General features: G+C 60.2%; 45 protein-coding genes, 1 pseudogene and 1 riboswitch (2 of these 47 running past the window's edge). Of the genes and pseudogenes, 27 read left to right on the plus strand and 19 right to left on the minus strand.

Annotated features, from left to right (window positions below; all coding sequences use genetic code 11):
• From CQ019_RS09035 to CQ019_RS09050, 4 genes are all read left to right on the plus strand, one after another.
• Nucleotides 1-696, plus strand: the final stretch of a protein-coding gene (locus tag CQ019_RS09035; RefSeq protein ID WP_105569505.1) for an APC family permease. 750 nt of this gene lie to the left of the window's left edge; only the last 696 of its 1,446 coding nucleotides appear in the window; its start codon lies beyond the left edge, outside the window; it ends in the stop codon at nt 694-696.
• A 209-nt stretch (nt 697-905) separates the two neighbouring features.
• Nucleotides 906-2,228, plus strand: coding sequence for a YjiH family protein (locus tag CQ019_RS09040; RefSeq protein ID WP_105569506.1), 1,323 nt, complete (start codon nt 906-908; stop codon nt 2,226-2,228).
• 1,082 nt (nt 2,229-3,310) lie between these two features.
• A complete protein-coding gene (locus CQ019_RS09045; protein ID WP_181148354.1) occupies nt 3,311-9,148 on the plus strand; it encodes an SdrD B-like domain-containing protein in 5,838 nt (1,945 codons plus the stop codon).
• Nucleotides 9,149-9,278: 130 nt separating this feature from the next.
• A complete protein-coding gene (locus CQ019_RS09050; RefSeq protein ID WP_105569508.1) occupies nt 9,279-10,637 on the plus strand; it encodes a copper amine oxidase in 1,359 nt (452 codons plus the stop codon).
• A 318-nt stretch (nt 10,638-10,955) separates the two neighbouring features.
• On the opposite strand, the gene CQ019_RS09055 is transcribed toward CQ019_RS09050, so the two are convergent.
• Both CQ019_RS09055 and chrA read right to left on the minus strand, forming a co-directional pair.
• Nucleotides 10,956-11,780: a hydrolase gene (locus CQ019_RS09055; protein ID WP_105569509.1), complete on the minus strand. Its 825-nt coding sequence runs from the start codon at nt 11,778-11,780 to the stop codon at nt 10,956-10,958.
• 68 nt (nt 11,781-11,848) lie between these two features.
• On the minus strand, nt 11,849-13,072 hold the full coding sequence (gene chrA, locus CQ019_RS09060; protein ID WP_105569510.1) for a chromate efflux transporter: 1,224 nt from the start codon (nt 13,070-13,072) through the stop codon (nt 11,849-11,851).
• A 131-nt stretch (nt 13,073-13,203) separates the two neighbouring features.
• Here chrA and CQ019_RS09065 point away from each other — a divergent pair, with 131 nt between their 5' ends.
• Nucleotides 13,204-14,544 carry an MATE family efflux transporter gene (locus tag CQ019_RS09065; RefSeq protein ID WP_105569511.1) on the plus strand — a complete coding sequence of 447 codons (1,341 nt, stop codon included), beginning with the start codon at nt 13,204-13,206 and terminating at the stop codon, nt 14,542-14,544.
• 16 nt (nt 14,545-14,560) lie between these two features.
• Here CQ019_RS09065 and CQ019_RS09070 read toward each other — a convergent pair whose 3' ends face one another.
• The gene (locus CQ019_RS09070) at nt 14,561-15,220 is read right to left on the minus strand and encodes a GntR family transcriptional regulator (RefSeq protein WP_105569512.1); all 660 of its coding nucleotides are present in this window, start codon (nt 15,218-15,220) and stop codon (nt 14,561-14,563) included.
• A gap of 172 nt (nt 15,221-15,392) precedes the next feature.
• On the opposite strand from CQ019_RS09070, the gene CQ019_RS09075 reads away from it, so the two are divergent.
• From CQ019_RS09075 to rraA, 6 genes are all read left to right on the plus strand, one after another.
• The gene (locus CQ019_RS09075) at nt 15,393-16,706 is read left to right on the plus strand and encodes an MFS transporter (protein WP_105569513.1); all 1,314 of its coding nucleotides are present in this window, start codon (nt 15,393-15,395) and stop codon (nt 16,704-16,706) included.
• 39 nt (nt 16,707-16,745) lie between these two features.
• Nucleotides 16,746-17,966 carry an alpha-hydroxy acid oxidase gene (locus CQ019_RS09080; protein ID WP_105569514.1) on the plus strand — a complete coding sequence of 407 codons (1,221 nt, stop codon included), beginning with the start codon at nt 16,746-16,748 and terminating at the stop codon, nt 17,964-17,966.
• Nucleotides 17,967-18,042: 76 nt separating this feature from the next.
• On the plus strand, nt 18,043-18,621 hold the full coding sequence (locus tag CQ019_RS09085) for a DUF308 domain-containing protein (protein ID WP_105569515.1): 579 nt from the start codon (nt 18,043-18,045) through the stop codon (nt 18,619-18,621).
• 40 nt (nt 18,622-18,661) lie between these two features.
• Nucleotides 18,662-18,958, plus strand: a complete 297-nt coding sequence (locus tag CQ019_RS09090) for a hypothetical protein (RefSeq protein ID WP_258133488.1) — start codon at nt 18,662-18,664, stop codon at nt 18,956-18,958.
• Between the two features lie 196 nt (nt 18,959-19,154).
• The gene (locus tag CQ019_RS09095; protein WP_105569516.1) at nt 19,155-20,552 is read left to right on the plus strand and encodes an amino acid permease; all 1,398 of its coding nucleotides are present in this window, start codon (nt 19,155-19,157) and stop codon (nt 20,550-20,552) included.
• A gap of 62 nt (nt 20,553-20,614) precedes the next feature.
• Nucleotides 20,615-21,091 carry a ribonuclease E activity regulator RraA gene (gene rraA, locus CQ019_RS09100; RefSeq protein ID WP_105569517.1) on the plus strand — a complete coding sequence of 159 codons (477 nt, stop codon included), beginning with the start codon at nt 20,615-20,617 and terminating at the stop codon, nt 21,089-21,091.
• A 9-nt stretch (nt 21,092-21,100) separates the two neighbouring features.
• Here the strand turns inward: rraA and CQ019_RS09105 are convergent, their stop codons facing one another.
• The gene (locus CQ019_RS09105; RefSeq protein ID WP_105552695.1) at nt 21,101-21,427 is read right to left on the minus strand and encodes a hypothetical protein; all 327 of its coding nucleotides are present in this window, start codon (nt 21,425-21,427) and stop codon (nt 21,101-21,103) included.
• Between the two features lie 89 nt (nt 21,428-21,516).
• Complete coding sequence (locus CQ019_RS09110; RefSeq protein ID WP_105569518.1) at nt 21,517-22,059, minus strand: CGNR zinc finger domain-containing protein; 543 nt, start codon at nt 22,057-22,059, stop codon at nt 21,517-21,519.
• A 146-nt stretch (nt 22,060-22,205) separates the two neighbouring features.
• On the opposite strand from CQ019_RS09110, the gene CQ019_RS09115 reads away from it, so the two are divergent.
• From CQ019_RS09115 to CQ019_RS09130, 4 genes are all read left to right on the plus strand, one after another.
• Entirely contained in the window at nt 22,206-23,183 is a 978-nt protein-coding gene (locus tag CQ019_RS09115; protein ID WP_105569519.1) for a DMT family transporter, read from the plus strand.
• A gap of 148 nt (nt 23,184-23,331) precedes the next feature.
• Nucleotides 23,332-24,981 carry an amidohydrolase gene (locus tag CQ019_RS09120; protein ID WP_105569520.1) on the plus strand — a complete coding sequence of 550 codons (1,650 nt, stop codon included), beginning with the start codon at nt 23,332-23,334 and terminating at the stop codon, nt 24,979-24,981.
• Between the two features lie 4 nt (nt 24,982-24,985).
• A complete protein-coding gene (locus CQ019_RS09125) occupies nt 24,986-26,350 on the plus strand; it encodes an APC family permease (protein WP_105569521.1) in 1,365 nt (454 codons plus the stop codon).
• Between the two features lie 156 nt (nt 26,351-26,506).
• Complete coding sequence (locus CQ019_RS09130) at nt 26,507-28,030, plus strand: GMC family oxidoreductase (protein WP_105569522.1); 1,524 nt, start codon at nt 26,507-26,509, stop codon at nt 28,028-28,030.
• 85 nt (nt 28,031-28,115) lie between these two features.
• Here CQ019_RS09130 and cycA read toward each other — a convergent pair whose 3' ends face one another.
• From cycA to CQ019_RS09150, 4 genes are all read right to left on the minus strand, one after another.
• Nucleotides 28,116-29,615 carry a D-serine/D-alanine/glycine transporter gene (gene cycA / locus CQ019_RS09135; RefSeq protein ID WP_105569523.1) on the minus strand — a complete coding sequence of 500 codons (1,500 nt, stop codon included), beginning with the start codon at nt 29,613-29,615 and terminating at the stop codon, nt 28,116-28,118.
• 353 nt (nt 29,616-29,968) lie between these two features.
• Nucleotides 29,969-30,066, minus strand: a riboswitch (glycine riboswitch).
• Between the two features lie 627 nt (nt 30,067-30,693).
• A complete protein-coding gene (locus CQ019_RS09140) occupies nt 30,694-31,731 on the minus strand; it encodes a metallophosphoesterase (RefSeq protein WP_105569524.1) in 1,038 nt (345 codons plus the stop codon).
• Nucleotides 31,732-31,948: 217 nt separating this feature from the next.
• Nucleotides 31,949-32,206 carry a hypothetical protein gene (locus tag CQ019_RS09145; RefSeq protein ID WP_105569525.1) on the minus strand — a complete coding sequence of 86 codons (258 nt, stop codon included), beginning with the start codon at nt 32,204-32,206 and terminating at the stop codon, nt 31,949-31,951.
• Nucleotides 32,207-32,363: 157 nt separating this feature from the next.
• A complete protein-coding gene (locus CQ019_RS09150; RefSeq protein WP_105569526.1) occupies nt 32,364-34,277 on the minus strand; it encodes a metallophosphoesterase in 1,914 nt (637 codons plus the stop codon).
• Between the two features lie 321 nt (nt 34,278-34,598).
• On the opposite strand from CQ019_RS09150, the gene CQ019_RS09155 reads away from it, so the two are divergent.
• Entirely contained in the window at nt 34,599-35,729 is a 1,131-nt protein-coding gene (locus CQ019_RS09155) for a hypothetical protein (protein ID WP_105569527.1), read from the plus strand.
• Nucleotides 35,730-35,881: 152 nt separating this feature from the next.
• Here the strand turns inward: CQ019_RS09155 and CQ019_RS09160 are convergent, their stop codons facing one another.
• Nucleotides 35,882-36,199 carry a heavy-metal-associated domain-containing protein gene (locus tag CQ019_RS09160; RefSeq protein ID WP_105569528.1) on the minus strand — a complete coding sequence of 106 codons (318 nt, stop codon included), beginning with the start codon at nt 36,197-36,199 and terminating at the stop codon, nt 35,882-35,884.
• A 43-nt stretch (nt 36,200-36,242) separates the two neighbouring features.
• The gene (locus CQ019_RS09165) at nt 36,243-36,572 is read right to left on the minus strand and encodes a metal-sensitive transcriptional regulator (protein ID WP_096286191.1); all 330 of its coding nucleotides are present in this window, start codon (nt 36,570-36,572) and stop codon (nt 36,243-36,245) included.
• A gap of 337 nt (nt 36,573-36,909) precedes the next feature.
• On the opposite strand from CQ019_RS09165, the gene CQ019_RS09170 reads away from it, so the two are divergent.
• Complete coding sequence (locus CQ019_RS09170; protein WP_105569529.1) at nt 36,910-38,052, plus strand: peptidoglycan bridge formation glycyltransferase FemA/FemB family protein; 1,143 nt, start codon at nt 36,910-36,912, stop codon at nt 38,050-38,052.
• Between the two features lie 14 nt (nt 38,053-38,066).
• A complete protein-coding gene (locus CQ019_RS09175; protein ID WP_105569530.1) occupies nt 38,067-39,341 on the plus strand; it encodes a carbamoyl-phosphate synthase in 1,275 nt (424 codons plus the stop codon).
• A gap of 37 nt (nt 39,342-39,378) precedes the next feature.
• On the opposite strand, the gene CQ019_RS09180 is transcribed toward CQ019_RS09175, so the two are convergent.
• On the minus strand, nt 39,379-39,975 hold the full coding sequence (locus CQ019_RS09180) for an ABATE domain-containing protein (protein ID WP_105569531.1): 597 nt from the start codon (nt 39,973-39,975) through the stop codon (nt 39,379-39,381).
• Between the two features lie 93 nt (nt 39,976-40,068).
• Between CQ019_RS09180 and CQ019_RS09185 the strand changes: the two genes are divergently transcribed.
• From CQ019_RS09185 to CQ019_RS09200, 4 genes are all read left to right on the plus strand, one after another.
• Nucleotides 40,069-41,127 (plus strand): LLM class flavin-dependent oxidoreductase, encoded by a 1,059-nt coding sequence (locus CQ019_RS09185; protein ID WP_258133891.1) that lies wholly within the window; start codon nt 40,069-40,071, stop codon nt 41,125-41,127.
• Between the two features lie 52 nt (nt 41,128-41,179).
• Entirely contained in the window at nt 41,180-41,815 is a 636-nt protein-coding gene (locus CQ019_RS09190) for an isochorismatase family protein (RefSeq protein ID WP_105569533.1), read from the plus strand.
• Nucleotides 41,816-41,916: 101 nt separating this feature from the next.
• Entirely contained in the window at nt 41,917-43,161 is a 1,245-nt protein-coding gene (locus CQ019_RS09195) for an MFS transporter (protein WP_105569534.1), read from the plus strand.
• A gap of 85 nt (nt 43,162-43,246) precedes the next feature.
• Nucleotides 43,247-44,419, plus strand: coding sequence for a histidine kinase (locus CQ019_RS09200; RefSeq protein WP_105569535.1), 1,173 nt, complete (start codon nt 43,247-43,249; stop codon nt 44,417-44,419).
• A gap of 487 nt (nt 44,420-44,906) precedes the next feature.
• On the opposite strand, the gene CQ019_RS09205 is transcribed toward CQ019_RS09200, so the two are convergent.
• On the minus strand, nt 44,907-45,845 hold the full coding sequence (locus CQ019_RS09205) for a DMT family transporter (protein ID WP_181148356.1): 939 nt from the start codon (nt 45,843-45,845) through the stop codon (nt 44,907-44,909).
• A 77-nt stretch (nt 45,846-45,922) separates the two neighbouring features.
• Between CQ019_RS09205 and CQ019_RS09210 the strand changes: the two genes are divergently transcribed.
• Together CQ019_RS09210 and CQ019_RS09215 are read left to right on the plus strand one after the other, a co-directional pair.
• Nucleotides 45,923-46,846: a LysR family transcriptional regulator gene (locus CQ019_RS09210; protein ID WP_219844253.1), complete on the plus strand. Its 924-nt coding sequence runs from the start codon at nt 45,923-45,925 to the stop codon at nt 46,844-46,846.
• A gap of 127 nt (nt 46,847-46,973) precedes the next feature.
• On the plus strand, nt 46,974-47,792 hold the full coding sequence (locus CQ019_RS09215; protein ID WP_105569537.1) for a PspA/IM30 family protein: 819 nt from the start codon (nt 46,974-46,976) through the stop codon (nt 47,790-47,792).
• Nucleotides 47,793-47,866: 74 nt separating this feature from the next.
• On the opposite strand, the gene CQ019_RS09220 is transcribed toward CQ019_RS09215, so the two are convergent.
• From CQ019_RS09220 to CQ019_RS09240, 5 genes and pseudogenes are all read right to left on the minus strand, one after another.
• Nucleotides 47,867-48,538, minus strand: a complete 672-nt coding sequence (locus CQ019_RS09220) for a hypothetical protein (protein ID WP_105569538.1) — start codon at nt 48,536-48,538, stop codon at nt 47,867-47,869.
• 607 nt (nt 48,539-49,145) lie between these two features.
• Nucleotides 49,146-50,510 (minus strand): annotated as a pseudogene (locus CQ019_RS09225) (integrase core domain-containing protein).
• Nucleotides 50,511-50,749: 239 nt separating this feature from the next.
• The gene (locus CQ019_RS09230; protein WP_105569539.1) at nt 50,750-51,613 is read right to left on the minus strand and encodes a hypothetical protein; all 864 of its coding nucleotides are present in this window, start codon (nt 51,611-51,613) and stop codon (nt 50,750-50,752) included.
• A complete protein-coding gene (locus tag CQ019_RS09235) occupies nt 51,610-52,299 on the minus strand; it encodes a response regulator transcription factor (RefSeq protein WP_105552719.1) in 690 nt (229 codons plus the stop codon). The genes CQ019_RS09230 and CQ019_RS09235 overlap by 4 nt, the downstream gene beginning before the upstream one ends.
• The gene (locus tag CQ019_RS09240; RefSeq protein WP_105552720.1) at nt 52,287-53,561 is read right to left on the minus strand and encodes a sensor histidine kinase; all 1,275 of its coding nucleotides are present in this window, start codon (nt 53,559-53,561) and stop codon (nt 52,287-52,289) included. Before CQ019_RS09240 ends, CQ019_RS09235 begins: the two co-directional genes overlap by 13 nt.
• 122 nt (nt 53,562-53,683) lie before the next feature.
• Between CQ019_RS09240 and CQ019_RS09245 the strand changes: the two genes are divergently transcribed.
• Nucleotides 53,684-54,301, plus strand: a complete 618-nt coding sequence (locus CQ019_RS09245) for a GNAT family N-acetyltransferase (RefSeq protein ID WP_105552721.1) — start codon at nt 53,684-53,686, stop codon at nt 54,299-54,301.
• 8 nt (nt 54,302-54,309) lie between these two features.
• Here CQ019_RS09245 and CQ019_RS09250 read toward each other — a convergent pair whose 3' ends face one another.
• A complete protein-coding gene (locus tag CQ019_RS09250) occupies nt 54,310-55,068 on the minus strand; it encodes a FadR/GntR family transcriptional regulator (RefSeq protein ID WP_105552722.1) in 759 nt (252 codons plus the stop codon).
• Nucleotides 55,069-55,256: 188 nt separating this feature from the next.
• On the opposite strand from CQ019_RS09250, the gene CQ019_RS09255 reads away from it, so the two are divergent.
• Both CQ019_RS09255 and CQ019_RS09260 read left to right on the plus strand, forming a co-directional pair.
• Nucleotides 55,257-56,777, plus strand: coding sequence for an ABC transporter substrate-binding protein (locus CQ019_RS09255; RefSeq protein WP_105552723.1), 1,521 nt, complete (start codon nt 55,257-55,259; stop codon nt 56,775-56,777).
• 33 nt (nt 56,778-56,810) lie between these two features.
• Nucleotides 56,811-57,671: the 5' portion of an ABC transporter permease gene (locus CQ019_RS09260; protein WP_105569540.1), read on the plus strand. Its footprint extends 87 nt past the window's final position; only the first 861 of its 948 coding nucleotides appear in the window; its start codon is at nt 56,811-56,813; the stop codon falls past the right edge of the window.

Here is a 57,671-nt window from a genome sequence, read left to right on the forward strand (position 1 = left end):
GTGCTGGCGACCCTGTGGTACGTGATGGTCGTCTTGACCACCGCCTCGGCCATGCCTGCGGACCAGCTGGCCGGCGCGGACATTGCCACCGCAGATGCCTTCGGCGCGCTATTCAATTCGGAGATCATGGCCAAGGTGCTGATCGCTGGTGGCCTTGCCGGAATCCTGACCTCGTGGAACTCATTGCTCCTGGGCGCCTCGCGGCTGGTCTACTCGATGGCGCGCGGCGGCATGCTTCCATCCTGGTTCGGCAAGCTGCACCCGAAGTACCAGACCCCGGCCAACGCGCTGATGTTCATCGGCGGCATCTCCTTGCTCGCGCCGTTCTTCGGGGCCGAGATGCTCGGCTGGCTGGTCGACTCCGGCGCCCCGAGCATCATCGTCGCCTACTTCCTGGTCTCGGTGACCTTCCTGATCCTGCGCCGCCGCGAGCCGAAAATGGATCGCCCGCTGCGCGTGGCGGGCAAGGGACGCGGTGGCGAAATCATCGGCTACGCCTCGGTGCTGCTGACCGCGGCCTTGTTCATGCTCTACATGCCGGGCATGCCCGCCTCGCTGAGCTGGGAACCGTGGCTGATCTTCGGTGCCTGGTGGGTGCTGGGCGCGGTGTTCTTCGTCAAGGTTCCCGGCGGCATCAAGCCGGGCCCGCAGGCCGAAGAGGAGATCCTGGCACGGGTTGCGGCGCGCAAGCGCTAGGCATCTCCACAATTTGAATGGCTCAGGGCGCACCCAGCGGGGTGCGCCCTGAGCCATTTCTCTGCAGTCTCCGGTATTGCCTGCAAAGTCTGAGGTCTCGGACAGTTGGTGAGCTGCGGGTCACATTTCCGAAGCTGAATCGGGTGTTATTGATACTTGACCCGAGGCAGCCGCGTGCTTCCCTCCAGCCAACGAGAAACAGGTCTGCCATGGCATCCGAATCAGTGACTACGCAACCCGCGCGGTTCTCCCACGTCACCAAGTTCATCGTCTTCAGCCTCATCGGCATCGCCATGTTTTTTGTGCCGATTACGCTCAACGGCACAAGCACGATTCCCCTTGACCATCTGGTGACCTTCATCCGCAATTCGCTGGGGCCCGCGGTGCCGTTCTACATCCTGGCGCTGCTGCTGGCGGGAACCATCCTGCCCTTCAGCAACGGCGGGTGGAAAGCCTCGAAGCTGCGCATGGTTTTTGCCTTCGCCAACGTGGTGGGGCTCGCGGTGGGCGCGGTGCTGATCTTCGGCGGGGGACCGGGGTGGCTGACCGAGGAGAGCATGGGCCCATTCCTGCTCAATAAGCTGGTCATCCCCGTGGGGCTTATCGTTCCCATCGGCGCGATCTTCTTGGCGCTGCTGGTGGGCTATGGGCTGATGGAATTCCTCGGGATCTTCTGCCAGCCGGTGATGCGCCCGCTGTGGCGCACCCCGGGACGCTCCGCGGTGGACGCGGTCGCCTCCTTCGTGGGCAGCTACTCGCTGGGATTGCTGATTACCGACCGGATGTACCGTGGCGGACGCTATACCGGGCGCGAGGCGGCCATTATCGCCACCGGCTTCTCCACGGTCTCCGCTAGCTTCATGATCATCGTGGCCAAGGCGCTGGACCTGATGGAGCATTGGAGCCTGTACTTCTGGCTCGCGCTGGCGGTCACCTTCACCGTCACCGCGATCACCGTGCGCATTCCGCCGCTGAGCAGAATCAAGGATGAGACCTATCTGGGCGTCGAGCACCTTGCGGAGCAGAAGATCTCCGGGCGGCGCGCGGCCACCGCGTGGAAGGAAGCGCTCGCCGCGGTGGGCCGCGCCCCGAGCTTCGGCAAGAATATGCGCGACAACATCTGGGACGGGCTGAAGATGGCCATGGCCATCCTGCCCTCGATTCTCTCCGTCGGGCTCGCCGGGCTGCTGCTGGCCCGCTACACCCCGATTTTCGACTGGCTGGGCTACCTGTTCGTGCCGTTCGCCTGGGTGGTCGGCCTGGAGGATCCGCTGCTGGTCGGCAAGGCCTCGGCGACGGGCATCGCGGAGATGTTCCTGCCCGCCACGCTGGCGGCCGGGCATGAGTCCATCGAGCTGCGCATGGTGGTCGCGATCGTCTGCGTCTCGGCGATCATCTTCTTCTCCGCGCTGGTTCCCTGCCTGCTGGCCACCAGCATTCCGCTGCGCCTGCGCGACATGGTCATCATCTGGTTCATCCGCGTCGCACTGACCATCCTGATCGCGACCCCGCTGGTGCGCCTGCTGCTGTAGCTGAACCAACGAGTTATGGTTGCGTGACGAGTTGGACGGCTATCAGCCCGGTGAATCTTCCAGCTGCTAGCCCCATCTTTTCAGCGTTGGCCATGGGTGGCTAGTCAATCTGCCTTTTCTGCTCGGACTGAGAGGTCAGTTTGCAATCCGAGGCGGCAGAGGGAGCACGGTTGCGGGACCGCAGATGCTCAGCATGAAGACCTGAGCATCTGGTGACTGAGGCTGGAGCTCGGCTCGGTGTTTCCTACCGGTCGCAACCGGTTTTCGCTGGCTCGCCTGTTCCCGTATCGATATCGAAGAACATGTACGGGTCGGCATTGCGGTAGGCGAAGCTTTTGAATGGTGTAAGGAACGGACCCCGCACGTCCGGAATGTATGCATAGTTTCTCGGACAGCGCGCCGTCGTCTGCGTTTTGGACTGCGCGAGTTTGAACGAATCGGGTAGCTCTCACGCGGTTATTGGACTGTTTGGGAGCCCAGGCGGTGGGAGGCGCGTGGAGGGGGTGCCTCATTGATCTTGACATTCAAAAGGCAGCTGCAGCGTCTGGTGGATCGATCAGGTCTTGTTGATAACTGCGGAAATACGTCCGTCTGAAGAAGGCACTGGCGGTCCGATTTGCTTTTGCCTACGCGTTCCAAAAGCTAACCTGACTGTCCACTCAAACGCACATGGAGTCCGTGGAAAGAGGAATAAATCTACGGGTCGGGATTATAGAGATTCGGGGTGCTGTCGTGCAGACTATGGTGCATCCAGGCAATGGCCCCTCGGTCGGCAATAAAAAGTACACTAGTCAATCCCCCTTTAGTGCGCTGCATCGGCCAAAAAGAGTACAGTCATGAAATTTTATAAAAATACTTAGCTTATTCTCAGAAACCCCTTGTTTTGGCATGAACCACCGAGTTGAATGTATGAGGGGGCCTTGGGGGTGTAATGCAGTATCGCCAATATACAAGGAGGGCTTTCCATGCGACGTACAGTTCGCAAGAGGAACGTACCTGCAGGAAACGCGGCGTGGTGGCGTAGACCGTTAGCCTTAGGGGTTGCTTCAACCCTTGTGGTGTCGAGTTACGGATTACCGGCCATGGCAGATGTCAACACACAACCGGACGAACTAACCGAATCCGCTGCGAGTATCGTCGACCTGAGTCTCTTGGGTACCGAACTCGCGGGTGGAGGGCAAACCCGGGCACTGTATCCAAGTGGCCCAGGAACCGATGAAGGCGGACTTGACGTCTCCCTGCTGCAGAATGAACTTCTGGATCTCGGGCAATTCCCGATCCCAGTAGATCAGTTCATTAACTTTGGCGAACTAGGTGCGCTGGTATCTAGCGCAACCGCTACAGATGCCAAGAACGGTGAAGCGATCTCCGGCGTAGCGGGAGCTGACGGAGCGATCACCCTCGACGGGGCTCAAGGAGATTTTGGCGTAGCCCGAATCAACTTGCTTGCACTCTTTGAGGAAGCTGGGATCGATGGATTGACCAGCCTCGCCTTGAGCAAGGCAGAACTCACTGCAGGCGCCGGTGGCGCCTGGGTTGAGGCAGTCGACGGAGTATTCCAAGACCCAGATGGATTCGGCGGCAAGGGCCAGTATCGGGTGGCGGAAGCCAACCTGGAACTGCAGTCGCCAGCGGTCGAAGAGATGGCCTCTCAGTTGTACGATGCCATCGGCACGGTCGATACCACGCTGGAAGACACCATCAATGGGTTGTCGCAAATCACCGACCTGCTTGACGTGCTTAGTGCACTCCCAGTGGGAGCGACTTTTGATCTCACGGTCGATTCCAACATTCAGGACGAAGTGTTCAATGAGCTGCTAGCGCAGCCAATCACCTCGAAAAACGAGGTGCTGAGCATCGATCTGAGCACCGGAACCGTTTACGTGGATCTGGATAAGGCCTATTCGGGCGAACGCCCAGTGGGTATGGACCTGCCTGATGGCATTAACAACCAGGCTCCGAACACGGAACTGATCACCACTGACCTCTACCCGATCATCGCGGAAACCATCCACGACTTGATCGAAGAGGTCGTTGCGGTAGCAACCAACGCGATCGAAGGCGCGATCTCCAGTATCACGCTGACCGTTGATGCTTCGCTTGACACACCATTGGGTGGCGCCGAGGCGTCCTGGACCGTTAACCTCGGTGGCGAAGAAGTTGCTCCGGTAACTTGTACCCCATCGGGTGCTGGCGGAGCGGTTGCTTGTGCCACATTGGAAGCGGCGATGAACACGGCAGTGATCCCGGCGGTCAACACCGCGATCATTCCGATTCGCGACTTCTTGGTGGGCGATGGCGGGCATGCGATCTATGATCTGTTGATCACGGATATCAAAACCAATGCGATGACCGTGCCAATCCGTACGGTATTGGAACCAGTGTTCACCTTGGCGCAGCAAGCAGTTTCGCTGCAGCTGAATCGACAGGTAGAAACTACCTGTGAAGCGCCAGACGGCACGTTAGTCGACAGCCTCGAAGTTTCGGCTTTGAGCTTGGGCGTTGTGCAGGCAGTTGACGCAGGTCGGTTGAACTTGGGCTCGGCCGGTGTGCGTATCGGCGCTTGCGCCGCGGACATCAACCCGGCGATTACCGTCAACCCGGGAGAGGTTCCAGCAGGAACCTCGACCAACGTTGAAGGAACCGGCTTCACTCCTAGCGGCGATGTCGAGCTTCAGCTGGTTGATGCTGAGGGCAACCCAGTGGGCGACCCGATCATCGTTCCTGCAGATGCCAATGGCGATTTCCCGTCCACCGAGCTACCGGTTGACGCCACTGTTCCTCCCGGAACTTACGATGTGCGTGCCACCGATGTCATCACCGGCACTCCGATCACTCAGCCACTTGTGGTTATTGAACCGGATGCGCAGGCGTTGAACCTCGGTCTGGATCCGCCAACCGTTCCAGCAGGTGACCCAACCAACGCAACCGGTTCCGGATACACCCCCGAGGGTCCGGTAACCGTTCAGCTGATCGATCCGGCCGGTAACCCGGTTGGCGATCCGATCATCACCACCGCAGACGTCGACGGAAACTTCACCGTTCCCGTCCCGACCCAGGCTGACGCTCAGCCAGGCGACTACACCGTTCGCGGTACCGACGACACCACCACCAACTCTGCTGATGCAACGTTGACCGTGGTTGAAGCGGGCACTCCGATCCTCACCGCGGATCCGGTCTCTGTTGAGTCGGGTCAGGCGACCGATGTGACCGGTACCGATTTTGCACCGAATGACACCGTGACTGTTCAGTTGGAAGATGCTGCTGGTGCACCTGTTGGTGACCCGGTAGAGGTTCCTACTGATGAGAATGGTGCATTCACCACTCCGTTGACCGTTCCTGAAGGAACGACTCCGGGTGACTACACCGTCAAGGGCACTGATACTCAGGGCGGCGAGGCTACGACTCCGCTGGCCGTGACTGAGCCTACTGGTGGTAATGAACCATCGATCACCGCGGATCCGGTCTCTGTTGAGTCGGGTCAGGCGACCGATGTGACCGGTACCGATTTTGCACCGAATGACACCGTGACTGTTCAGTTGGAAGATGCTGCTGGTGCACCTGTTGGTGACCCGGTAGAGGTTCCTACTGATGAGAATGGTGCATTCACCACTCCGTTGACCGTTCCTGAAGGAACGACTCCGGGTGACTACACCGTCAAGGGCACCGACGCAGATGGTGGCGAAGCCACTACTCCGCTGACCGTGACCGATGGCAGCACCGGTGGCAGCGACGGTTCGATCTCGGGTCGTACCTGGGTTGACACCAACGAAGATGGTTTGCAGGATGCAGGCGAGTCCGCCTTAGGTGGCATCACCGTCAACCTGCTGGATGCCGAGGGCAACCCGGTCAATGGTGCAGATGGCAACGCCACTAGCACCCTGACCGATGACAACGGCAATTACTCCTTCACCGACCTGTCGTACGGCGAGTACATCGTCGAGGTCATCAACCCCGATGGCACCGGGTTCTCCCCGGTCAACGTGGGCGACGATGCAACTCTCGACTCCGATGTGAACCCGGATAACGGCCGCACCGTTGCACTGGCATTGACCTCGGAGGCTCCGGCCGCTGAGAACATCGATGCCGGCATCACCGGTGTTGTGTTCACTTCCCCGACCGTGACCGTGGATCCGTCCGAGGTTGCGCCAGGTGAGGACACTCAGGTCACCGGTGACGGCTTCAAGCCGAACTCACCGGTTGAGGTTCAGCTGCAAGACGCCGATGGCAATCCTGTGGGCGAGCCGATCATCGTCGAAACCGACGAGAATGGCCACTTCACCACGCCGCTGACCGTCCCCGAGGGCACCACTCCAGGTGAGCTCGAGGTAGTGGCAACCGATGAAGATGGCGGCAGCGACACCGCTCCGCTGAATGTCATCGCCGGTAACGGTGGCGACAACAACGGTGTGTTGGGCGACCGTGTCTGGCGCGATCTGAATGCCGACGGCATCCAGGATGATGGCGAGGCCGGCCTGGCCGGTGTCACTGTGAACCTGCTGGACGCCGAGGGCAACGCGATCGAGGATGTAGACGGCAATGCCGTGAGCACCGTAACCGATGAGAATGGCAACTACCTCTTCGAGGCCCTGGCCCACGGCGACTATGTCGTCGGGTTCGTGGCTCCGGAAGGTGCCTCCTTCTCGCCAGCCTTGGTTGGGGATGACCGTGCGGTTGATTCGGACGCCCAGGAAGATGGCCGCACCGCGGTTGTCACACTGACCGCCGAGGCTGCTGCGGATCTGACCATCGACGCCGGTGTGGTTGACGCTCCGGCAGTGACCGAACCGACCGTGACCGTGGATCCGTCCGAGGTTGCGCCAGGTGAGGAAACTCAGGTCACCGGTGACGGATTCGATCCGAACACCGAAGTTGAGGTCACCATCGTTGATGAGAACGGCGATGTTATCGCCGGTCCGATCACCGTTGAGACCGACGAGAATGGCCACTTCACCACCCCGATCACCGTTCCGGAAGGCACCACCCCGGGCGAGTACGAGGTAGTGGCCGAGGACGAGAACGGCAACACGGATTCCACTCCGCTGACCGTCATCGATGGCAACATCGGTGGTGGCGACGGTTCGATCTCCGGCCGCACTTGGGTCGATGCGAACAAGGATGGTTTGCAGGATGAAGGCGAGTCCGCCCTGGGCGGCATCACCATCAACCTGCTGGACGCCGAGGGCAACCCGGTCAATGACGCAGATGGCAACGCCATCAGCACCGTAACCGATTCCAACGGCATCTACGCCTTCTCGGATCTGGTCGATGGCGAGTACATCGTCGAGGTCATCAAGCCCGATGGCACCGGGTTCTCCCCGGTCAACGTGGGAGACGATGCAACTCGCGACTCCGACGTGAATCCGGATAACGGCCGCACCGTTGCACTGGCAGTGACCTCGGAGGCTCCGGCCGCTGAGAACATCGATGCCGGTATCACCGATGTTGAGTTCACTTCCCCGACCGTGACCGTGGATCCGTCCGAGGTTGCGCCAGGTGAGGACACTCAGGTCACCGGTGACGGGTTCGATCCGAACACCGAAGTCGAGGTGACTCTGGTCGACGAGAACGGTGACGTGATTGCCGGCCCGATCACCGTTGAGACGGATGAGAATGGCCACTTCACCACTCCGCTGACCGTTCCCGAGGGTATCGAACTTGGTGAATACGAGGTAGTGGCCGAGGACGAGAACGGCAACACGGATTCCACTCCGCTGACCGTCATCGATGGCAACATCGGCGGGGGAAACAACGGAAAGATCGGTGACTTCGTCTTCAACGACGCCAACGGCAACGGACTGCAGGACGAAGGCGAAGCCGGCGTTTCCGGCATCACCGTCAACCTGCTGGACGCCGAGGGCAACCCGGCCAATGATGCAGATGGCAACGCCATCAGCACCAAGACCGCAGAAGACGGCAGCTACTGGCTGCAGATGCTGCCGCATGGTGAGTACATCGTTGAGTTCGTGGCTCCGGAAGGTGCCTCGTTCTCCCCAGCATTGGTCGGCGATGACCGTGGTATTGACTCGGATGCTCAGGAGAATGGCCGCACCGCGGTTATTGCACTGACCGCCGAAGCTTCCACGATCAACACCGTAGATGCCGGTCTGACCGGTTTGGGTGGCGATGGACAGCATGATCCAAACATCACCGTTGATCCGAAGGACGTCGCCCCGGGTGACGAACTGGACGTTCACGGCGAGGGATTCCCTCCGAACACCGATATCATCGTCGAGATCCGCGACAAGGACGGCAACGTCATTGAAACCGTGGAAACCGAAACCGATGATCAGGGCGAGTTCGATGTGAAGATCACCGTGCCGGAAGGAATCGAGAACGGCGAATATGACGTTCACGCCTACGACCAGGACGGCAACGAGGACAGCGAGCGCATCAACGTCCAGCAGAAGCCGGTCGACACCTGCGAAGCCGAACAGTCCCTGACCGTTCAGCCTAACAAGGTCAAGGGCGGCGAGTCGATCAAGGTCATCGGCAAGGGCTTCACCAAGGGTGAAACCCTGACCCTGATGATCAACTCAATCGACGGCAAGGTCGAGGTAGCGGCGAAGGATTCAATCCCCGGCGCCCTGACCATCACCGTGGATGAGAACTGCTCCTTCGAAATTGACATCACCATCCCGGAGAACACTCCGGAAGGTGATTACGAGGTCATCGTGAATGACGAAGACGGGAAGAAGCAGGATTCTGCTCCATTCACCGTCATCGGCGACAACGACGGCAGCGGCAATGGAGATGGCAACGGCAACGGAGACGGCAACGGAAACAACAACGGGGACAACGATAACGACGGACTGGCTAACACCGGTGCACAGGTTATCGCCTACTCGCTGCTGGGTCTGCTGCTGCTCGGTGCAGGTGTCTTGCTGACCCTGAACCGCCGCCGCGCACACAAGAGCTAGCAACTGGTAGCGGAACACGCCTGGTCATCTAGGGGTGTTCCGCCCACCGGCTAGTAACATCACATAGATGGGGGATCTCTTTATAGAGGTTCCCCATTTATGTGTCTGAACTACAAGGACCAAGGATTTCATGCGACGCAGCGTATCGGCCCGAATCGTATCACTTGCGGCTGCGGCCGTCCTATTGGCTTCGTGCACCGCCGCTGGCGGGACGAGTGATTCAGGCGACCCGGCCACGGCTTCTCCGGTGGCCAATACCTCATGTTCCGCAGCGTCGGAGCAGCCACTGAGCCAGGAAATGACCAGCGGAGCCACCTGGAATATGTGCTGGTCCGTAGATCCCGCCCTGGGCATGATTCTCTCGGATATCAGCTTCACCCCGCCCGGTGCGGATCCGATTCCGGTTGTCACCCAGATGTCGCTGGCACAGCTTGAAGTGCCTTACGATGATGGGAAGCGCAACACCTCGGATATCACGACCGCTGGGTTCGGCGGGCCAAATATGCATTCGCTGACCGAAACCGAATGCGTGGGGCAGCTACATAGCGCAGCAATTCCCAACATAGGCGACGGCAGCAAGTACGGGACGTCGCCCGAACGGCCGGTGCTCTGCAGCGACGTGGTGGATGCCGGCCTGTCCTACCGTTCGGCGGAGGCCGGCGATCTTCTCGCTAAACGCAAGAATGACTGGCAGCTATCCACGGTCTCCAAGGTCGGCTGGTACGAATACATCAATCAGGTGACCTTCGGCGCCGACGGTTCGATTCGTCCTTCGCTGGGCGCCACCGGGGACCTGTCTCCGGCGAACTATTCCGATGAACAGCATGGCTCCGCCGTGGGCGAAGGCGATAGCGACCATGCCTCCAGCCATTCGCATAATGCGGTGTGGAAAATCGATTGGGCCCTGGGCGGTGAAGCTGGGCAAGTTGCCCAGCAGTTTGACGCTAAAGATACAGGTAAGAAAGGCCCGCAGTCGCCCATCATTGAAGGCACATATACCGACATCACGGCGCCGGCAACGGCTCGGTGGACCGATCGACGCTGGTGGAAGGTTATGGCTCCGGGCACGCTGAATGCGGACGGACACCCAATTTCTTATCAAATCGAGCTGGGTAAGACCGACAGCTTTACCTTCGGCGATGACGAGGACCATCACGAGGGAGACATCGGCTACGACGTTGCGTTCACGAACGTCGATGAATGTCAGATCTTCGCGACTTACAACAGCGGGGACTGTGGGCGAGGCGTGGTGGACTTTGTCGCCAAGCAAGAAAGCCAGCAGCTTGATGACGTGGTCTCCTGGGTGGCGGTTGGCTATCATCATGTGCCGCGCGATGAGGAGCAGTCGCCAATGGAAGTGCATTGGCAGGGATTCACCTTGCTGCCGCGGGATCTGACGGCCACTCGTATTGATTCCCCTGAAGAACGTCAGGATCTTAATGGCCGACCCGAAAATTGGGGCGGGGAGCCAGTTCCCGAATCGCCATAGCCGGTCCTTTATCAGGGCGGACCGCTGCGTCCAGAGAAGCCCGGTAGGATTTTACCCCGGTTGGCCAGATAAATCCGGAGAACACCGCGGATCTTGGGAAACGGGGCTTGCCCGTTCCTGCCTGGCTGGCGACGGCCGGCTCCTAGAAATGCCACGGGCTCGCCGGAAACAAGACTCCGCTGAGCAGCCACAGTAGGTTGAATTCTTCCTGCCGCCTGGCGCCATTCCGGCCAGATACATTGCGAGCAATGGAGGCGCCGAGTGTGAGAAATCAGGGCCCTTGGTTTTCACGTTCTTCCGCCGGCAGCTACTTGTAGTTCAGGTCATCGAATCGTTGCTGCCGCTGGCCCAGGCCGCGTAGCGTGCGGCCGAGAACGCCACGATCTCGCCGGCCCGCTTGGGCACGACGCTGGCGAAGTTGTTGTAGAGCCGCTCGAAGTCCAGTGCGGCCAGCTGGGTGGCGATGCGGCGCACCACCGGCCCGGAGAGCGGGATCCGGTTGGGGTAGCTGCGCAGGAAGGTGACGTTCCCATCCGCCACAGGGAAGACTCCGTCCCCGGCCAGCAGCACCCCCTGGCCTGCGGCGCCCGAGGCCCAGAGGGCCACGGTGCTCCCGGGGAAGTGCCCGCCGATCTGCTCGAGCCGGATCCCGGGAATCGGTTCGAAGGGTTCGGACCAGATCTTCACGTTCGGGCTCGCGCGTTGGACCCAATTCTGGTCGGGGGCCGCGATAAAGATGGGCGCGTTCTCGAAGGCGCTGCTGTAAGCGGTCTGCACGCCATACATATGCGGGTGGCTGGCCACGATTCCCTGCACGCCGCCGCGCTCGCTGATCGCTTCGAAGGTCCGTTGGTCGAGCAGTCCCGGCACCTCGAAGAGCAGGTTTCCGTTCTTGGTTTGCACGAGCAGGGCGCTTTGCCCGATGCCGATTTCCGGAGAACTAAACGAGGTCAGCCCGGGTTCCAGCTCTTCGATTTGGACCCGGTGCCCGGTCTCCAGAAGCTCGGCGCGGTGCGTCCAGCGTTGCATGCCATCCGGTACATACTGGCGTTCGTCGACGCAGATGGGACAGAACTCCGGTGGCACGGCCGCCGGCTCGAATTCAACGGCGCAGGCGGCGCACTGCCAATCGATCAGTTGCATAGTTCTACTTCCGGTCCGGGGGCGAAGCAATGTCCCAGCCTAACCCGGTTATCCGCTGCTGCACAGGGTCAGAATAAAATCCAACCGATCACGGCGCTAAAAATCACCAGCATCCACGGCGGGGTTTTCCACCAGTGCAGAGCCACGAATCCGGCCGTCGCAAGGACCAATGTGGGAACGGTGGAAGCACCTTGCAGGAACACCGGGGAGTAGAGCGCCGCGGCCAGAAGCCCCACCACCGCGGCGTTGATCCCGGACAAGGCCCGCCGAGCCGTGCTCGACCGGCGCAGGCGCTGCCAGAACGGGAGCGCGGCCGCGACCAGCAGGGCCGAGGGCAGGAAGATCGCAAGCAATGCGATGCCCGCTCCGAGTACCCCGCTCGGTCCTGTTTGGAAGACCGTACCCAGATAGGCGGCGAAGGTGAAAAGCGGTCCCGGCACGGCTTGGGCTGCTGCGTAGCCGGCGAGGAATGCATCATGCTCCACGAGCCCGGCACCCACCGTTTGAGTTTCGAGCATGGGCAGCACCACGTGGCCACCGCCGAAGACCAGCGCACCGGTGCTGAAGAAGATCTCGGTCAGGCGCAGCGCCCCGTGATCGAAGACCGCGGCGGCCACCGGCAAGCCGATCAGCAGCAGGGCAAAGACGACTAGGCAGATCACCGCGCTGCGCCGCGAGTGGCGGGCGAAGCTAAAATCGCTCTGCGCCGAATCTTCGGCCCCATGGCGCAGCCAGAGCAGGCCGATTAGCCCCGCGGCGAGGATCACCGCGACCTGGATGAAAGGGGAAGGGAACAGCAACACTACGCCCATCGCCGCCACCGCTAGCGTTGCGCGCGGCGCATCCGGAGCCAGGGTCTTTGCCATCCCCAACACGGCGTGCGCCACCACCGCAACGGTCGCCGCCTTGAGGCCGGTGATCCACCCGTCCCCGATCAGCGAATCCAGGCTATTGGCCGCCAGCGCGAATAGCACCAGCAAGATCGCCGAAGGCAGGGTAAAGGCGGCCCACGCGGCGAGCAGTCCCCAGGTTCCGGAGCGCTGCAAGCCCAGGGCCATGCCGACCTGGCTCGAGGCAGGCCCAGGCAAAAACTGGCAGAGCGCCACAACATCCGCGTAGGCGGTTTCGCTCAACCATTTTCTTTTGACCACAAACTCTTCACGAAAGAAGCCCAGATGCGCGGTGGGGCCGCCGAAGGAGGTGAGCCCCAGCTTGAGGAAGGCGGCGAAGACCTCGCCGACCGGCGCCGCCGGGGGCGGGCCGGCGGGAGCCGCATCGGGGGAAGAAGTCATAGTAGAAGTATTTCATCTCCGGAATACGACTGCTTAATTGCGCCGCAAAGCGCAGGTAAACGAGGGATGAACCCTTTGGGTGCCGGCGGAGGAATCGCCGTTAGCGCCGCTCAGTTCGTAGAGTAGGACTCGTGAACGCAGAAAAGTCCCGGACAACTTCCCCCACCCTAGCCAAGCAGATCCTCGTGCTGGCCATTCCCGCCTTGGGGGCGTTGATCGCCGAGCCACTATTCCTGATGGCGGATTCGGCCATCGTGGGGCACCTCGGTGTTTCAGAGCTGGCTGGCGCGGCCCTGGGGACCACCGTGCTGCATACCGCGGTCGGCCTGATGATCTTCCTCGCCTACGCCACCACCCCGGCGGTGGCTCGCGCTCTCGGCGCAGGGCAGCAGGCGCGCGCCATGGCGGCCGGACGCGACGGCATGTGGTTTGCGGTGGTTTTGGGCATCGTGTTGTCGGTGGCAGGCTTCATCTTTGCCGAGCCGCTGGTGCGGCTGATGGGTGGTGAAGGACAGACCCTCGAATTTGCGGTGGACTACATCCTGTATTCAATGCCCGGTCTCACCGCCATGCTGCTGGTCCTCGCGGCAACCGGCGTGCTGCGCGGAATGCAGGACACCAAAACACCGCTGGTGGTAGCCACCGCGGGTTTCGGGCTGAATATCGTGCTGAACTTTGGTTTGGTCTACGGGCTGCAGATGTCCGTGGCCGGTGCCGCCTTGGGGACCTCGATCGCGCAGTGGCTGATGGCGCTGGTGTATCTGTGGATGCTCGTGCCGCGCATCCGGGCCGCTGAAATCCATCTGCGTCCTAGCTGGGCGGGATTCATTTCCACCGGCCAGGTTGGTTCATGGCTGATGCTGCGAAATCTGACCATGCGTGTGGCATTGCTGTTGACGGTGGTGGTGGCAACCAACGCAGGAGAGCTGACGCTGGCGGCCCACCAGTTGGTCTTCACCATCTTTTCCTTCCTTGCCTTTGCGCTGGATGCATTGGCCATTGCGGCCCAAGCGCTCATTGGCAAAGAACTCGGAGCAGGAGACGCATCCCAGGTTCGCCAGCTCACCGGGATCATGAGCCGGTGGGGGATCTATTTCGGAATATTCACCGGGCTATTGCTGCTCGCCACCTCGTGGGTGTTCCCGACGATGTTCACCCCGGACACCGAGGTCCACCGGCTGACCACCCTGGGATTGTGGATCTTGGCAATCTCCCAGCCGCTCTGCGGATTGGTCTTTGTCCTTGATGGCGTGTTGATCGGTGCCGGGGATGCGAAGTATCTGGGCATTGCTGGAACCATCAACCTGCTCGCCTATCTGCCCATGTTGTGGGCGGTGCAGCACTTTGCGATTGACCCGCAGTCGGCGATCCTGTGGATCTGGGTGGTCTTCGCCATCGGCTACATGCTGGCGCGTGCCATCACCCTGGGGCTGCGCGCCCGAGGTGACGCGTGGATGCGCCTAGGGCAGTGAGAGCCGGACTGGCCGGCTAGTCCCATAGCGAGTCTGGGTCTTGACGTTGTCCGAGCATGGCCCGGTGAATGGACTGTAGATGCGTGCGCATCGCGTTCTCCGCAGCTCCAGTATCCGCTGCGCTAATGGCCGCCAAAATGGCTCGATGCTCGGCGAGCTCAGCGGACTGGGACATATAGGGCTGCATGGCCGGCAAGACGTAGTGTGCCCTGGCGGTCTCGGCGAAACACTTGGTCAGCGTGGCGGTGATCCGCGAATTGCGATTGGCCGCCGCGAGGTCCTCGTGGAAGCGGCGGGCGGCGAGCATTGAGGCAATGGGGTCTGCCTCGGCCTGGCGCTCCTGCTCGGCGAGGTGCCCGCGCAGCACGGCGAGCGTTTGCGCCGAATGGAAGCGGGCGACATTCCGCGCCGCCCGCGGTTCGAGCAAGATGCGCAGTTCCAGGACTTCATGGATATCCTCCATGCCGATCGCCCGCACCAGGTAGCCCTTTTTCGGCAAAAGCTGCAGCAGGCCTTCGCTGGTCAGCTGGCGCAGAGATTCACGGACGGGAGTTTTGGACACCTGGAACTCCTCGGCCAACGCCGGTTCGATCACCATGGTGCCCGGGGCGAGCAGCCCGGTAGCGATCCGTTCGCGCAGCTCCAGCGTGAGCCGCTCCGACAGTGAACTAGCCATGGATCCTCATTTCTCTGCTTAGCCCTGTGGAAGCGCGCGTAACTTTTGGCGCGAGACTTTCCCGGAATCAAGGAACAGTCTAGTCTTGGCTGAAATATATTTCAGGTATCTTACGTTGGTTTACCGCGAGCCAACAAGGATTTTTCGCTTCCAGGCGGAGGAGAACGAACCGATGGAAAAGACAATAACAGTGGGTTCCGACCCGCTGCGCGTGCAGCGCCGCCGGGCCATTTCGGCCTCCCTGATCGGAACCGCCATCGAGTGGTACGACTATGCGCTCTATGGGGCGGCGGCCAGCGTGGTGATCGGCCCGCTGTTCTTCGCCGGAGCCGGAAGCTCGGCGGCCTCCATCGCCGCCTTCGCGACCTTCGCCGTGGGATTCGTCGCCCGCCCGGTGGGCGGGGCGGTCATTGGGCATCTCGGGGATAGATTCGGGCGCCGTCCGGCAATGCTGCTCTCGGTCGTACTGATGGGCATCGCCACGGTCGGCATCGGTTTGCTGCCCACCGCGCAGACCTGGGGCGCCTGGTCCATCGGCTTGCTTGTGCTCTTCCGCCTGATTCAGGGCTTCGGCGCCGGTGCGGAACTCACCGGAGCGATGACCCTCGTGGCCGAATATGTCGAGCCGAAAAAACGAGGCATGTACACCTCGCTGATTCTCTCCACCCCGCCGCTGGGCATTGCATTGGCGACCATCTGCTTCTTTTCGGTTTCCCTGCTCGGGGACGAAGCGCTGCTTAGCTGGGCTTGGCGCATTCCGTTCCTCGTTTCTGCCTTGCTCTTCCTGGTGGCCCTCTACATCCGCAATAAGTTGGAAGAAACTCCCGAGTACACGCAGGCCATGGGCAAAGCCCAGCAGATGGCAGGGGCAAAAAAGCTGCCGCTGCGCGAGGTCTTCGAATCCCACTGGCGCCGGGTATTGCTGGGATTCTTCGCAATTACCGGGCATAACGCCACGAACTACATCTTGGCGGTCTTCTCCATCAGCCTGATGGTTGGCTCCGGCATGGCGCGCAGCCAGGCGCTGCTTGCGGTGACGCTCGGCTCGCTAGTCTCGGTAGTGCTCACGCCGGTGGGCGGCTGGCTGGCCGACAGGTTCGGCTCGGCGCGCATCCTCGCGGCCGGAAACATCGCCGGACTGCTGCTGGCCTTCCCGATCTTCTGGATGCTGGCCACCGACCAATTCATCTTCGGCTTCTTGGCCATCGCCTTGGGCTACGGACTGGTCATTCCCTGCACCTCCGGTGCACAGGGAGCCTTCCTGACCGAACTATTCCCGGTATCGGTGCGCTTCAGCGGCATCGCGATTGCCCGCGAAATGAATGGCGCCATCGTGGCGGGACTCTCGCCGCTGATCGCCGCCGCGCTTTTGGAGCTCGGCAACGGCTCGGTTGGCCTGCCGGCAGGATTCCTCGCATTGTGCTGCCTGAGCTCGGCTATTGCCATCTACCTCGGTGCCCACGCGAAGCACCGAATCCGCTACTAAAAACCGCTATTCAATTGACACGAAAGCAAAGGACAACTCTTGGGTAATCTCAAGCGTCAATTCCCAGACGTCGGCGAACTAGTCAACCTGATGAAGTTCAAATTGCCATCCACCGATCGCCGTGCCGCGCGTCTGGCCCAGGCTGCGGATCTATGGGACCTGCGCCGCATTGCCAAACGGCGCACCCCCACCGCAGCCTTCGACTACGTGGACGGCGCCGCCGGAAATGAAATTACCGCAACCCGAGCCCGCGAGGTCTTCGACTCGGTCGAACTGCTGCCGCGCATCCTGCACGGAACCGCAGAAGCGGACCTGTCCACGCAGATCGCAGGTGCTCCATCCGCGCTTCCCTTCGGTATCGCGCCCACCGGGTTCACTCGGTTCATGCAGTCCGAAGGAGAAATCGGCGGCTCCCGCGCCGCCGCACGGGCGGGCATCCCCTTCAGCCTCTCCACCATGGGCACCCGCTCCATCGAGGAGGTCGCCCAAGCTGCACCCGAGGGGCGCAGCTGGTTCCAGCTGTACTTGTGGAAGGACCGCGAAAAGTCCGCGGCCCTGGTTAGCCGGGCCCAGGCGGCGGGTTTTGACACCCTTCTGGTCACCGTGGACACTCCCGTGGCGGGCCAACGCCACCGTGATACCCGCAACGGCATGAAGATTCCGCCGGAGCTGACCTTGAAGACGGTCCTCGACGCGTCTTACCGTCCGGAGTGGTGGTTCAACTTCCTGACCACCGATTCGCTGAAATTCGCTTCCCTCTCGGAATCGTCCGCGGACCTGCCCAGCATCATCAACTCCATGTTCGACCCTTCGCTGGACTTCGAAGATCTCAAATGGATCCGCGAATTGTGGAAGGGGAAACTCTTCGTCAAGGGCGTGCTCACCGCGGAAGATGCGGCGAAGGCCAAGGACGCAGGCGCCGACGGGTTGGTGGTTTCAAATCACGGGGGACGTCAGCTGGACCGGGCGCCGATCGCCTTCGAAGCGTTGAGCGAAGTCCGTGCCGAGGTTGGGGAGGAACTGGAGATCATCATGGACTCGGGCATCATGTCCGGTTCGGATATCGTCGCGGCGCTATGTGCCGGGGCGGACTTCGTATTGATAGGCCGCGCGTATCTCTACGGGCTGATGGCCGGCGGGGAGGAAGGCGTGAGCCGTGCCATCGAATTGCTGGCCAAGGAAGTAGAAGTCGCCATGCAGTTGATGGGCGCGGCAACGATTGGCGAGCTCAACGAGAGCCTGATTCGCCGTCGCGGCTAGCTCGCGGGCGCACCGGTAAATGTGACTTAGCTTGGACTCGGCTGATTCTTTGTTCTATCGCCGGTAGAATGGGGTTGTGCCTGCACCAAAAACCACCCCAGCCCAAGCCCAAGACGTCTTCCGCCCGGTATTCCTGCGCGGACTCGGCGCCCTGGTCTACTCGCTCATCTCGATATTCTGGATCAACGCGGATCAGACCGTGCTGTCTTACGCGACCGGTGCGCTGCTGGTGGTGACAGGTGTCTTCATGTGGCAGTACGTCACCGTGCCGAGCGCTCCGGAGAAGTCCCGAGGGGCCTACGCGCTAGGTGCCGGACTCATGCTGCTGGCAGGCATTGCCAGCCTGTTCGCCACCACCCCCATGTGGGTCGCATATCTCGCAGCCTTCGCGTTCTTCGTCACCGGTGTGGTTGAGCTCTACGTCTTTGTGAAAATGCGCTCGCAGTTCCCGCCATTCCGTAACCAGCTGATCACCGCCGCGGTATCGATGATCCTGGCCATTGCCCTGCTCTTCGGCACGTCGCTGGATGCTCACGGCATGTTCGGCCTGATTGGCGGCGGCACCATAATTTTCGCGGTCTTTGAACTGATCGCCGCGTTCGGCCATCGCCATGACGCCAAGGCGGCGGCATCGACCGAAATCGAAAACAACTAATACTTTTAGGTCAACAGGAAAAGTAGAAACGGAGTTCCTGGTGGGAAACAACTCGCAGAAGAAGCAACCGTGGAGCCATTCAATTAAAGGCCCGCTGAGCTTCTCGCTGTTGCTGGCTGTCGTTGCTGGAGTGGTCGGCATGATCTCCTCGACCGGAGGCTCGCAGAACCCGATTCGTTTTGATATCGGACTGGTCTGCTTTGGAGTGGCCTTTGTCGCCAGTTTGCTGATCATCTCGGTGCTCACCATGGCAGGCAAGGAAAACGATTCCGAGCTGGGCAAGGGCACGGGTGTGAACCGTTCCTCGGCCGACCCGAACAAAAAGTTCGAAGACTAAAACATCGCGTCGACAACGCGCTGGGCCCGCCGTCAAGGCGGACCCAGCGCGTTGTCGTTAGCTTGGCGGTCAGCGCACCGCACCGAACAAGAACGCCATTTTCAAGGATTGACACGTGAACAACACGAAGCAGACGTCGAGAAGTAGCCGCACCCCACTGGGCGAGCAGCTGATTCGACGTAAATCAATCCACTCTATGACCACCGAGGCCGCAACTAACGCCGGTCTCGGACAGCTCAAGCGCAGCTTCGGGGTGCTGCAACTGACCATGATTTCCGTCGGAGCCACGCTGGGAACCGGCATATTGGTGATCCTTGGCGATTCGGTACCCGTTGCCGGTCCGGCCATCTGGATCGCGTTCGTGCTCGCCGGCGTGACAGCGCTGCTTTCGGCGGTGTCCTACGCTGAAATGGCCGGCATGGTCCCGGTGTCCGGTTCCAGCTATTCCTATTCCTACGCCACTATGGGCGAAGGGGTGGCATGGATCTGCGGTTGGTGCCTGATCCTTGAGTACGCGGTATCCGCGGCCGCCGTGGCCGTAGGAGCTGGTTCCTATGTGAACCAAACGCTTGAAATCTTCGGCATGCAGCTGCCCGCGTCGCTGGCCAGCGGTCCGGTAGACGGCGGCGTCATCAACCTGCCTGCACTGATCACGGTGATCCTAGCGACCCTGCTCTTGGCACGGGGTGCCCGTGAATCGGCCCTGGCCAACACCGCCATGGTGATAGTCAAGATCGCGATCCTGGTGTTCTTCTCCATCGTCGCGTTCACCGCCTTCGACGCGGGGAACTTCGCTCCGCTGCTGCCTATGGGGGCAGCCGGTGTGAGCGCTGCCGCCTCGATGGTGTTCTTCTCCTACATCGGCTTTGACGCCGCATCCACGGCCGGTGAAGAAGCGAAGAACCCGCAACGCGATATGCCACGCTCAATCATCATCTCCATGATTCTGGTGACCACCGTGTACGTATTGGTGGCGGTGGCCGCGGTAGGCGCACGCAACTGGCAGTGGTTTGAAGGCGCCCAAGCGGCACTGGTGATGATCGTATCCGAGGTGACCGGGCAGCGCTGGCTGGTGCTGCTCTTCGCTCTGGCCTCGGTGGTCGCGATCATCTCGGTGGTGCTAACCACCCTGTACGGGCAGACCCGCATCCTGCTGACCATGGGGCGCGACGGACTGGTGCCGAAGGCCTTTGCCAAGGTTTCCCCTAGGACCCACACCCCGGTGATCGGTACGCTCATCGTCGGCAGCGCGGTGGCACTTACCGCCTCGCTGATCCCGTTGGGTGAACTGGCCGAAGCCACCAGCATCGGAACCCTCTTCGCGTTCGCGCTGGTGGGAGTCGCGGTCATCTTCCTGCGGCGGACCCAACCGGACGCGCCACGAACCTTCAAGGTGCCGTTCTACCCGGTGACCCCCATCCTCGGAATCGCCGCGTGCTTGTTCCTGATGTTCAACCTCGGCACGAACACCTGGGCGGTCTTTGGTATTTGGATGATTGTCGGTTTTATCGTGTACCTCAGCTACGGCCGTAAGCATTCGCGCTTGGGGGCGCTGCACACCGATTCATATCGCGAGACACTAAAGTCGAAATAATTCTGCGGCGAGTTAGGCTGTGAGTTGAACCAGACTCTAGCCCTCACCGACCAGGAGCAACCATGCAGCAAGAAGCGATCAGCACCGCGGATCTCTACGACGAATTCGGAGAGCAGATCCAGTCGATTTCACTGCAGTTCCAGTCGTTCGGCGCCCGCGAAAGCTTCTCGGGCCCTGCAAAAACGATCAAATGCTTTGAAGACAATGTGCTGATCAAATCCACGTTGAATACCCCCGGTGAAGGCCAGGTGCTGGTAGTAGACGGCGGCGGGTCGCTGCGCTTCGCACTTATGGGAGACATGATCGCCCAAGCGGCGGTGGATAACGGCTGGGCCGGGGTTATCATCAACGGTGCGGTGCGGGACCGCGTTGAACTGGCAAAGATGGACCTTGGCATCAAGGCGTTGGGGAGCAACCCGCGCAAAACCGTGAAACGCGGTGGCGGTTTCAGCGATCTGAGCCTCGAAATTGACGCGGTCACCATCCGCCCCGGCGCCATGGTGTACGCCGACGCGGATGGTGTGCTGGTCGAGCGCTAGGCGCCAACCCTATTCCGAGAGGTGTTTTCCGCCTCCAGTATTTCCTTGGCCCCACTCTTCAACGAACTCAGCGGTGCTCAACTCCTCTAGATCCTTGCGAATCTGAACGATCAAGCGTTCGGCTTCTTCAAGGTTGGAGGTTTGCATGCGCAGCAGAATTGCATCGTTTTTCAAGGAATGAACGACTACCTCGGCTCCGCGCGCTTCAAATTCTGCGTCGCCGAGCGTTGCGGAGGCGATAGCTGCGGCCCACCGGCCGGCTGCCTTCAGCGGGGAATCCGCGCTGGCTTCAAGGCGTGCCTCATATTCTTCGGATGCGTGTGCTTCACCGGTCATGATCTGGCCTTTCGACTGCGAGGACAGGATGCTCCTGTTATCCAATCATCTTAGGGTCGAAGCGATGGATAACGCGACTTATTTAGGTGTCAGTCTTTCGCTTTTCGTGCCCGGTAGGCGCGAACATGCTCACGGTTGGCGCAGTTGCCGGTGTCGCAATACATTTTCGAGCGGTTACGCGACAGGTCAAGCAGGGCCGCGCCGCAGTCGGTGGAGGCGCAGATGCGCAAGCGTTTGCGCCCGCCGGAGCGGATCACCTCGGCCAAGGCCATGGCTGCGTCCACCGCCATGCGGTCGTAGAGCGGGGCTCTGGTGGTGGTCGCGTGCAGGTGGTAACCCCATTTTTCGTTCTTGATTAGCTGCGGCTGGGCGTTGACGTTGCGCAGTATTTGATTAACTTTGAACACCGCGTCATCCTCATCGGTGGTCCAGATGCCTTTGAGCTGGGCACGAAGCTGGCGGATGGAACGCAGCTCGGACTGGTCTTGGGCATGGGGGCCGCTGAAGTTCTCGGTGCGCAGGAACTGATCCAAATCCGGCACCGTGGAAAGCAAGTCGACGAACGAAACCTCGGTGTTCAACAAGTTCACGATGGTGTGCAGCGACGCTTCAATATCTGGCGCAAAGGTCATAAATCATTCCCGGGATGTTCGTGGATTGACGCGAGTTCAAGCGGATCCGTATTGTCATGATCATATAATCTTTTGCTCCTGAATCACCTGCGTGTTCCTGTACCGCATGTCGCTTGGGAGCATTCGTAGCAAAGGCTTACCAGCTCATGTCACAGCCCCAAAAGTCACCAAATTCTCCGCCGTCAACGCTGAGCTCAGTCCGCGCTCACGGACAGCTGGCGGGAATTTGGATTGCGTTGGCTTCTTCGGCCGCTTTCGGCCTGTCCGGCTCATTCGCCAAGGGGCTGTTCGAGGCCGGTTGGACCCCGGCAGCCGCGGTGGCGGTGCGCATGGCCGGCGCCGCTTTGGTGCTCGCAATTCCTGCGCTTCTGGCGATGCGCGGGCGCTGGACCTTGCTGCGCACCAACTGGGTTTCGATCCTGCTGTTCGGGTTCTTCGGGGTCGGCGCCTGCCAGCTGTGCTATTTCCTGGCGGTTGAACGCCTCGATGTGGGTGTGGCACTGCTCCTTGAATACTTGGCGCCGGTGCTGATTGTGCTGGTGCTCTGGATGCGTCATAAGAAGCGCCCTTCGGTCGCGACGATCGGCGGCACCTTGCTCGCTCTCGCCGGTTTGGTTGCGGTGCTGGACTTGAACGGAGCCTCTGCCTTGGACCCGATTGGAATTTTGTGGGGGCTCGGGGCTGCGGTCGGCTTGACCGTGTATTTCTTTGTCAGCGCCCGCGTTGACGGTGCGTTGCCGCCGATTATCCTGTCGGCCGGGGGCATGCTCGTCGGTGCGCTCTCGCTGGCACTGGTGGGCTTGTTCGGGATCCTGCCGATGCGTGCCGAATTTGGCAGTGGTTCCTTCGCCGGGATGCAGGTTCCGTGGTGGGTTGCCCTGCTGGGATTGATCTTGATAGCCACGGTGTTCTCGTACACCACCGGAGTGATGGCCGCCCGTGCTCTGGGCTCCAAGGTAGCCTCCTTCATTTCCTTGACCGAGGTGCTCTTCGCGGTGCTCTGGGCCTGGCTCTTGCTCTCCGAGCTGCCCGGATCGATCCAGCTTTTTGGCGGACTGCTGATCGTGCTGGGAGTGGTGCTGGTGCGTATCGACGAGTTGCGCTCCGCTCGAATCCGCCGCTAAGCTCCAGCGGCGCAGCGCGGAATCACGGCAAAATTTCTTTCTCGCAAACCTCTTGAGTCGCCTGTGGCCACTCCGTACAGTATGAGATGTGAATCACGTTCGTTTAAATGTGAGTCTCTAACTTTCGGCTCATCGGTTTGGGAGAAGCATGTCTGCACCACGGCGCACCACCTTGTTCGTGAACGGCACCATCTGGCGGGGTGAAGGCACCGAACCTGCCACCTCGCTGCTCGTCGAGGACGGGGTGATCGCCGCCGTTGGAAATGACCTCGGTGGCCCTGACACGGGCACGGTCGTTGACCTGCAAGGTGGCTTCTTGATGCCGGGCTTCGGCGAAGGCCATGCTCATCCGATCTTTGGCGGTCTGGAAGACGCCGGCCCGGCAATTGCCGGTGAGCACTCCATTGAAGCAATAGTTCGTCGAGTCCGCGACTACGCCGCGGCTCATCCTCAGAAGCAATGGATCCTCGGCGCCTCCTACGATGGCTCGCTCGCCGAAGGCGGACTCTTCCGCGCCGAATGGCTGGATGAAGCTGTCGCGGATCGACCGGTAGTTCTCCGCGCTTGGGACTATCACACCGTCTGGTGCAATTCGAAGGCTCTGGAACTTGCCGGCATCGACGCGTCCACCGCCGAACCTGAGCTCGGTGAAATCCCGCGAAACCCCGACGGGACGCCGGTCGGAATCCTGCGTGAGTGGGGCGCAGTAGACCTGCTCAAGAGCGTCAACCCCGGCTATGACTTCGAAGACCGTGTCGAGGCCTTGGGCCGAGCCAGCGAAAAGTACGCCAGGCTCGGCGTGACCTGGGTGCAGGATGCCTGGGTGGAACCTGCGGATGTCGAGGTCTACTTCGAAGCAGCCCGCCGCGGACTTCTGCGCAACAGATACAATTTGGCGCTGCTTGCCGACCCGCGCGATTTCCTCGACTCGCTGCCGGCGCTGCTGCAAGCCCGGGAGTCGGTCGCAGCGTTCAACCACCGGCTGCTGAGCGCGCAGAGCATCAAATTCTTCGCCGACGGGGTGGTGGAAAACGAAACCGGCGCACTGCTGGAACCCTACTGCGGCTCGCTGCACAATCACGGGCTCTCGGTTTGGGAACCGGAACCGCTGGCCGAGGCCGTAGCCGCTGTGGTGGAGCAGGGCTTCCAGCCACACATCCACGCGATCGGTGACGCCGCGGTGCGCATGGCCCTGGACGCTATCGAAGGTGCGGTGAAGCTGACCGGTCGCCAGCACGTCCGCCCGGCCATAGCGCATGTGCAGTTGGCCAAGGAGAGCGACCTGGAACGCTTTGCCCAGCTGGGCGTCATCGCGGTCATGCAACCTTTGTGGGCGCAACTGGACCCGCTGATGAAAGTGCTCACGGTGCCACGGCTAGGCGCAGAGCGCAGCGTCAACCAGTACCGGATGCGTACGCTGCATGATTCCGGAGCAAAACTCGCTTTCGGCTCGGATTGGCCATGTTCTTCGGCCAACCCCCTGGAGGGGATTTCCATCGCGATCAGCCGGATGACTGAAGAACAGCATCCGGTCGGTGGCTGGATGCCGGAGGAAATCTTGGATATTGAAGCGGCGCTTGGCGCCTATACCGCGGGGGTGGCCTATCAGGCGGCTGCCGACCGGCTGGAAATGCCATGGGGTGTTCTCGAGGTGGGATGCAGCGCGGATATGGTCTGGTTGGAACGCGATCCACGCCTGCTGGACGCCGTCGAGCTGCGCGGGTTGCCGGTGCTTGGCACCTGGCTTGCGGGGGAAGAAATGTATCGTCAATGCAGCGCCGCCAGCGGGCGGGTGTAGCCTCATGCGCTCCACTTCTTCGCAAGTCGGCAACGAAGCAGGGCAGGGCCCCGGGGAGCTGAAACGAGTCCTGCGGCTGCCGCAGCTGGTGCTTTTCGGTCTGGTCTACATGGTTCCGCTGACCGTATTCACCACCTATGGCATCGTCACCCAAATTACCGGCGGCCGGTTGCCGCTGGCATATCTAATCACGCTGGCCGCCATGCTGTTCACCGCGCGCTCCTATGGCCTGATGTCCCGCGCCTTCCCGGTGGCCGGTTCGGCCTATACCTACACGCAGCGTACCTTTGGCGCGGGAGTTGGATTCGTCAGCGGATGGGCGCTACTTCTGGATTACCTGTTTTTGCCGATGATCAATTATCTGGTGATCGGCATCTACCTGCATGAGGCGATCCCGGGGATACCCGCAACGGTTTTTGTCGTGGCCGCCATTGCGTTGGTTACGGTCCTCAACGTGATCGGAGTGGTCTCCATTGCACGGACCAACATAGTGATTATCGCCGTGCAAGCAATCTTTATCATGGTGTTCCTAGCACTTGGGTTTTCCGTGGCGTTCGGTGCCGGCGAAGTGGACATGCTGGCGCCATTCGCCGGCGACGGTTCGGCCCCCGGTTTCGCTCCGGTCATGGCGGGCGCCGCAATCCTCTGCCTGTCCTTCCTCGGCTTTGATGCCATCTCAACCTTTGCGGAGGAGACCCGCAATCCGCGCAAGACGCTACCGACGGCCATCATGATCACCACCTTGCTATGCGGTGCGCTGTTCATAGTTGTTTCTTTCACCGGCCATGTGGCGATGCCAAGCAACGATTTCGGCAACGTCGATTCGGCGGCCGTGGATGTCATGCTGCATGTGGGAGGCAGTGTGCTCGCGGTGTTCTTCACCGCCGCCTATGTGGCTGGCGCAACCGGTTCGGCGCTGGTATCCCAAGGTTCGGTGGCGCGCATCCTCTATGCGATGGGTCGGGACGGGGTCCTTCCACGCAAGTTCTTCGGGAAGCTCAGCGCCAGATTCAGTACCCCGGTGCCGGCGATCATTCTGGTTTCCGTCATTTCGCTGTCTTCCGCGTTGATCTCGTTGGAAGTACTAGCCGAAATGGTGAGCTTCGGGGCGCTGGTCGCCTTCTCCATGGTGAACCTCGCGGTCATTGGACATTACTTCGTTGGGGAAGGACAACGTCGGGGCATCGAATTCTTCCACCACCTGCTGGTCCCGGCCTTGGGGTTTGCGCTGACCATCTGGTTGTGGACGAGCCTGACCGGCCGCACCTTGTTGATCGGGGTGCTCTGGCTCCTGATCGGGTTGGTTTATCTGGCGGTGCTCACCCGTGGATTTACCCGTCCGGTGCCAAAACTAGATCTCACCGAATGACTCCAAGGCTCAGGCTCAGGCTTCGCACGCAAAGACAAGGTCGTTGCACGCGATGACAAGAACCTGGCAGGACCGCGACGCAGACTGGAAGAAAGTAGCGCTCGCGAGTGATTCTGATCACCGAAAATCGGTGCTACGTCTCAATTAGGAGAGCTCATGAACAGTAAATCCGTCATCGTGGTTGGAGCAGGTTCTGCAGGATCCGTAGTCGCTCGTCGGTTGGTGGACGCCGGCGCCAAGGTGACGCTGTTTGAAGCCGGGGGAGAAGACACCAACCCTGCGATTCATGACCTGTCCCGCTTGGGCGAACTGTGGTACAGCCCAGACGACTGGGATTACCACACGGCTCCCATGCAAGGCGCCGCAAAAAAGCCAATGCACCTACCGCGCGGGAAGGTGCTGGGCGGATCCCACGCACTCAACGCGACCATCTGGGTGCGCTGCGCGCCGCAGGACTTTGACGGTTGGGCCGAAGAATCCGGGGAACGGTGGTCTTGGCGCAATGTCCTGCCCATCTATAAGTCCATTGAAAACTACTCCGAAGGCCCCAGTGAATTTCACGGCACAGACGGCTTGCTCCCGGTAGTCAACGACTACGAATTGGACCCGATCCAGCAGTCGATTGTCGACGCTGCCGTGCAGTCGGGGGTTAAATTCAATCCCGACTACAACGGGGAAAGCCTCGAAGGTGTCTCCAAAGAGCAGGTCAATATCGTAGACGGGGAACGGATCAATACCTGGAAGGCGTACCTGAAACCGGTGCGCGAGCAGCTGGAGATCATCACCAACGCCGAGGTGCACTCGGTAATAGTCCGGGACGGTGCTGCCGTTGGCCTTCGATACCAGCAAGATGGCGAGCTCAAAGAACTTCTGGCAGATGAGGTGGTACTGAGTGCAGGGGCTCTCGGTTCTCCGCAGATCCTGCTGCGTTCGGGTATCGGCCCGGGTGAAGAGCTTGAAGCGGTAGGAGTGAGACCGGTGCTGGAATCGCCGCAGGTGGGAAAGAACCTGCACGATCATCTGCTTGCACCGGTCATTGCCCAAACCACTACCCGAGATATTGACCCGCCACGGACCGGGGTCTCGGTGTCGCAGAGTCATCTGTTCGCCAAGTCGCGCGCGGAACTCGAAGTGCCGGACACCCAGCCGATTTTCTTCTCGGTTCCCATGTACTCCCCGGGGATGGACATGATCGAAGGAACCGCGTTTACCCTGCATTCGGGGATCGTCACGCCTGCAAGCCGAGGCGCGGTGACGCTGAGCGGGCCGAATCTCGATGACCCGGTAACCATAGACTTAAATGCCCTAGACGATCCGCAGGATATGAAGTCCTTCTTGTTCTCCATCAAGCAGTGCCGGGATATTGTGAAGCAGCGGGCACTCGCCGAGGTCTGGGGCGCAGTGGAGGTTTACCCAGGTCCCACAGTGCAAAGTGATGCGGAGCTTGAAACTTACATTCGCAATAACGTGGTCACCTACCATCATCAGGTGGGTACTTGCCGGATGGGCAGCGATGACCAGGCCGTGGTTGACCCCCGGCTCAAGCTCAACGGGCTGAGCGGATTGCGGGTGATCGATGCGTCGATCATGCCGAAAATTACTACCGGCAACACCAATGCGCCGGCGATTCTGATCGGCGAGCTCGGTGCGCAGTTCCTCATCGAGGATCTGGAGCTCTAAGTACCTTAAACCGCCTAGCGGGGCTGTTGCAGGGCGGACCGAGGGTAGGCGCCGCACACCAAGTGGGGTGCGGCGCCGATCTCAGTTAATCTATGGACACGGCTTGTTTCTCGGATTCGCCGACCGCTTCGGTCGCAGCCGGGCCGTGGATGCGGAAGGCCCCGGCATCTTCCTTCTCCACCGCGACCTTTGCCACATGCGCGGCACGAAGTGCAACGTGCCCCGGCTTGCTGCGCACCACGCGGTATCCGATAGCCAGACCGATGAACCACAGCGGGGTGATTAGCAGTGCCGACAGCGTATCGCTCTGCGTGGTCAACGCCCAGAGGATGAATCCGAAGAAGGCCAGCACCACATAGGGCATGAAGGTGCCACCGGGCATCTTGAACTTGCTCTGCGCATGCAGGTGCGGACGGCGCTTGCGGTACACGAGGTAACTGACCAAGATGATCGACCAAACAAACATGAAGCAAAGGGCCGCTACGGTGGTGACCAGGGTGAAAGCTACCATCACCGAATCGCCGCTGTAGAGCAGCACCACTCCGGCCAGCAGGAACATGCAGGAGAACATCAGCGCGTTGCGCGGCACCTTGTTTTCGGACAATTGGGCGAAGGCCTTCGGCGCATCGCCCTCAAGGGCCAAGCCGCGGATCATGCGGGAGGTCGAGTAGATGCCCGAGTTCGCGCTGGACGTCGCGCTGGTGAGCACCACGAAATTGATAATGCCCGCCGCACCGGCCAGCCCGGCCAAGGCGAACATGCCCACGAAGGGGGATTCTCCGGCGGAGAACAAGCGCCATGGCTGAACCGCCATGAGGATGATGAGCGCACCCACATAGAAGATCAGAATGCGGATAGGAATGGAGTTGATGGCCTTGGGGAGGGTCTTCTCGGGGTCCTTTGTTTCGGCAGCGGTGGTGCCTACCAACTCAATTCCCACGAATGCGAATACTGCAATCTGGAAACCTGCAACAAAGCCCATGAAGCCGGTCGGGAACATTCCGCCGTCGGTCCAGAGATTGTTGAAGGACGCGGTAGCACCGTTGTGCCCGAAGCTGGTGATGACCATGACCAGGCCAACAACAATCAGCGCGCAGATGGCCACGATCTTGATCATGGAGAACCAGAACTCGGTTTCGCCGAAGGCCTTCACCGTGGCCAGATTCAGTACCAGCAACAACGCGATACATGCGAGTGCCGGGATCCAGAGCGGAAGGTTCCCCCACCAGAAAGCGACGTAGTGCGCGATGGCCACCACATCTGCGATGCCGGTGACTACCCAACAGAACCAGTAGGTCCAGCCGGTAAAGAACGCGGCCCACGGGCCGAGCAGGTCACCTGCGAAGTCCGCGAAAGTCTTGTAGTTCAGGTTCGAAAGCAGCAGTTCGCCCATGGCACGCATGACGAAGAACAGCATGAAGCCGATAACCATGTAAACGAAGATGACAGATGGCCCGGCAACCGAAATGGTTTTACCCGAGCCCATGAACAATCCGGTGCCAATGGCACCGCCGATTGCGATGAGTTGGATATGACGATTTGAGAGCCCGCGTTCGAGTTTGGGCGAAGAGCTGGTATCGCTCATGCTGCTGCCTTCCAGGAGTGGTGAGGTGCTTCGATGAGGTGCCATGGCGAATCACTAATGGTTTCGTCACGTTGTGGCAGATCTACGTTCGCACTCGAACCGTCAGACTCCGGGACAAATTTCTCTGCGCCGCAACGTAGCGGGCGAGGTCCAGCCAGGGACCGCCCGAAGCGAACGCGGAGATAGTTTGCCAAAGGGAGGACTTTCGAATCGGGTGCGAACGGTGCGGCACGGTTCTTAGTTCCTCCCCAATCTGTTTGAAGACCTGAGAGTTTTCGCCTCGACCCGGTGAGGGGTCAGAGAGTTGCTCCGTCGGTGAGTATGGACTAGTCCATACTGCTTTCCAGATTCGCCTCGTCGTGGCGGTACGGGTGCCTGAGAGTTTCCCGGGGAGGAATTGCTCCTACGGCGCCCGCCCTTGGCTTGGGCGGGACTCTCCCGCCACGCGTCAACGGCGTACTGCTTGTGATTGCAGTCACAGTATGCCCAGCTCTTTTCTGCTTGCGCAAACCGGCATGGAGTTTATTGCGTGAGCAATCTATGGCTTGCTCAGGCCTGAGCCCGGCATTGGGCGGTTTTGGGGGAGTGGCTCGGTTTAAATATGAAGCATTTTGTTGCCAAGTACGTGCGGTGCCGCCGGATAATAATTTGCGCTTACTTTGAACAGAGTGAAATTTACTGGTCAGAAAGAGGGGAGCATATTCGCGGATCAACTTTAGGACGAAATAAGTATGAAAATTTTGCAGCGGCTTCCTGAAAAATTGTTCTGGATGTTAGCTGCGCACGCCGAAGGTGTTTCGTTTTCTCCCGATGCTGCGCGCAACGCGGCGGCCTCGGTGTAGTTCTACCTGCCGCAAGTGCCGGGCATCGTACCTAGATTGGAATCGCCGGCCCGAACTATCCGCCGGTAATTAAAAACTAGAGCCCAGCCAATGGGCTGGGCTCTGGTTCATCACTCGCACCTTTGAGGAAGGTAGTTACCACTCTAGGGGCGGCAACTGTTTGGCTACTGTGTGCGCGGTGCTTATTCGCTTTGCACGCTGAGCGGATGCGCTAGGGCGGCGCCTCCTCGACGAAATTAGTTGGTGAAGGGAACACGCTCCCAGCTGAGAATTTCTGCACCCTGTGCTGAGTTCGGCGCGACGCTCACGCGCAGCCACTCTCTTGATGTTGCGGCGCCCTCGACGGTGACCCGCTGCAAGTTCGGAACCGGGTCAACGCCGTAGACCTCTAGCCACGGTGAACCGGCGGCCAGCGGCGCATCTTCGTTGAACACGTGGCTGTCGCCATTGACCAGATACACCGGTCCGCCGAAGGCTGCTGACTCGTTGGCCAGGGCCTCGACGAACGACTTGAAGCCTGAAACGGATTCGGGGTTTGCCAGGGAATCATCTTCGAACCCGGGGGTGAACATATCTGCCTGGGTCATCACCACTACGGCGCGCGCCTGGGATCGTTTCGCATTGGCGAATGTTTCGGCCAGTTGGTCGAGGTTGGCTTCGGTGCGCAGCGCGACTTCTTCCAGCTGTTCGGAGGTTGGTTCGGTCAGTCCGAGCCCAGTCCACGGAGCCAAGGAGTTATTGGATCCTTGGACGTTCACCACGGAGAAGGCGATACGGTTCTTCGTGAATTGAACGTTTTCCGGTAAACCGATGTCAGCCTGGGAATCTACCCGCATGGTGCCGCCCAAGGTCTTGTTTTCGACCGGGAAGAACATCTCACGCAGGGTATACAATCGCTCCAACGGGTTGTAGGCACCGTTATTGGCACGGTGGCAGTCAACCCATTCGTTGTCGCCCGGGGTGAATACCAGCGGAGTTTGAAGTCTGTCCAGTTCCTTCCTGACTAGGCCCAGGCGTTCGTCGGTGCACCGCTCGGAACCTGCCTTGATATCTCCAACGTGGGCAATGAAGCGAAGCTCGTCTTGCTCGTTGAGTTCACTGACCATGCTGGGGAATTCGGCCAGCTGGGCTGCGCCGTAAGGGATGTCTCCAATGACACCAAAAGTGTAAGCAGACTCTGCGGAGCCCGCGGAATTCGCAATTGCTGGGGCCGCCGGGGCGACGAGAATTGCGCAGGCTAGAGCGGCGAGACCGGGTAGGAATCGATTACGCATGGTTCACTCCTAATTTTCGATGCGAGGCGAAGCTGAAAAGACCTCTGCCACGCTACGCGGCAGGGGTTAAGCGCCGGCAACAGGAGCATGGCACGAGGGTGAAAACGAGCCTGCTCGAGCCATCTTCTCGGAGGCCTGAAACAACAACGGCTACCGGAGCCTATGGAGCATAGGTAGCGGTAGCCGTGTGACGGTTGAAGAAGGGGTTGCGCTGGATCTACTTCTTTTCCTGCGGGTCGGTTGCCAACACCGCTTCGGTGTAGCGGCGTTCAAATTCCTCGGCGGAAACCATCTCGCGCTCCACGCGGAAGGACGATTCCGGGATGCCGAGAACTGCCGAGATGAGGGTGCGGGTGTATCCGGCAATCTTGCGGGACTTCCGAGTGGAGGTGACATGGTCCAGTTCCGGGACCCAGATGTTCCACCAACCTGCTTGTTTGCCCACCACCGCGTGGAATACTCGTTGTTCGTTCATCTGTTGTCCTACTTTCATGGATGCACCAACCGTGAGTCCAGCTAGAGGTAATTGCTTAGAACAGGCAGTCAATTGCTCACTGCCTGTTCTAATGTTCTATCATCGGTGGCATCTGCGCCAAGACAACTTGCGCCACCTAGCAGCAATTGGCCTGTGGCTACTTCGCCAAAGGCGCGCCGTCCTGGCCGACCGGGAAGGTCACCACATCGTCGTATACGCGTCGTTCGGTGTGTTCAAGCTGGTATTCCGAATCCAACTTCGGGAAGACGTATACCGGGGTCAAAGTGAGCTCTGCTCCTTTGGCCTTCTTCGCGATGTCGATTTGCAGGTGTCCGTAGTGCAGACCGCCGGATACGAGCTGTGCTACGCCGTTTTCATCCTCTTTCCAGGTCTCTGGCTGATCTGCCGGGGCTGACCACTGTGAATGCGAGTTGAAGCGGAGCGGTTCGTACTCGCCCTGAGCATTCTGCACCAACTTTTCGCCACGCAGGCCGTCGGCGGCCACCCCCACATCATAGGAATGGAAGCCTCGTCCGTCGCCGTCCGCATCTACCCAAGAGCGCTCGAACATTTCATCATGGCCGGAGATGACTGCGGCGACACCATGATCCTCGAACATTGGCGAGTAGGCACGCATTGCGGTGCCGGACTGGTTATCGGGGTGCTCATGGTTCGGTGGGGTGCCGTGCACACCGTTGGAATAAGCCGAATGGTGGAATTGGACGAGCACAATCTGGCCGTCGGCGCGGGCTTCGGCCAATTGCTTCTCGGTCCAGTCCCATTGGGCGGACTGCGCATCCATATTCGGCAGGTCAACCTCTTGCTCGGTTGAGCCGGGGAAAAGATCCTTGAAGCCCTGAACGTAGGATTCAAAGGTGAATTGCCCCTGGGTGTCGGTGGACTGGTTCTCGGCGGTCAGGTTGGTGTCGTCCCCGGAGAATTTTTCGCCGGACAAGGTGCCGGTGTCGGTGTTCTCATCGGGTCGGCCATTGGTGGAGTCCAAGGTCAGGACGGTGACCGGCCCATGATCCACCCGGTAGTAGGAGCCCTTGTGTTCGGGGTGCTCCGGGTCCTGCGGCAAGGAGAAATAATCCAGGAAGCGGTTGCGTGAAATTACCGCGGGGGTGCGGTCTGCGTCCGAACCGTAGCCACCGTTCAGGGCCGCATAGGTTTCCCAGTTGCCCAATGCCGGAAGCAACGGAACATTGGAGGCTAGATCGGAGTGTTCCCCGGCGACATGTCCGAAGAACTCATCCCATGCCGGTTGGTATCCCGAGCCCTGTGTCAGGTCCCCGGCCATCATGACCAGATCCGGGTTGGCAGCCTGAACATGCTTGAGGTTTTCGTTGAAAGCGGTGGACTGGTCCAGCGGATAGCGCAAGGTCGGCTGGCCATACCGGGTGGTCATTCCGAAAGTCTCGGCCCATTGCGATCCGTCGCCTGGGCGCTGCAAGGACTCGGAGGTATATCCGTTGACCGGGGAAAGCTCCCATTCACGGTGCTCGGTGCGTCCGCGCGGTTCGGTCTCCGAGTCGGAGAAGGCGACAATGCGGATGTTCTTCCAGGATTTTCCATCTGGCGCTGTTTCGAAAGCGGCAGTATGCGTCTGTCCTGATTGGGTCACGGTGTAGTTGTATTTCTTGCCTGGTTTGAGGCCCTCAATGGTCACCGAATGCTTGTAATTGGAATTCGACTTCAGCCAGGAGCCCTGTTCAAGTCCGGGGATGTGTTGATCCAGTTCTGCCTGGGTGTACTCCATCAAGTCCAGGTATTCAGGCTCGCTGCGTTGGACGCTGCTATTTCCTTTGCCAGGCTGATTGCCGAGACCCGGCCCCTGGACTGAGAGGGTTCCTGGCTGATCGGTTTCGCTGATCCAGTTGATGGTCATCGAGGTCGAGCCTGGTGCCTGCAGGTAGGGCAGAACACGAAATCCGAGTTCTGGAGATTTGGCGGTGGACGCTGGGAAGGACATGGGGTCGCTGGCTGGCAGGGCTGCCGCCGGTGTAGCAGGCGCGAAGGCCAGAGGGAGCAGAACGGCGGCCGCGAGCGCGACGGCGGTGGGCTTGTGCATGAGCAATTCTCCTGTGCGAGTGTGATCGCCCGGGTTGGCGGGCAATACCTCGAGGATGCACAGCGCGAATGGACGAAACGTGCACGGCAGGAGTCGAAGAGGTGAACCTGCCCGGTGATCCTAATCTCCGTTTCGTGGGAAATTCTGGTTTGCCGGGTGCGGGATCGGATTTTCGCGGTCCATGACATTGGTCCTGCGCGCTTCCAGCCTTCCCGAATGTTGACTGCGTCACGTTTGAGATATACCTTTAATCACATTTTGATATATGAGGTTCGATATCGAATGTGCGGTGTCGAGTGAACCTTCTGAGAGGGAATCTACATGTCAGATAAGGTCGTTACCCGAGCGCATTTAGCAACGGTTGAAAAAGGCAGCTTCTTCCGGGTCTTGACCTACGCCGGGGCAATAATGGCGTTTTTGATCGGCTCAGGTTTTGCTACAGGCCAAGAGATTTTGCAGTACTTCACCTCGTACGGCTACTGGGGAGTCTTTGGCACCGGGCTGCTGGTTCTCGTGCTCATGACGTATGTAGCAGTGGAGTTCTTCGTTGTCGGGCAGGCAAAGAAATATGATCGCCCGTCGCACATCTTCCGCTATTACTGCGGAAAGCACTTGGGGTACTTCTTCGACTTTTTCTCAATACTGTTCGTCTTCCTTAGCTTCACGGTAATGGTAGCCGGCGCGGGCGCCGTATTCGAGGAGCACTACGGATTGTCGAAGTTTATTGGCGGCATCGGTTTGGCTGTTGCGGTCGGCATCAGCGTCTGGTTTGGCCTGAAGAGTCTGGTTGACGTCATCGGCAAGATCGGACCGCTGGTTGTTGTGGTGGCTATTGGGCTTGGACTGTTGGCGATTCTGCGTAATCCAGCCGGGATCTCTGAAGGACACCAGTTGCTTCCAGGGCTGGACCTTACCCAGGCATCCACAAACTGGTTCATGGCTGGACTTTCCTACGTGGGTTTCTGCATGCTGTGGCTGGCGGCCTTCCTTACCGCCTTGGGCAAGACGGCGAGAAGCCGCAAGGAGGCGGTTGCAGGTGGAATTACCGGTGCGGTGGTGTTCTCGCTGGCCTGCGTTGTCGTCGGGCTGGGGCTGCTGGCCAATATCACCCGGGTGGGTGGAACCGAGATTCCCATGCTGGTGCTGGCGAAGGATATTAGCCCCGTACTTGCCGCAGGAATTTCGGTCATGATTCTCGCCGGAATCTATACCACCGCGGTCCCGCTGCTGTGGACCGTGTCTTCGCGATTCTTTGCCGACAAGACTCTCCGATTTAAGTACCTGACCATCACCTTGGCAGTACTAGGAACGGTTATCGGGCTGATGCTGCCATTCTCGCAAATGGTCAACGTTGTCTATGTCATCAACGGGTATGTAGGTGTTCTTCTGCTGGCGTTGATGGTGGTGAAGACGATCTCACGGGCTGCCCGGCGCCACCCCGTGTCACGTTAAGCCTGGTTGCCTCGGTGAGATGCGTGATTGCCGGTGAGTGGTGACCAGGGCTAGCAAGCCACCAGGGGGATGATTGTGTTCCCGGCGGAGTGGGAATCGTATCGAGGGTCTGTAGAACGCTCGTCCCGCATCCGCGCCTGCGCGGTGGGTTCCTAGTTGCCGACGGATTCGAGGGTGTACCCGGCTTCTTCGATCGCGTTGCGTATGATTTCCTGCTCAACGGCGCCGCTGGTGCTGAGGATTGCCGTGGAGATCCCCTTCGCGTCCAAGATGATCTCGACGTTCTGGACCTCGGGGATTTCGTTGAGTTCTTCAGTTACCGAAGAGACGCAATGGCCGCAGGTCATTCCCGAGATCTTCAGTTCGGTCTGGCTGATGATGGGGGTAGCCTCCGGACGCGGAATGATCTGCAGTCCTTGGCTGGTGGACTTCGAGTTATCGGAACATCCGCAGTTGCAGGCATGGCTCATGTTTGGATCTCTTTCGTGGAAAAGGTTGGAAGGTCTTCGAGGATCAGCGCAGCAACCGGGAGATGGCTGCGGTGGCTTCCGAGATCTTGTCTTGAACGATGCTCGCATCCCCGGACTGGATTGATTCCTCGGCGGCACCCACCACGCAGTGGCCGATGTGGTCTTCGACTAGTTGGAGGCTGACCTTGTGCAAGGCTGCGTTGATGGCTGAGATCTGGGTGAGAATATCAATGCAATACTTGTCCTCATCAACCATGCGGGCAACTCCGCGCACCTGGCCTTCGATACGGTTCAAGCGCTTTCGCAGCGCCTCCTTTTCAGGAGTGTATCCGTGGGGTGCCGTGGGTTGCGCCTGCTTAGTTTGAGAGTCCATACATCAATTATACCCCCGAGGGGTATGAATTGCACGTGGCCTCAATGGTGACTTTCGGTAAGAAAATTATTTGCAGGACTTAGTCTCCGCATGGGCTTCTCTGGCTCGTTGCCGGCCCTTGGAAATCATGGGCCAAGGCGCGTCCTGCGAGTTCTGTCCGCCACGGCTCACGTCTGCAACTGGTTTCCGGCAAGCGCGCGTGTCCAATTGCTCACAGCCTGGCACCGCGCACCAGTTGGTTTCTGCCAGTGATCCTGCGAGTGTTCTTGGGCGCGAGGGCCGCTGGCGGTATGTCTCAACCCGGGGGCGGTGCGCAAACCACGATAGGCTTCTACGTGTGAGCCACAATGAACTTCGCGTGCGTCCGATATCCAGCACCGAGCACTCCGCGTTCCTTGCAACTGCGCAAGATGTCAGCTTCCTTCAGCGTCCCGAATGGGCGCAGGTCAAGGGGGGATGGCGGGGCGAATCGCTCGGTTGGTTCGAAAGTGACACCCTCGTTGGAGTCGCCCTGGTCCTGCACCGCCATGCGCCGGTGATCAAAAAGACCCTCGCCTACATACCCGACGGCCCGGTCATTGATTTCACAACCTATGACCCGCAGGGTGTGCTTTCTATTCTCGCTAGCTATCTGAAAAACCGCGGCGCCTTCCAGCTGCGCCTCGGCCCAGGGCTGGCGATGCGCACCTGGGGTGCGGCGGCTGTGCGAAAAGCATTTGGTAAGGAAGAGCTTGCTTCATTAGCGGACCTGGAAACCGTGTCGGTCAGTGAAGAAGCCCACAAGCTCAACGAGGCGCTCGGCGACTTGGGATTCACCAAGCAGGACGTCGGAATGGACTTCGCCGCGGGGCAACCGGAGTACGTGGCCCGGGTTGCGCTACAAGATGCCGAGGGAAACCAGCTGGATACCGAGCAGGTCATGGCTTCCTACTCCTCATCCACTCGCAACGAAACGCGTAAGTCGCTCAAGAGCGAGCTCAAGGTTGAAATCGGCGATACCCAGGACATGGCACGCTTCCATGCACTGTATAACCACACGGCCGAACGCCAAGAGTTCACCGGTCGCCCGCTGAGCTATTTCGAAAAGATGCACACGGTACTTAATGCTGCGGTACCCGGCTCCTGCACCCTCTACATCGCTAGCCACGAGGGCGTCGACCTGGCTTCGGCTATTGTGCTGCGCTCAAGCAACCTTGCGTGGTATCTCTACGGCGCCTCGTCTTCCGAACAGCGCAAGCTCTTCGCGCCCAAGGCTCTGATGCATCACATGATTTCGGATTCCACCGAGGCTGGATGCAGGTACCTGGACCAGGGCGGGGTGAGCGCCACCTTGGATAGCGCACACCATCTGGCAGGGCTGACCAAGTTCAAGACCAACACCGGCTGCGATATCGTGCAAACCAATGGCGAATGGGATCTGGCGCTCAACAAACCACTTGCCTGGGCATTTGAGAAGTACATGAACTGGCGACAGAAGTAGGAACCAAAAACCTTATGGCAATCGAGAATTCTCAGCCTTTCGTTCCCGTTATTCTTGGCGGAGATATCGGCACCTACACCCTCGCCCGCGAATTCTATGAGGCATACCAGGTGCGCTCGGTCGTTGTGCCTGCCTCAGGCAACGGGGTAATCGAGCACTCGGTGGCCATCGAACTGCATCCCATCGGGTCCATGGTTGACCAGGGGCGGGTAGTTGAAGAACTCATCTCCCTGGCCCAAGAGCTTAACGCCGAAGTGGATCGACCGCTGATGCTCTTCGGTTCCCTCGATTTCCATATCATGCTGATCGCCGAACACCGTGCGGTGTTGAGTGAATATTTTGTCATCCCTTACCCGGAACTGGGAACCATCGAAGGCGCCGCGCTGAAGGAGAACTTCTACGCGCTCGCCGACCGGCTGGGAATTGCGCACCCGCGCACCGCCGTTTACCGGGCCGGAGAAGACCTGCAGGAATTGGCGCAGTCGCTGACCTTCCCGCTGATCGGCAAGCCCTCGAGCTCGGGGGACTGGATCGCCGCCAAGTTCGAAGGCAAGCAGAAAATCCACACCCTGCGGAGCATCGCCGAACTTGAGGACCTGCTCACTCGTATCGACGCGAGCGGCTACACCTCGGGGTATATCCTGCAGGAATACATTCCCGGTTCGGATGACGCGATGCGTCTGTGCACTTATTTCGCCACTCAGGACAAGAAGGTCATCTTCGCCGGATACGGCGAGGTGGTGGTCGAAGAGCACGCGCCGCTGGTGCTCGGTAATTCCGCAGCCATCGTCACCGGGCAGCATGACCAGATGTCCCAAGATGGTGCGCGCCTGCTCGAAGAACTCGGCTGGCAGGGGATCGCGATGATCGATGCCAAATACGACCACCGCGATGGATCCATCAAATTCTTTGAAATCAATCCTCGTCTGGGACGCAATCATTATTACCTGACCGCGGCCGGAGTTAATCCTGCGCGTTTTTACGTCACCGAGTTCCTTGGCGTCGAGTTTGATCGCTCAGACCCGCACACCGATGCGGTCCTCGATACCGGGATCGGAATCTTGCAGCTAAGCCGCCAGCATCTGTTCACCGTGCTCCCGCACCATTTGCTGCGCCGCTTCTTGGATAGCGAAACCGGGCAGAAGGCTGCCGCATTGCTGAAGTCCGGGAAGGTTTCCAACCCGCTGAAATTCAAGGCAGAGAAGCATCCTCGCCGGAAGTTCTACCTGGTGCTCAATGCGGTCAACCACTACCGCAAGTACAAGAAATTCCCGCCGCGTAGCCTGTAGGCATCTGCATCCGGCAGTTTTCAGCCTAGGCCTCAGCCTAGGCTGAGCTCTTTAACGCCTTCTCGCGTTTGCGTGCATAAGCACGAGCGGCGCGGACTCGGTCCCCGCAGCGGGTCGAGCACCACTGCCGCCGCCCATGGGTTCTCAGCAAGAACCGCTGGCAGGGCTCGGCCTCGCATTGTGCCAGTAACGCTGACTCTTCCGAAGCTAGAAGCGTCGCGGCATCTTCGGTGATCACCGACATCGCATATTCCACCAGGCGCGTGACCGGGTGCTCCGTCGAGCGGTAGAACCCGTTGTCGGGGGAGTAGCGCAGCAGCGGAATATGCGGGGCCGCGGTTAGCGCCTTGTTTAACCGCTCCAGTATCTGCGGATCGAAAGGCTGTTGCGCTGCGCTCATGGAGAAGGCTTCACGCAGGTCTGCGCGCAATCCGCTGAGCCTGTTCTGGCAGTAGGACTGCAATGCGGCATCTTCGTCAACCAGCTCGCGCCTCTTGAGCCAGGCGGTCGTTTCCTCTGGGGAATCCAGCTCGTCGACAATCTTCCCGCCGGGTAGGTGGAGCACGCTGTTGACCAGGTCGAGGCTCAGGTGCTTTTGTGTGCCGGGGGCTGGGGGTAGCAATGCTTCGGACATGTATCTCATGGTATCAGTAGATATTTATCGTGAGGTCGTGTTACTTTGATATCACGCTAGAAATAGATTTTATCCGTGATAAAGAGGTTTTACTTGTACCCCGCACCAATGTTCGGATCCGCACCCTTTGCGCTCAATGCCCATACCGGTGGCAGCGTTGGAGTGGGACGCACCGCCCAAGAAGGCTTTAGTGCGCTGATCAAGCTCGCACGAAAAGCAGACGAACTGGGCTACCACCGCTTCTGGATGTCTGAGCACCACGCGATGCCGGGGCTGGCGGTGTCCTCACCTCCGCTGGTGCTTTCGCGCCTGATCGCAGAAACCGAGCGAATCCGGCTAGGCGCCGGCGGCGTGATGCTCCCGAACCACGCGCCGCTGGTCATCGCTGAGCAATTCGGAACGCTGGACGCGCTGGCCCCCGGGCGCATCGATCTCGGGCTCGGCAGGGCGCCGGGCACCGATCATGCAACGGCCGCCGCGCTGCGTCGGGGCGAAGGAGCGAATGACAACTTCGCCCAGCAGGTTGCCGAGCTGGTGGGATTCATGAATGACGATTTCCCCGAGGGGCATCCCTACAGCACCGTCCATGCGGTCCCCGGCCCGTGGCAGGCCAAGGAAAACCGGGTCCAGCACCCGCAGCTAGCTACCGAGCTTTGGATGCTCGGCTCCTCGCCGTACTCCGCTCAACTGGCGGCAAAGCTCGGCCGCCCCTATGCCTTCGCCCTGCAATTCGGGGATGCCGACATCGACACCGCGCTGCGCATCTACCGGGACAATTTCGAACCCTCCGCGGTGCTCGACGCTCCTTACTCCATGGTCAGCGTCACCGCGGTTGCCGACGAAGACCCGAACGAGGCCAAGCGCCAGGCCTCCAGCATGGCCATGGCGATGCTGCGCATGTTCAAGCGCGAATCCTTCACGCTGTTCTCCCCCGAAGAGGTCGCGGCCTTCGACGGAACGCTCAACGAACGGTCCATCATCGAGATGTACACCGACCGTGCCTTCACCGGCACCGCAGCCACCGTGGCAGGGCGCCTCGAACGACTCCAAGAACAAACCGGAGTTGACGAGATCATGCTGGTCATTGGGGCCTACTCGGCAGAGGCGGAGATCAACACCCTGGAGCTGCTGGCCAAGCACTACGGGGCGTAGCCCGCCTGCATCCGATTCATTCGCTATACCCGACAGAAAATAGGAGAAGAATATGAACACCCCACGCCGTGCCCTGATTGTCATCGACGTCCAGCAGGAATACTTCGAAGGCCTGCTGCAGATCCAGTACCCGCCACGCGAACAGTCCCTGGCTCGCACCGCCCAGGCGATCGACGCCGCGCAGAGCGCCGGAATTCCGGTATATATCGTGCAGCACCAGCTTCCGTCCGAAGCGCCGGTGTTCGCAGATGGTTCGGCAACCTTCAAATTGAACCCTGAAATCGAACGGCGTGCAGACAAGGCCGCGAAGGTCTTCACCAAGGCCTACGCCAGTGTTTTTGCCGGCACCGAGCTCGAAAGCTGGCTGCGCGAAAATGAGATAGACACGATCGCGGTGACCGGATACATGACGAACAACTGCGTCATCGGTTCCGTGGCCGCCGCCGAACCTCTGGGATTCAAGGTCGAAGTGCTCTCGGACGCAACCGGCGCCATCAACATCGGCAACGAGGCGGGTTCCGCCAGCGCGCAACAGGTGCATGGAACCTTGATGGCATTGCTGCACTCCAACTGGGCTGCGGTGGCAACCACCGAGGCCTGGATCGGCGCGCTCGACGCGGGCGCGGCGCTGGAAGCGAGCAATCTGGTCGTCTCGGCGATGGAAGGCCAGAAGCAGCACCGGCAGTAGCTTGGCCATAGGGCGGGCGTGAACTTGAGAGTTCACGCCCGCCGTTGCGTAAGAGGTAATCAAGGGCCTGTTACCCGATGTTCGCTGGCTAGGATGAAGCCATGGACTCCAAACACCCAGTGCTGCCCAAGGGCTTCGGCGCGCTGCTGATCATCGCCTTGGTATTCGCGGCGTTGAACCTGCGCCCGGCGGTAACCTCACTTGGTTCGCTACTGGACCCGGTCATTGACGGTCTGGCCATGAACGGCTTCGTCGCGGGGCTCATCACCGGCGTGCCGCCCCTTTGTTTCGCGGTGCTCGGGCCGCTTGCACCCAAGCTGGCCGGAAAACGTGGCCCAGAAGTGGTCGTAATCGCCGCAATGCTGGCAATTCTTCTTGGCCTGGCCCTGCGCTCTGTGGCCCCCAATACCTGGGTGTTCTTCATCTTTACCGCGGTGGCGCTGGCCGGAATCGCGGTCGGCAATATCCTGATGCCGGTGCTCGTCAAACGCTGGTTCCCCGCAAAAATAGGAATAGTCACCGGCGCCTACACCACCGCGGTGGCCCTCGGCGCCTCGGTCGTCGCAACCGTCGCGGTGCCCGTAAACGAGGCAGTGGGCGGCGCCTGGCGACGAGGACTAGGGATTTGGGCGATACTTGCGCTGATTGCGGTATTCATCTGGGTCGTAGTCTTTTTCGGGTTGCGCAATCAGATCGCGCAGCGCCAGCTGCCTTCCTCGAACCTATCCGTCGCCGCCCTGGAGATCGGGCCGATGAGCCGCAACGCCACCGCGTGGTGGGTGGCACTCTTTTTTGGCGCCCAGTCAACCGTCGCCTATATCCTCATGGGGTGGGCGCCGAAGATCTTCACCGACTTCGGCGTGAACCCAGCGTATTCCGGGGCATTGCTCGGGGTGATCCTCGGCGTCGGGGTGCCGCTGTCCTTCATCATGCCGGCACTCGCTGCACGGTTTTCGCACCAGGGGCCGCTGGTGATTATCAATGGCATAGCCGGGATACTGGCGGTGATCGGCATATTCATCGCGCCGGTGCAGGGAGCCTTTATTTGGGCGGCGCTTTTAGGCATCTGCGGTTCGAGCTTCCCACTAGCGCTGACCATGATCGGGCTCAAGGCGCATACCGCGGCCGGGGTGAGCAAGCTTTCCACCTTCGGGCAATCGGTGGGCTACCTGATCGCAATTCCCGGGCCCTTCCTCGTCGGAGCCCTCCACGAGGTGACCAATTCCTGGACCACGCCGCTATTGCTGATCGCTGCGGTGATCATTTTCCAGACCTTCACCGGCATCATGGCGGGCCGGCCTCGTTTTGTCGAAGACAACGGCGCCCCAATTCGCATCGACGCCTAGCCCGCCAAGAGCATTCCGGATCGGATGACCTGCAATCAGCTACTCGGATCCCGAGGTTTGGGCGGGAGAGACATAGACTGAAGCAGTGGAAGAAAACGGCAGCCTGCGCATCAGTAAGAGTCTCTGGGCAGCGGCCATATTTCTGGCCGTCATGCTCCTCTGCCTCGTCGGCGATCCCGCAAGGTGGGGAGAATCCCTTGGCCCTGCACTCGTAGTCGCTGCCGGAATTCTTGCCGTCGGGTTCGCCGTCCTTTCCGTACTGCAAGACCGTTTTCCGCGTGCGATCATGCTCATCGCAGCTCTGGGGATCTGTGCCTGGCTAACGCTTGAACTGCCGCATATTGCACTAGTTATCCCCCTGCTTTATTTTCTCGCGGGGGCAACTCGTGCCGGACACCGCACCTTCGCGTTGCTTAGCGCGGCGGGCATCCTGCTCTTCGGCATGGCGCTACAGCTGATCCAGCGACAAACACCGGCAGAAATCTTCGATTATGAGCTGCTAGCCTTCGCCGCGCTGGCGCTGCTGGCCGTTGCCTTCGGAGAACTGCGGGCAAACCGCAAGATCATGCGTGAGCATATGGAACAGCTTGAGCACGTTGCCCGCCGGGCGTCGAACGCGGAAACGGCACAGCAGCAGTTGTCCAAACGCGCACGGGTGACCTATCAGCTTCATGACGAGATTGCCCACAACCTTGCGGTGGCTTCGTTGCATACTAATGCTGCCCTCGACTCCGAGCTGACCGATACCAGCACGGCTCTGCGCCTGATTCATGTGCGCCAAGCGGTGACCGGGGCGTTAACGGCCCTGCGCCGTACCTTCGATGCCTTGGGGCATCAAGAACCTCCCGAGGAATTATCTGCCACCCTCGAAGATGTCGAACGGATTGCCGCCTCGCTGCGCGATGCCGGAATTGAGGTGAACATCCATAGTTCGGGGCTTGGGCAAACCGAGAATTTCCCGCAGCTAGCCATGCGGATTATCCGTGAGGCCGCCACAAACGCGGTTAAGCATGCGGATCCGAGCGAAATAGTCATTTGGATCCGCGAGAACGATGACGAAAACGGGACTCCGCACTGGACCGTGTCGGTGCGCAACAACGGTGTTCCTAGGCCTAATCCGCAGGCCCGTCCCGGGCAGGGCCTGACCCGGTTGCGTACGGCAACCGAAGAGGACGGCGGAACCATAGAGTGGGGACGGCTGGGCTCGAACTACCTGCTGTCGGCAACCGTGCGCAAAGAAAATGACAAGAAATCATAGCTTCGCAGGCCCTGATTCGTAAGCCTGGTGTGCAGTAGGGCCCCGTAACCCGCCTTGTGCTTAGAGCACCTGGATCTTCCCTAGTGAGGCCCTAAGCAAAGTAGCTATAGCCGGGTTCGAAAACCGGGCGTAGAGTGAAGGCACCAAACGATGCGGCACTTGCGACAGCGCGGGGCTCGCACACACTATGGGAGGTCGAGATGGGCGATTTTCGGGCATACACCATGGAGGAACGGGCCACGTATTTGGCACCGTCTTGCGAGCGCTGCGGACAGCACCGGCATGTGGTGTGGGAAAAGGTCGAGGAAACCGAAACATATCTTCCACGCGATGCCGGATGCTCTAACGAGGCCTGCACCGCGTAGCGGATGATCATCCGAGGCGATTCGGTGCTTTTCCGCAGTGCCATTTCTTGTCGCACCGGCGCCGGGGCATCTCGTTGCGGTGCCAGGCCGGAGTATTTTCCGGCCCCGGGCATCTAGCGCAATCATCCCCGGACCACCGGTGCGGGGGCCTTCGGGCGGCTCGGTCCGCTACCCCGCCAGCGCCGCTCGGCACGTGCGCCCCACCAGGTTGCAAAGAGCAGCACCGCGGCACCAGCGTATCCGAGGGTGCCGATGCGCTCCCCCGCGAGAAGCACCCCGACGAGCAGCGCCCATCCGGGTTCCGTGCCGAGCAGCATGCCCGCCCGTGATGCCGAGGTGTGCTTCGTCGCCCACAGCTGCCCGAGAAACGCGAAGATGGTGCAGCCGAGGCAGAGATAGCCAATGGTGAGCCAATTCGCGGCACCGAAGTCGGGAATGTGATCCAGCAGCGAACTTCCGCCCCACGCGGCAAAGATGGCCGCGCCAAATACGATCTCCATCGTGGTCAAGCCCAGCACGTCGGCGTTCTTGCCGACGGTGAACCGCGCCTCGGCCACACCGAGCAGGGCCCGCGTTGCCGCCGCGGCGAGCATCAGCCCATCGCCGATGTTGAGCTCGGAAAAACTTTGCCCGCCCACGAGCAGCATGATCCCGATCAGGGCGAGCAGGATGCTTGCGACCAGCGAGGGGGAGAGCCGTCTTTTGGTGAGTGCGGATTCGAGGATCGGGGTGAGCAGGATGGACAGAGCGATGATGAGTCCCGCGTTTGTGGCGCTGGTGAGCGTGACCCCGATCGTCTCCAGAGCGATGGTCGCCGCGCGCAGCGTGCCCAGCGCCATGCCGGGAAGGGCCGAATCCCGGAGCCTGAATTGGGGACGGGACAGATGCACGCACAACAGGATCGCGGCCGAGGGGAGGAACCGGGCGCACATCACCGCAGCTGCCGAGGAGGCCGCCGCCAGGTCTTGGGTTGCCAGATAGCTTCCGCCCCACATGATTGCGACGATCAGGAGTACCAGGTCGGGAAGGGCGCGGCGAAGGCGGGGAAAAGCGGAGGTCATGCTTTTACAGTAGAGAGGCATTCCATGCAGAACAACGGGCAGTATCTTCACTATCGCGTAAGCTGAGCTTCATGGAAGTGCATCATCTTCGAACTCTTCGGGAACTCAGGGACCGGGGGTCGGTCACCGCCGTGGCGCAGGCGCTGCATCTGTCCCCGTCCGCCGTATCCCAACAGCTCGCTTCGCTGCAGCGGGGCGTTCAACTGCCGCTGACCGAGCAACGCGGCCGCGTGCTGGTGCTCACTCCCGCGGGCGAGCGGTTGGCGGATGCCGGCGGCGAGGTGCTCGAATCCCTGGCTCGCGCGGAGAACTCGGTGGCGGAGTATCTCTTGGCGCGCCGCGAGCCGGTTTCAGTCACCGCCTTCCACAGCGCCGGCCTGGCCTGGTTTCCGTCGCTGATCGCCAGCAGCCTGGCCGACCCCGATGGGCCGGCGGTGCGCTGCCGTGACGAGGGTGTGTCGATCAACGGTTTCATCGATTTGGTCGGCGACCACGATGTGGTGATCGCCCACCGCCCGCTGGCCTCGGACCCCTGGCCGGGCCAGCGGGTGCATGTCACTCCCGTGCTGCAGGAGCCGATCGACGTGGCGATCCACCGGGAGCATCCGCTGGCGAAACAGCAGACGGTGAGCCTGCCCGATCTGGTGGGGGAGACCTGGGTCGCGGCCCATGAGGGCTTCGCGCTGGAGCCGCTCCTGGTCCAGGCGATGTTTGCCAGCGCTGGCACGCCGATCCAGATCACGCACCGGGTGAATGAGTTCAATCTGGTGGCGGCCATTATCGCCGAGACGCGCATGGTGGGACTGCTGCCTCGGTACACCGGCTTGATCCCATACTTCCGCGAGCACGTGGTGCTGCGCCCGATCCAGTCACTCGCCCTGGGCCGGCATATCGACGTGCTGACGAGGCCCGAAGCGCAATCCCGGGTGAGCACACGCAGCGTGATCGAGCGCATTGTCAAAATTGCAGAGGAGACCCGCCGCCATGCCGAGGGCAGCTAGAGAACTACGCCGACCCCGTGCGGAGCCGGGAAAACACGCTCAACGCACCGCGGAATTCAGCCGCGCAGTTTAGCGCTGGGTGCCGCGTCGCATAGAGTTAAAGCTGCGGTTAACGAAGGGACGCACCATGGCCAAGAAACGCTCAATTTGGGCCCGTATTTTCGGGATCGGCAAAGCCAACGCCAATGCGGCACTCGACGCGCTCGAAGATCCACAGAAGATGCTGGACCAGCAGGTCCGCGACTACACCAACAACATTGCCCAAGCCGAATCGGCGGTAGCCCAGACCATCGGCAATCTGCGCATGGCCGAGGACGACCAGGCCAAGGCGATGGAAGAGGTCAAGTCCTGGGGCAAGAAGGCGCTCGCGGCGTCGAATAAGGCCGAGGAGTTCTCCACTGCCGGGGACTCCACCAATGCGCAGAAGTTCAATCAGCTAGCCACCGTCGCGATTCAGCGCCAGATGGCGGCGGAGAAGAAGGTCAAGGACCTCGCTCCGCGCATCGCCTCCCAGCGCGAGGTGGTGGCCAAGCTCAAGGACGGGCTGAACACCATGGGCGCCAAGCGCGTCGAACTTGTCGCCAAGCGTGATGAGCTCGTCGCTCGTGCCCGCAATGCGAAGACCCAGGGCCAGATGATGGAGACCCTGAAGGCCTTGGACCTGAATGATCCAACCTCGGAGATCAGCCGCTTCGAGGATAAGATCCGCCAGGACGAAGCCAAGGTCCGCGGAGCTTCCGAACTTGCGGCCTCCTCGCTCGACTCGCAGTTCGCCGCACTAGAAGATTTAGGTGAAGAAACCGAGATCGAGGCCCGCCTTGCGGCGATGAAGGGCGAGCAGAACGTGCTCGATGAATCCCCAGCACCGCAAGCCGTTGAATCCCAGGCCCCGCAGATGTCTGAAATCGAGGCTCGGCTGGAAGCCATGAAGAAGAACCAAGCATAGTAGTGCCAGAGAAATAAAGAGCGAGTCGGAGAACAAATTTGTTCTCCGACTCGCTCTATTTCTACCGCGGATGATTATCGAATTAGTGATCCCCAAGCCGAGTAATACGGGGTGAAGTCAGTCTCTTCGCTACCGCGGTGATCAACGAATGTGTTTGAGTCTCCATGCGAACGGCCGATATAGAAGTGGTAGAAACCGCCATTGATTTGTCGGTCACGTACTATTTCCTTCATCTCTTCACTAGTTAAGATAAAGAAGAGAGCGTTACCCGTTTCGTCTTCTGCCGAGAGTACGAAGGACTCGTAGCGCTCACTATCAACGTCTTCAGGGCGTGGAGTGTGCCACGCAGAAAAATTATCTGAGCTATCGAAGTAATTGCGGCTCGCAGCTAAATAAAAGGCGTGTTCTGTTCCATCTTTTTCAACGATCCGCAATTTGTTGCTTCCCCGATTGCCATGGCCCTTTATTGAGACTTCGAGTCCTGCTTGCTTTAACTTAGCAGCCAAGCTAGTGATCGCAACGGTACGTGTAGTTGGTACCTTTTCGGTTTCGTTGGTATCTTCAACAGGCATCTGGGTAGGAGCACCCGCAAGGTTTTCAAGAGCAACAATACGCTCGGTCAACTTTTGGATGAGATCGTCCTTTTCAGCGTCACGCTTCTGAAGCGTCTCGATGTTAAGTTCTGCCTTTATTGTCCGACCATATGTTTCAGTCAATGTGGTGAGAACTGCTTCGTTTAGATCCATTATGCTTTCCTATCATCAAGATGCGGGACCATGTGAGCCGCTATCTGGTTACTATCTTGGCAGATAGAATCCTATCATTCAACCTCTATCAAGGGATTGAGGTTCTATCTTTTAGTCAACTTGACCTTAAAGTCCTAGTCGTATCAATATTTGAGTAACGGTAAATCTTTTTATGCTGAGATAGGATTCCATCCGAGGCTGATGGAGCAATTTCTGACTAATAGAACGATCAGATTCAAAGTTCTATCTAGATTTCTTGATTGAGTTTTCAGGCCTGCTTTGCACTTCAGGGGGAGAGTATTTACTGTATGACGTTGTCAATTTGGAGCTTCCGCGCGGAATCTAAACGAGTATAGAAGTGCGACAACTGACAACGAGAAGGTCTAACGTATTGGCAGATTGCCATCAAAGAGTGTTGATCTGTGGTTGTTCATTCAACGATATGGCTGTTATTGGCGTCGGGTGCTTCTGAAATCGAGGCTCGGCTGGAAGCCATGAAGAAGAACCAAGCATAGTCTTAAAATGAAAGCTGTCATGTCTGGAGACATCGGTGACAAAACTGTATGAAGACATCAGTGACACTCGATGTCTCTAGACATCGGTGACACTAATCGTCGAGAGAACCGTTCTGGAATTTCGCTAACGCGTTCTTCAAACCCAGATATTTCAGCCCTGCCTCAAAGGGATACACATACTTAGCAACAAGTTCACCCTGCTGCGAAACCACCAGTAATTCACCATTGCCCCAGCGCACCCATACGATGGCGTTTCGCATGATTTTGCTGAAGTAAACCATGGTCCCGTCGATCACCAAGCAATTGTTCTTATTCATCTTCATCTGTTGCTCCCCAGCAACCCCGATTTGCGCAGCATGCAAAGTTGAACGCAGCCTCAGCGGTGCGGTAGGTACGGATACTTCCGGAACGGGAACGGGAATAGCTTCTCCGGCGGAAACCTTCTGCAAAGTCTGCCCCCTTTCAGAGAAATAGGCACGTGGTTTCGTGCTGTGCTTCTGCGCGTACTCTATGTCCGGTGCGGCAACAACCGGCATAGAAGTGTAAGCCTCATAAGGGGTGCAGCGCCCTTCCAGAGCTTGATGCGTCCGCTCGTGATTGTAGTACTGGTCAAACTCATCTAGTTGTTCCTGCAACATGGTGAGGTTATTGGCGTACTGAAGCTTGTTCAGTCGCTTGAACAACGTGCCATGCACTCGTTCGTTCTTTCCCTGCGTGGTGGGCCGACCAGGACGGCTGGTAATAGTCGCGACGCCCAAACTGTTGGCATAGGCGACCAGTTGGCTGGTGATACCTTTACGAATCGGATTCAACGCCTCCCCGTTGTCAGTGAGTAACCGTTGAGGTATTCCATGCTTAGCGACGCCGTTCTTGAAGACTTTCAGTGCGTCATCGCTGTTCTCACTTCTGGCTGCAAGGGATGCGATCATCAGCCGGGAGTAGTCATCTTCGAGTTGAAACACCACGATTTTTCGCCCGTATTCCAGTGTGTATTCCGTGGCGTCTAGTTGCCAGCACGCGTTGGGCGTTGGGTACCGGAAGCGTTTATACGATGAGCGCGGCCGTTTCTCAGGTGCCGGAACAACTAGGCCGCGTTCCTGGAAAATTTTGGCGAGTGTGGCTGTGGATGGAGGATTCATGCCAAGCCGGTGCATGCGGTCATACACACTGATCGGTCCGTGATCCCACCCTGCTTCGTCCAAGGCTCTGCGTACCGCGACGGCCTGGTCTTTGACGGTTTCATTCGTCGCGTTGGGTGAGATTCTTGGACGTCGAGACTATGGTTCGAGGGCACTGTCGATTCCGTTGGTTCGTGCCCTTTTGAGGATCTTGTAGAACGTGTTCCTGGTGATTCCGTGTTCCTGGCAGAACACGGTGACTGCGCCACGAGGTGGGCCATCTGGCCATTGCGCGATGGCTAGGCGTATCGTCGAATTGACTGGATCATTACTATTCACACTTTCCAGTTCATCAGCCCACCTGAATGCCTAGGCATGCGGGTGGGCTGTGTGGTTTGAAAGCGTTAAAAATCCTTGGGAAGTGTCACCACTTAAATCTTGGATGTGTCACCGATGTCCTGAGGTAGAACTGTCACCGATGTCCCCAGAGAATACATCTTAAAATGAAAGCTGGCCTCGGGCCGACGCGGAGATCCGCTTCGGCCCGAGGCCAGCTTCGTCTTACCGGAAGATTGCGCCTATTTCGTTGGCGTTGTCGCTTCCGCCCCGGGGCGCAAGACCACGTTCCCGGCCGAGACCTCAACCTGAACCTGGTGCTCCGAGGCGGAGCTGACGCTCAGGCCGTTCTCCACGCCGCCTGCCGAAACATCCTGGAGCACGTTGTATTCGGTATCCGGCAGGGTCAGCTGCAGCATCCCCGCGCTGACTTCTGCCTGGACGCTGCGCGGCGCGCTGCCAGTGAAGGTGCTGTCGATGCGGCCGGCGGAAACATCGAAGTTCGCGCTCTGCACGTCAGCCATGTCGATATCGGTTTTCCCGGCTCCCAGTTCCACACTCAAGCCCTTGGCCGAGCCGGAAGCATCCAGGGTGCCGCCGCTCATCTCCATGACCAGATCGTTGAAGTTGCCATCGACCGAAAATTCTCCGGCGGACATCTTCAGATCCGCATCGAGCGTGCCTTCGTTGAGCGAACTAGGCAGCGTCAGCGTGACCTCGTTTTCATCCCAGTCGCAACCGGTGAAGCACCAGTCGCCCCAGTCGTTGGGCGAACTGACCAGCAAGGTGCCGGCGTCGCGGCGGAGTTTCCATTCGCCGCTGCGTGCGCTGCGCACCTCCAGCGTTGCCTCGGGAACATTGGCGAAGAGCACGGTGAACCTTCCGGCATCCGCGTCTACCTCCAGTGCGGTGACGCCCCCGGCGCCGACGCTCTGCGAGCTGCTGGAGTTGGCGAGGCTGTGTGAAGCACGCCAAGCCGAGGTGGCGATCACCCCGAGGATGACCAGTGCGCCGATGAGGCCCAGCACCAGGGTCAAGGTTTTCTTCGAACCGGCCGGTTGCGGATTCTGCGGTGCAACCGGCGCGTTGATGGTTGGGGAGTTCATGGGTTTGTCCTGTCGCTGCGAGTGGTGCCCAGAGTTTGAATATGAGCCAGGGCGGCGAGCACACGCCGGTTTCCTGTCCCATCTGCCTCGAGTCCAAGCTTCTGGAAGATCGAGGTAATGTACTTTTCAACGCTTGCCTCCGAAAGGAACAGCAAGGCGGCAATGGCCTGATTCGATTTGCCTTCGGCCAGCGCCGTCAGCACGCTGCGTTCCCTGTCGGTCAACCGTTGCATCCGGTCATCGTGATTGCGTCTGGTCAACAGCTGTGCCACCACCTCTTGGTCGAGTACCGTGCCGCCACCGGCGATCTGCTCCAGCGAAGCAATGAACTCGGTGACATCCGCAACGCGGTCCTTGAGCAGGTAGCCCAGACTTCCGGATTGCATGGAGATCAGCTCCGAAGCGTAGCGTTCCTCCACATACTGGGAGAGCACCAGCAACGGAAGTTGCGGGTAGTTCTTGCGTACCTCCAGCGCGGCGCGGATTCCCTCGTCGGTGTAGGTCGGAGGCAGCCGCACATCCAGGATGCAGATCTGCGGGAATGCTGATTCCTCGGCCTGGGCCAGGAAATCCATAAGTCCGCCGGTATCAGGCAGGTCCGCGACCACCTGATGCCCGGAGTGGTCCAGCAGCCTGACCAGGCCCTCGCGCAGGAGCACCGAGTCTTCGCAGATTAGGACGCGCATGGCACGTTCACCTCCACCGCGGTCGGACCGCCTTGCGGGCTGTCAAGGCGCAGCGTGCCGCCGGCAGCCAGGACGCGGTTATTGATCCCATCCAGTCCGCCGCCGGGCAGGATCTGCGCCCCGCCCACCCCGTTGTCTTCGATGCGCGCGAAGAGCCAGCGCCTGCCGGCCTCCTCGCGTTCGCGCACCGTCACTCGGCAGGTCGCCGCCCGGGAATGCTTGGTCGAGTTGGTCAGCGCCTCGGCAATCGCGAAGTACACCGCCGATTCGCTGTCCCTCGGGTAGCGTCCGGAAAGCTGCACATCGAGTTGCACCGGGATATGGCTGCGTCCGGCTACCGCGGACAGGGCCGCATCCAATCCGCGGTCATCGAGCACCGAGGCGTAGATCCCGCGGGTGAGCTGGCGCAGCTCGGTAATCGCCGACTTGGTCGAGGCATGCGCCTCGGCGATCAGCTCCTTGGCCTGCGCCGGGTCCTTGTCGATCTGCTGATGGGCCAGGCCCAAGGTCATGCCCACCGAAACCAGCCGGGGCTGGACCCCGTCGTGCAGGTCGCGTTCGATGCGGGTGCGTTCCACCTCAGCGGCACGCACCGCGCCTTCACGCTGGACCGAACTGGTTCGCACCCGCTCGGTCATTGCGGATTCCCGGGCAATCGCGCCGATGATGGCGCAGGTGACCGCGCGGTGCAAGAAGGCCAGGCCGACTATCACCGCGGCACCCAAGAGGGTGAAGAGGAACAGCCAGGGGGCCTGGGAAGCCGGAACCAGCAGTCCGAAGGGACCAGTTACGGTGTCGGTGGCGCTCAGCGGAGCGAAGCCGACGATTGCGGTATGCACTGTCCACTGCAGCGCGCCGATCATCAGCGAGCCGAAGATGCAGGAGAGCACGAAGCTGCCAAAGGAGGCCCACATGCGTCCGCTGGCGAGGTTCCGGCCCAGGGAGCGAATGTACTCGCCGAACCCTTCGCGGCGTCGTGGACGCCAGGATAAGGTGGCGACGTTCAGGTCATAGAGCCCGGAGACGCGCTGTATTTCGAGCCAAGAGAGCCCGAAGAGCGCGTAGAGCAAGCCGATGAGCACGATGATGCCGAATCCCAGGAGGAATATCAGCGCGGCACCTGCTGCGAGCCAGCCGAGCAAGAGCCAAGAGATGGCGGTGCCGACGCTGCCCAGAACTGCCAGGTGAAGAATCGTCAGTCCGATTCTCAACGGTGGCCGGACGGTGTTCTCGTCCGGGAGAAGCTTTGGTGATGAAGTCATAGCTCAACAGTATGCTGACGTGGCCGCCAGCAACATCGAGAGATCCGGAGAAGAAGGGTAGGGAAAACCCGAATGATTTTCTTGGGCTATCGCCAAAGCACTCGGGGGTGCAGGATGGATGCATGGAAGCAAATGCGCAGAGTCCAGCAGCAGACAAGGCCAACTGGGAAGTGCTGCCGCTGACCGCGGATCGTTTTGCGGATTTCGCCTCGGTGGTCAATCCCGGCGGACGCGAGAAGCATTGCTGGTGCCTTTCGCATCGCCTGGGAGCCAAGGAAATTAAGCTGCTCGGTGCCGGGGATCGGGCAGCGGCAATGCGCGCTCTGAGCGCCGAGCCCATCGCGCCGGGAGTGGTGGCTTACCGGGATTCGGTACCGGTGGGCTGGTGCAGTATTTCCCCGCGGTCGCAGATCCCGCTGCTGGAGCGTTCGAAGCTCATTCGCCCGGTGGATGACCTGAAGGTGTGGAGCATTATCTGCGTTGTGGTCCGCAGCGGCTACCGCCGGCAAGGGGTAAGTACCGAAATGCTAACCGGCGCCCTTCGGTACGCCCAGGCGCTCGGCGCGCCCGCGGTGGAAGCCTACCCGGTGGATCCCGAGGGGCGCATGGACCTCACCATGGCATTTGTGGGGACGCGGAAAATGTTTGAGCGCGTGGGATTCGAGCTGATCGGGAGCACGGATGCGGTGGCCAGCCGGATGCCGCGGCTGATCATGCGAAAAGACCTCACCGCGCATTGAGCCACCTGCTAGGCGGGGTTGACCAGCGCCTGCAGGCCGCGCAGGCCATCTTCATCCAGGCTGTGCTTGAAGTAGGAGGAGATGGCCGTCTTGGCCGCGTTCCCCGCGGTGGCGGGCTCGCCGGCGGCGATGGCGTCGAAGATGGCGCGGTCCAGGGCCACGACCTTCTTCATTTCACGCCGCTCGTTCTCCGAATGGCTCATTTGCTCATTCATGACGTTGAGGATGGCTCCCGATACCGCCTCGCCGCAGATCCGCAGCAACGCGTTGCCACTGGCCTCCCAGACGGCTGCGTGGAAATCCAGGTCGGCGCGGTTGAAGGAATCCGATCCGGTTCCCGCTTCCACCTCCATCCGTTCGATGGCGTCGCGCATCGCAGCCAGCTGTTCGGCGTTGTGCATGACCGCCGCCAATTGGCAGGCCGAGCTTTCCAGCACGATGCGGAACTGGACTAATTCGGAAAGCGACAAGGAGGCAATCCGCGCCATATTGGCAAAGGAGCGTCCGAGATTATCCGGCGAAACCGGCAGAACTATCGGGCCGCTGCGGCTGCCGGGCCGAGAAGCGATAAGCCCCTGGCTTTGCAATACGCGCAGTGCTTCGCGCACCGTTGGCCGGCTCACGGAGAATTGCACCATCAGCTCGCGTTCGCTGGGAAGGTGCTGCCCGGGCTCGATTTCCTTGGAAAGAATCGCCTCTTCGATTTGCTGCACAACTCGCTCGTAGGTCAATGTCGGCACGGCCGGCGTGAAAGTCAGCTTGCTCATGTGGAGCCTTCCTTTGATTGCGAGGATGAGTGCGTTATGGACAAAGCTAGCGCAGCTGCCCCGGCCGCGCGGTCTCCACCAAATATGTCGTTTACTGGTAAGACCAGAAAACTTAGTAGAAATATCAGCATATATGGTGTTGTATGGATCACATCACTCAGTTGTCACTTTGACCCGATGGAGATCTCATGAGCGCGAAAAAGAATTACTGCCGATTGGCAGCGGCCGCAGTGGTTGGTTCCCTCGTCCTGACCGCCTGCTCGGCGGGATCCGGCGGAAATTCTTCGGAAGGCTCGGCGGAAAACACCTCGGTCACGGTGGCGCTGACCGGTGAACCGGTCAACCTCGACTTCACCACTACCGCAGGCGCCGCCATCCCGCAGGCCCTGATGTCCAACGTGTATGAAGGCCTGGTCGAGATCGACCAGGCAGGCAAGATCCAGCCGCTGCTCGCCGAGTCCTGGGAGCTGAGCAACGGCAACAAGACCTACACCTTCAAGCTTCGCGAGGGCGCAACCTTCTCCAACGGCGAGGCCTTCACCGCCGAGGACGTCAAGTTCAGCATCGAACGCGTCCAGTCCGACGCCTGGGTCTCCAGCCTGAAGAAGAAGATGGATATCGTCGACTCGGTGGAGGTCAACAGCGACACCGAGGTCGCCATCACCCTCAAGCAGCCAAGCAATGCCTGGCTGTTCGATATGGGAACCCTGGTCGGCGCCATTTTCGATCCGAGCGGAGTCGATGACCTGGCGGGGACCGCCATCGGCACCGGCCCCTACGAGATCGACGCATGGAATCGCGGCCAGTCCATCGAGTTCGCGACCCGCGAGGACTACTGGGGCGAAGCTCCCACAGTGGAGAACGTCTCGCTGCGCTACTTCGCCGATGCGGTGGCCACTACCAACGCGCTGCAGTCCGGAGACGTGGATGTCGTCTACAACATGCAGTCCCCGGAGCTGCTCTCCAGCTTCGAGTCCGATGGCAAGTACCAGGTCCTCGACGGCACCTCAAACGGTGAAATCGTGCTGTCGATGAACAACAACATGGCCCCCTTCGACGACTTGCGGGTGCGCCAGGCGGTGATGCATGCCATCGACCGGCAGGCCGTGGTGGACACCGCCTGGAACGGATACGGCACGGTGGTCGGCGGCCCGGTCCCGACCACCGACCCGTACTACGAAGATCTCAACGACGTCTACCCCTACGATCCGGCCAAGGCCGAGTCCCTGCTGGCGGAAGCCGGCGCCCAGGACCTGGATATCACCTTCACCGTCCCGACCCGCCCCTATGCCACGGCGGTCTCCGAAATTGTCGTCTCCCAGCTGGCGGACGTGGGAATCAACGCGAAAATCGAATCGGCGGAATTCCCTGCCGTCTGGCTGGACGAGGTCTTCACCAAGCAGGACTACCAGATGTCCGTGGTGCTGGCCGTGGAAAGCCGGGACGTGCTGGCCATGTTCAACAACCCGGACTACTACCTCGGCTATGACAACTCGAAGATCAAGGACCTCGCCGCCGAGGCCGACGCCGCCGATGAAGCCGGCTACGTGGACGGGATGAAGCAGGTGGTGCGCACCATCGTCGATGACGCGGCGGCAAACACCCTGTTCATCTTCCCGAACATCGTCGTTGCCAAGGCGGAGGTCACCGGAATCCCGGCGAACTCCGTGACCGAGGCGCTGGATCTGACCAACCTCGGCTGGAAGTAATCCGCAGCAGCGCTTCGGCAGAGAGGAACGCACTTGGGTATCCGATTACTGACTAACCTCGTGAGATTTGCTGTCACCTACGTGATTGCGACTGTCGCGGTGTTCTTCTTCATGCGCGCAATTCCCGGGGACCCGGCGCAGATCGCCTTGGGCGTGAACGCCAGCCCGGAACTGCTGGCCAAGACGCGAGCCGAGTTCGGCACCGACCGTCCGCTGATTGTGCAGTACTTCGACTGGGCGCTCGGGTTGCCGGCGGGGAACTTCGGCACCTCCTACGTCACCCGGCAGGATATCAGCCCGCTGATCATCGACCGGGTCCAGGTGAGCCTGATCCTCGTGGTGCTGGCGATGCTTGTCGCGCTGCTGATCGCCGTGCCTTTCGGCACCTATGCAGCGGTCAAGCACCGCAACCCCAGCGGCATCATCATCAGCGGGGTCAGCCAGCTTGGCGTCGCGATTCCCAACTTCCTTGCGGGCATCTTGCTGGTGGTCGTCTTCGCCGTCGGGCTCGGCTGGCTGCCGGCCAACGGCTGGACGCCGCCGGGCGAGGACTTCGGCGATTTCCTGGCCCGCGTGTTCTTGCCCGTGCTCGCCCTGGCCTCGGTGCAGGGCGCGATCCTGACCCGCTACGTCCGCTCGGCGGTGATGGAGGTGATGAGCGAAGACTACCTGCGCACCGCACGGTCCAAGGGGCTGGGCAAGCTTGAATCACTGGTCAAGCATGGCTTGCGCAATGCCTCCATCCCGGTGCTGACGGTGACCAGCGTGCAGCTGGCGGCGCTGATCATCGGCGCCGTGGTGATCGAACGGGTCTTTGTCATCCCCGGTTTGGGATCGATGCTGCTGGACGCGGTAGGCAACCGCGACCTGCTCACGGTCCAGTCGGTGGTGATG

The organism is Arthrobacter sp. MYb229 (genome assembly GCF_002975405.1).
Classification (GTDB): domain Bacteria; phylum Actinomycetota; class Actinomycetes; order Actinomycetales; family Micrococcaceae; genus Glutamicibacter.

Excerpts from the sequence above, each read along its gene's own strand:
- CQ019_RS09040 (WP_105569506.1), top strand. The coding sequence starts at position 906 with ATGGCATCCGAATCAGTGACTACGCAACCCGCGCGGTTCTCCCACGTC.
- CQ019_RS09045 (WP_181148354.1), top strand. The coding sequence starts at position 3,311 with ATGGCAGATGTCAACACACAACCGGACGAACTAACCGAATCCGCTGCG.
- CQ019_RS09050 (WP_105569508.1), top strand. The coding sequence starts at position 9,279 with ATGCGACGCAGCGTATCGGCCCGAATCGTATCACTTGCGGCTGCGGCC.
- CQ019_RS09055 (WP_105569509.1), bottom strand. The coding sequence starts at position 11,780 with ATGCAACTGATCGATTGGCAGTGCGCCGCCTGCGCCGTTGAATTCGAG.
- chrA (WP_105569510.1), bottom strand. The coding sequence starts at position 13,072 with ATGACTTCTTCCCCCGATGCGGCTCCCGCCGGCCCGCCCCCGGCGGCG.
- CQ019_RS09070 (WP_105569512.1), bottom strand. The coding sequence starts at position 15,220 with ATGGCTAGTTCACTGTCGGAGCGGCTCACGCTGGAGCTGCGCGAACGG.
- CQ019_RS09075 (WP_105569513.1), top strand. The coding sequence starts at position 15,393 with ATGGAAAAGACAATAACAGTGGGTTCCGACCCGCTGCGCGTGCAGCGC.
- CQ019_RS09095 (WP_105569516.1), top strand. The coding sequence starts at position 19,155 with ATGACCACCGAGGCCGCAACTAACGCCGGTCTCGGACAGCTCAAGCGC.
- rraA (WP_105569517.1), top strand. The coding sequence starts at position 20,615 with ATGCAGCAAGAAGCGATCAGCACCGCGGATCTCTACGACGAATTCGGA.
- CQ019_RS09105 (WP_105552695.1), bottom strand. The coding sequence starts at position 21,427 with ATGACCGGTGAAGCACACGCATCCGAAGAATATGAGGCACGCCTTGAA.
- CQ019_RS09110 (WP_105569518.1), bottom strand. The coding sequence starts at position 22,059 with ATGACCTTTGCGCCAGATATTGAAGCGTCGCTGCACACCATCGTGAAC.
- CQ019_RS09115 (WP_105569519.1), top strand. The coding sequence starts at position 22,206 with ATGTCACAGCCCCAAAAGTCACCAAATTCTCCGCCGTCAACGCTGAGC.
- CQ019_RS09120 (WP_105569520.1), top strand. The coding sequence starts at position 23,332 with ATGTCTGCACCACGGCGCACCACCTTGTTCGTGAACGGCACCATCTGG.
- CQ019_RS09125 (WP_105569521.1), top strand. The coding sequence starts at position 24,986 with ATGCGCTCCACTTCTTCGCAAGTCGGCAACGAAGCAGGGCAGGGCCCC.
- CQ019_RS09130 (WP_105569522.1), top strand. The coding sequence starts at position 26,507 with ATGAACAGTAAATCCGTCATCGTGGTTGGAGCAGGTTCTGCAGGATCC.
- cycA (WP_105569523.1), bottom strand. The coding sequence starts at position 29,615 with ATGAGCGATACCAGCTCTTCGCCCAAACTCGAACGCGGGCTCTCAAAT.
- CQ019_RS09140 (WP_105569524.1), bottom strand. The coding sequence starts at position 31,731 with ATGCGTAATCGATTCCTACCCGGTCTCGCCGCTCTAGCCTGCGCAATT.
- CQ019_RS09145 (WP_105569525.1), bottom strand. The coding sequence starts at position 32,206 with ATGAACGAACAACGAGTATTCCACGCGGTGGTGGGCAAACAAGCAGGT.
- CQ019_RS09150 (WP_105569526.1), bottom strand. The coding sequence starts at position 34,277 with ATGCACAAGCCCACCGCCGTCGCGCTCGCGGCCGCCGTTCTGCTCCCT.
- CQ019_RS09155 (WP_105569527.1), top strand. The coding sequence starts at position 34,599 with ATGTCAGATAAGGTCGTTACCCGAGCGCATTTAGCAACGGTTGAAAAA.
- CQ019_RS09160 (WP_105569528.1), bottom strand. The coding sequence starts at position 36,199 with ATGAGCCATGCCTGCAACTGCGGATGTTCCGATAACTCGAAGTCCACC.
- CQ019_RS09165 (WP_096286191.1), bottom strand. The coding sequence starts at position 36,572 with ATGGACTCTCAAACTAAGCAGGCGCAACCCACGGCACCCCACGGATAC.
- CQ019_RS09175 (WP_105569530.1), top strand. The coding sequence starts at position 38,067 with ATGGCAATCGAGAATTCTCAGCCTTTCGTTCCCGTTATTCTTGGCGGA.
- CQ019_RS09180 (WP_105569531.1), bottom strand. The coding sequence starts at position 39,975 with ATGTCCGAAGCATTGCTACCCCCAGCCCCCGGCACACAAAAGCACCTG.
- CQ019_RS09190 (WP_105569533.1), top strand. The coding sequence starts at position 41,180 with ATGAACACCCCACGCCGTGCCCTGATTGTCATCGACGTCCAGCAGGAA.
- CQ019_RS09195 (WP_105569534.1), top strand. The coding sequence starts at position 41,917 with ATGGACTCCAAACACCCAGTGCTGCCCAAGGGCTTCGGCGCGCTGCTG.
- CQ019_RS09205 (WP_181148356.1), bottom strand. The coding sequence starts at position 45,845 with ATGACCTCCGCTTTTCCCCGCCTTCGCCGCGCCCTTCCCGACCTGGTA.
- CQ019_RS09215 (WP_105569537.1), top strand. The coding sequence starts at position 46,974 with ATGGCCAAGAAACGCTCAATTTGGGCCCGTATTTTCGGGATCGGCAAA.
- CQ019_RS09220 (WP_105569538.1), bottom strand. The coding sequence starts at position 48,538 with ATGGATCTAAACGAAGCAGTTCTCACCACATTGACTGAAACATATGGT.
- CQ019_RS09230 (WP_105569539.1), bottom strand. The coding sequence starts at position 51,613 with ATGAACTCCCCAACCATCAACGCGCCGGTTGCACCGCAGAATCCGCAA.
- CQ019_RS09235 (WP_105552719.1), bottom strand. The coding sequence starts at position 52,299 with ATGCGCGTCCTAATCTGCGAAGACTCGGTGCTCCTGCGCGAGGGCCTG.
- CQ019_RS09240 (WP_105552720.1), bottom strand. The coding sequence starts at position 53,561 with ATGACTTCATCACCAAAGCTTCTCCCGGACGAGAACACCGTCCGGCCA.
- CQ019_RS09245 (WP_105552721.1), top strand. The coding sequence starts at position 53,684 with ATGGAAGCAAATGCGCAGAGTCCAGCAGCAGACAAGGCCAACTGGGAA.
- CQ019_RS09250 (WP_105552722.1), bottom strand. The coding sequence starts at position 55,068 with ATGAGCAAGCTGACTTTCACGCCGGCCGTGCCGACATTGACCTACGAG.
- CQ019_RS09255 (WP_105552723.1), top strand. The coding sequence starts at position 55,257 with ATGAGCGCGAAAAAGAATTACTGCCGATTGGCAGCGGCCGCAGTGGTT.